Annotated in this window: 56 protein-coding genes, 7 tRNA genes, 1 other RNA gene and 1 pseudogene (2 of these 65 cut by a window edge); 14 read left to right on the top strand and 51 right to left on the bottom strand. The window is 48.9% G+C overall.

All coding sequences use genetic code 11. The annotated features are described in order from the left end of the window. The 3 genes from bamD to pheA all read left to right on the top strand — a co-directional run. On the top strand, positions 1-496 hold the 3' portion of the coding sequence (gene bamD, locus EQP46_RS19140; RefSeq protein ID WP_129495159.1) for an outer membrane protein assembly factor BamD. Its footprint begins 230 nt before the window's first position; the window shows 496 of its 726 coding nt (coding positions 231-726); its start codon lies beyond the left edge, outside the window; the stop codon is at positions 494-496. 351 nt (positions 497-847) lie between these two features. Next, positions 848-1183: a ribosome hibernation-promoting factor, HPF/YfiA family gene (gene hpf, locus EQP46_RS19135; protein ID WP_129495158.1), complete on the top strand. Its 336-nt coding sequence runs from the start codon at positions 848-850 to the stop codon at positions 1181-1183. 261 nt (positions 1184-1444) lie between these two features. Next, positions 1445-2614 (top strand): prephenate dehydratase, encoded by a 1170-nt coding sequence (gene pheA, locus EQP46_RS19130; RefSeq protein ID WP_129495157.1) that lies wholly within the window; start codon positions 1445-1447, stop codon positions 2612-2614. 85 nt (positions 2615-2699) lie between these two features. Here the strand turns inward: pheA and tyrA are convergent, their stop codons facing one another. The 10 genes from tyrA to ffh all read right to left on the bottom strand — a co-directional run bounded on the left by tyrA (position 2700) and on the right by ffh (position 10948). Further along, positions 2700-3824 carry a bifunctional chorismate mutase/prephenate dehydrogenase gene (tyrA, locus tag EQP46_RS19125; protein ID WP_129495156.1) on the bottom strand — a complete coding sequence of 375 codons (1125 nt, stop codon included), beginning with the start codon at positions 3822-3824 and terminating at the stop codon, positions 2700-2702. Between the two features lie 15 nt (positions 3825-3839). Then, positions 3840-4907: a 3-deoxy-7-phosphoheptulonate synthase gene (locus tag EQP46_RS19120; protein WP_017008568.1), complete on the bottom strand. Its 1068-nt coding sequence runs from the start codon at positions 4905-4907 to the stop codon at positions 3840-3842. A gap of 338 nt (positions 4908-5245) precedes the next feature. Next, complete coding sequence (locus tag EQP46_RS19115; RefSeq protein WP_129495155.1) at positions 5246-5626, bottom strand: DUF2799 domain-containing protein; 381 nt, start codon at positions 5624-5626, stop codon at positions 5246-5248. Between the two features lie 81 nt (positions 5627-5707). Then, a complete protein-coding gene (locus EQP46_RS19110) occupies positions 5708-6274 on the bottom strand; it encodes an HdeD family acid-resistance protein (protein ID WP_129495154.1) in 567 nt (188 codons plus the stop codon). A 304-nt stretch (positions 6275-6578) separates the two neighbouring features. Continuing rightward, entirely contained in the window at positions 6579-7250 is a 672-nt protein-coding gene (yjjG, locus tag EQP46_RS19105) for a pyrimidine 5'-nucleotidase (protein ID WP_017008571.1), read from the bottom strand. A 140-nt stretch (positions 7251-7390) separates the two neighbouring features. Next, positions 7391-7744 carry a 50S ribosomal protein L19 gene (rplS, locus tag EQP46_RS19100; RefSeq protein WP_017008572.1) on the bottom strand — a complete coding sequence of 118 codons (354 nt, stop codon included), beginning with the start codon at positions 7742-7744 and terminating at the stop codon, positions 7391-7393. A 36-nt stretch (positions 7745-7780) separates the two neighbouring features. Then, positions 7781-8527 (bottom strand): tRNA (guanosine(37)-N1)-methyltransferase TrmD, encoded by a 747-nt coding sequence (gene trmD, locus EQP46_RS19095; RefSeq protein ID WP_129495153.1) that lies wholly within the window; start codon positions 8525-8527, stop codon positions 7781-7783. Positions 8528-8564: 37 nt separating this feature from the next. Continuing rightward, positions 8565-9092, bottom strand: a complete 528-nt coding sequence (gene rimM, locus EQP46_RS19090; RefSeq protein WP_129495152.1) for a ribosome maturation factor RimM — start codon at positions 9090-9092, stop codon at positions 8565-8567. 28 nt (positions 9093-9120) lie between these two features. Further along, positions 9121-9369, bottom strand: a complete 249-nt coding sequence (gene rpsP, locus EQP46_RS19085; protein ID WP_017008575.1) for a 30S ribosomal protein S16 — start codon at positions 9367-9369, stop codon at positions 9121-9123. 202 nt (positions 9370-9571) lie between these two features. Further along, the gene (gene ffh / locus EQP46_RS19080; RefSeq protein WP_129495151.1) at positions 9572-10948 is read right to left on the bottom strand and encodes a signal recognition particle protein; all 1377 of its coding nucleotides are present in this window, start codon (positions 10946-10948) and stop codon (positions 9572-9574) included. A 360-nt stretch (positions 10949-11308) separates the two neighbouring features. Here ffh and EQP46_RS19075 point away from each other — a divergent pair, with 360 nt between their 5' ends. The 4 genes and pseudogenes from EQP46_RS19075 (at position 11309) to EQP46_RS24660 (ending at position 15099) form a co-directional block, all read left to right on the top strand. After that, complete coding sequence (locus tag EQP46_RS19075) at positions 11309-12103, top strand: cytochrome C assembly family protein (RefSeq protein WP_167482783.1); 795 nt, start codon at positions 11309-11311, stop codon at positions 12101-12103. Between the two features lie 176 nt (positions 12104-12279). After that, a complete protein-coding gene (locus tag EQP46_RS19070; RefSeq protein WP_129495149.1) occupies positions 12280-13554 on the top strand; it encodes an HlyC/CorC family transporter in 1275 nt (424 codons plus the stop codon). A 246-nt stretch (positions 13555-13800) separates the two neighbouring features. Beyond that, positions 13801-14568 (top strand): annotated as a pseudogene (locus tag EQP46_RS24665) (PAS domain-containing protein); the annotation flags it as partial. 84 nt (positions 14569-14652) lie between these two features. Next, entirely contained in the window at positions 14653-15099 is a 447-nt protein-coding gene (locus tag EQP46_RS24660) for a methyl-accepting chemotaxis protein (RefSeq protein ID WP_476729641.1), read from the top strand. Positions 15100-15155: 56 nt separating this feature from the next. Here the strand turns inward: EQP46_RS24660 and EQP46_RS19060 are convergent, their stop codons facing one another. From EQP46_RS19060 to EQP46_RS19040, 5 genes are all read right to left on the bottom strand, one after another. Continuing rightward, the gene (locus EQP46_RS19060) at positions 15156-16259 is read right to left on the bottom strand and encodes an ABC transporter ATP-binding protein (protein ID WP_129495147.1); all 1104 of its coding nucleotides are present in this window, start codon (positions 16257-16259) and stop codon (positions 15156-15158) included. A gap of 4 nt (positions 16260-16263) precedes the next feature. Then, positions 16264-17145 (bottom strand): carbohydrate ABC transporter permease, encoded by an 882-nt coding sequence (locus EQP46_RS19055; RefSeq protein ID WP_129495146.1) that lies wholly within the window; start codon positions 17143-17145, stop codon positions 16264-16266. Continuing rightward, positions 17138-18037: a carbohydrate ABC transporter permease gene (locus EQP46_RS19050; RefSeq protein WP_129495145.1), complete on the bottom strand. Its 900-nt coding sequence runs from the start codon at positions 18035-18037 to the stop codon at positions 17138-17140. Before EQP46_RS19050 ends, EQP46_RS19055 begins: the two co-directional genes overlap by 8 nt. Before the next feature lie 83 nt (positions 18038-18120). Beyond that, the gene (locus EQP46_RS19045; RefSeq protein ID WP_129495144.1) at positions 18121-19368 is read right to left on the bottom strand and encodes an ABC transporter substrate-binding protein; all 1248 of its coding nucleotides are present in this window, start codon (positions 19366-19368) and stop codon (positions 18121-18123) included. Between the two features lie 83 nt (positions 19369-19451). Then, the gene (locus tag EQP46_RS19040; RefSeq protein WP_240671770.1) at positions 19452-20495 is read right to left on the bottom strand and encodes a LacI family DNA-binding transcriptional regulator; all 1044 of its coding nucleotides are present in this window, start codon (positions 20493-20495) and stop codon (positions 19452-19454) included. Between the two features lie 290 nt (positions 20496-20785). On the opposite strand from EQP46_RS19040, the gene EQP46_RS19035 reads away from it, so the two are divergent. Then, positions 20786-22027 carry a YbiU family protein gene (locus EQP46_RS19035; RefSeq protein ID WP_129495143.1) on the top strand — a complete coding sequence of 414 codons (1242 nt, stop codon included), beginning with the start codon at positions 20786-20788 and terminating at the stop codon, positions 22025-22027. 76 nt (positions 22028-22103) lie between these two features. Here the strand turns inward: EQP46_RS19035 and EQP46_RS19030 are convergent, their stop codons facing one another. The 21 genes from EQP46_RS19030 to pncC form a co-directional block, all read right to left on the bottom strand. Further along, entirely contained in the window at positions 22104-22757 is a 654-nt protein-coding gene (locus tag EQP46_RS19030) for a transglycosylase SLT domain-containing protein (RefSeq protein ID WP_129495142.1), read from the bottom strand. A gap of 154 nt (positions 22758-22911) precedes the next feature. Next, positions 22912-24465 carry a glutamate--cysteine ligase gene (gene gshA, locus EQP46_RS19025; protein WP_240671772.1) on the bottom strand — a complete coding sequence of 518 codons (1554 nt, stop codon included), beginning with the start codon at positions 24463-24465 and terminating at the stop codon, positions 22912-22914. 133 nt (positions 24466-24598) lie between these two features. After that, the gene (locus tag EQP46_RS19020; RefSeq protein ID WP_129495140.1) at positions 24599-27439 is read right to left on the bottom strand and encodes a M16 family metallopeptidase; all 2841 of its coding nucleotides are present in this window, start codon (positions 27437-27439) and stop codon (positions 24599-24601) included. A 23-nt stretch (positions 27440-27462) separates the two neighbouring features. After that, entirely contained in the window at positions 27463-27900 is a 438-nt protein-coding gene (locus EQP46_RS19015) for a YqaA family protein (RefSeq protein ID WP_129495139.1), read from the bottom strand. Then, positions 27884-28471, bottom strand: coding sequence for a beta-phosphoglucomutase family hydrolase (locus tag EQP46_RS19010; RefSeq protein WP_129495138.1), 588 nt, complete (start codon positions 28469-28471; stop codon positions 27884-27886). Before EQP46_RS19010 ends, EQP46_RS19015 begins: the two co-directional genes overlap by 17 nt. Then, positions 28468-29403, bottom strand: coding sequence for an NADP-dependent oxidoreductase (locus EQP46_RS19005; RefSeq protein WP_129495137.1), 936 nt, complete (start codon positions 29401-29403; stop codon positions 28468-28470). Before EQP46_RS19005 ends, EQP46_RS19010 begins: the two co-directional genes overlap by 4 nt. A 123-nt stretch (positions 29404-29526) precedes the next feature. After that, on the bottom strand, positions 29527-30825 hold the full coding sequence (locus tag EQP46_RS19000) for a sodium ion-translocating decarboxylase subunit beta (protein ID WP_129495136.1): 1299 nt from the start codon (positions 30823-30825) through the stop codon (positions 29527-29529). Positions 30826-30842: 17 nt separating this feature from the next. Continuing rightward, positions 30843-32636: a sodium-extruding oxaloacetate decarboxylase subunit alpha gene (oadA, locus tag EQP46_RS18995; protein ID WP_129495135.1), complete on the bottom strand. Its 1794-nt coding sequence runs from the start codon at positions 32634-32636 to the stop codon at positions 30843-30845. Positions 32637-32673: 37 nt separating this feature from the next. Then, positions 32674-32916: an oxaloacetate decarboxylase subunit gamma gene (locus tag EQP46_RS18990; protein WP_129495134.1), complete on the bottom strand. Its 243-nt coding sequence runs from the start codon at positions 32914-32916 to the stop codon at positions 32674-32676. Positions 32917-33360: 444 nt separating this feature from the next. Beyond that, positions 33361-33437: transfer RNA gene (locus EQP46_RS18985), tRNA-Arg, on the bottom strand. 57 nt (positions 33438-33494) lie between these two features. Then, positions 33495-33571, bottom strand: a tRNA-Arg gene (locus tag EQP46_RS18980). 102 nt (positions 33572-33673) lie between these two features. Continuing rightward, positions 33674-33750: transfer RNA gene (locus EQP46_RS18975), tRNA-Arg, on the bottom strand. A 17-nt stretch (positions 33751-33767) separates the two neighbouring features. Beyond that, positions 33768-33859, bottom strand: a tRNA-Ser gene (locus tag EQP46_RS18970). 10 nt (positions 33860-33869) lie between these two features. Then, positions 33870-33946 (bottom strand) — tRNA-Arg (locus EQP46_RS18965). 50 nt (positions 33947-33996) lie between these two features. Then, positions 33997-34073: transfer RNA gene (locus tag EQP46_RS18960), tRNA-Arg, on the bottom strand. Positions 34074-34118: 45 nt separating this feature from the next. Then, positions 34119-34210 (bottom strand) — tRNA-Ser (locus tag EQP46_RS18955). A gap of 213 nt (positions 34211-34423) precedes the next feature. Then, the gene (csrA, locus tag EQP46_RS18950; protein ID WP_017011859.1) at positions 34424-34621 is read right to left on the bottom strand and encodes a carbon storage regulator CsrA; all 198 of its coding nucleotides are present in this window, start codon (positions 34619-34621) and stop codon (positions 34424-34426) included. A 480-nt stretch (positions 34622-35101) separates the two neighbouring features. Further along, positions 35102-37684: an alanine--tRNA ligase gene (gene alaS / locus EQP46_RS18945; RefSeq protein ID WP_129495133.1), complete on the bottom strand. Its 2583-nt coding sequence runs from the start codon at positions 37682-37684 to the stop codon at positions 35102-35104. A gap of 176 nt (positions 37685-37860) precedes the next feature. Then, positions 37861-38313, bottom strand: a complete 453-nt coding sequence (locus EQP46_RS18940) for a regulatory protein RecX (protein ID WP_194956863.1) — start codon at positions 38311-38313, stop codon at positions 37861-37863. Continuing rightward, positions 38310-39359, bottom strand: coding sequence for a recombinase RecA (gene recA, locus EQP46_RS18935; protein ID WP_129495131.1), 1050 nt, complete (start codon positions 39357-39359; stop codon positions 38310-38312). The genes EQP46_RS18940 and recA overlap by 4 nt, the downstream gene beginning before the upstream one ends. 124 nt (positions 39360-39483) lie before the next feature. Continuing rightward, entirely contained in the window at positions 39484-39972 is a 489-nt protein-coding gene (gene pncC / locus EQP46_RS18930; RefSeq protein WP_129495130.1) for a nicotinamide-nucleotide amidase, read from the bottom strand. Between the two features lie 150 nt (positions 39973-40122). On the opposite strand from pncC, the gene mutS reads away from it, so the two are divergent. Beyond that, on the top strand, positions 40123-42657 hold the full coding sequence (gene mutS / locus EQP46_RS18925) for a DNA mismatch repair protein MutS (protein ID WP_167482782.1): 2535 nt from the start codon (positions 40123-40125) through the stop codon (positions 42655-42657). Between the two features lie 127 nt (positions 42658-42784). On the opposite strand, the gene rpoS is transcribed toward mutS, so the two are convergent. From rpoS to EQP46_RS18870, 10 genes are all read right to left on the bottom strand, one after another. Beyond that, positions 42785-43762 (bottom strand): RNA polymerase sigma factor RpoS, encoded by a 978-nt coding sequence (rpoS, locus tag EQP46_RS18920; RefSeq protein WP_102318146.1) that lies wholly within the window; start codon positions 43760-43762, stop codon positions 42785-42787. 54 nt (positions 43763-43816) lie between these two features. Further along, positions 43817-44719 carry a murein hydrolase activator NlpD gene (gene nlpD, locus EQP46_RS18915; RefSeq protein WP_129495167.1) on the bottom strand — a complete coding sequence of 301 codons (903 nt, stop codon included), beginning with the start codon at positions 44717-44719 and terminating at the stop codon, positions 43817-43819. Between the two features lie 31 nt (positions 44720-44750). Then, complete coding sequence (locus EQP46_RS18910) at positions 44751-45371, bottom strand: protein-L-isoaspartate(D-aspartate) O-methyltransferase (RefSeq protein WP_129495128.1); 621 nt, start codon at positions 45369-45371, stop codon at positions 44751-44753. Between the two features lie 11 nt (positions 45372-45382). Then, on the bottom strand, positions 45383-46132 hold the full coding sequence (gene surE, locus EQP46_RS18905; protein WP_129495166.1) for a 5'/3'-nucleotidase SurE: 750 nt from the start codon (positions 46130-46132) through the stop codon (positions 45383-45385). Then, the gene (gene truD / locus EQP46_RS18900) at positions 46113-47171 is read right to left on the bottom strand and encodes a tRNA pseudouridine(13) synthase TruD (RefSeq protein WP_129495127.1); all 1059 of its coding nucleotides are present in this window, start codon (positions 47169-47171) and stop codon (positions 46113-46115) included. The genes surE and truD overlap by 20 nt, the downstream gene beginning before the upstream one ends. Then, positions 47164-47646 (bottom strand): 2-C-methyl-D-erythritol 2,4-cyclodiphosphate synthase, encoded by a 483-nt coding sequence (gene ispF / locus EQP46_RS18895; RefSeq protein ID WP_192545531.1) that lies wholly within the window; start codon positions 47644-47646, stop codon positions 47164-47166. The genes truD and ispF overlap by 8 nt, the downstream gene beginning before the upstream one ends. A 20-nt stretch (positions 47647-47666) precedes the next feature. Further along, the gene (gene ispD, locus EQP46_RS18890; protein WP_129495125.1) at positions 47667-48401 is read right to left on the bottom strand and encodes a 2-C-methyl-D-erythritol 4-phosphate cytidylyltransferase; all 735 of its coding nucleotides are present in this window, start codon (positions 48399-48401) and stop codon (positions 47667-47669) included. Between the two features lie 35 nt (positions 48402-48436). Then, complete coding sequence (gene ftsB / locus EQP46_RS18885; RefSeq protein WP_167482781.1) at positions 48437-48709, bottom strand: cell division protein FtsB; 273 nt, start codon at positions 48707-48709, stop codon at positions 48437-48439. Between the two features lie 269 nt (positions 48710-48978). Continuing rightward, positions 48979-49500, bottom strand: coding sequence for a YbaK/EbsC family protein (locus EQP46_RS18875; protein WP_129495124.1), 522 nt, complete (start codon positions 49498-49500; stop codon positions 48979-48981). Between the two features lie 6 nt (positions 49501-49506). Beyond that, positions 49507-50133: a LysE/ArgO family amino acid transporter gene (locus EQP46_RS18870; RefSeq protein ID WP_129495123.1), complete on the bottom strand. Its 627-nt coding sequence runs from the start codon at positions 50131-50133 to the stop codon at positions 49507-49509. Positions 50134-50308: 175 nt separating this feature from the next. Between EQP46_RS18870 and EQP46_RS18865 the strand changes: the two genes are divergently transcribed. After that, positions 50309-51202, top strand: a complete 894-nt coding sequence (locus EQP46_RS18865) for a LysR family transcriptional regulator ArgP (protein WP_129495122.1) — start codon at positions 50309-50311, stop codon at positions 51200-51202. 92 nt (positions 51203-51294) lie between these two features. Further along, entirely contained in the window at positions 51295-51993 is a 699-nt protein-coding gene (locus EQP46_RS18860) for an oxidative stress defense protein (RefSeq protein WP_129495121.1), read from the top strand. A gap of 93 nt (positions 51994-52086) precedes the next feature. On the opposite strand, the gene serA is transcribed toward EQP46_RS18860, so the two are convergent. The 5 genes from serA to zapA form a co-directional block, all read right to left on the bottom strand. Further along, positions 52087-53316: a phosphoglycerate dehydrogenase gene (gene serA / locus EQP46_RS18855; protein WP_129495120.1), complete on the bottom strand. Its 1230-nt coding sequence runs from the start codon at positions 53314-53316 to the stop codon at positions 52087-52089. A 241-nt stretch (positions 53317-53557) separates the two neighbouring features. After that, the gene (gene rpiA / locus EQP46_RS18850; protein WP_129495119.1) at positions 53558-54211 is read right to left on the bottom strand and encodes a ribose-5-phosphate isomerase RpiA; all 654 of its coding nucleotides are present in this window, start codon (positions 54209-54211) and stop codon (positions 53558-53560) included. Positions 54212-54351: 140 nt separating this feature from the next. After that, the gene (locus tag EQP46_RS18845; RefSeq protein WP_129495118.1) at positions 54352-54954 is read right to left on the bottom strand and encodes a 5-formyltetrahydrofolate cyclo-ligase; all 603 of its coding nucleotides are present in this window, start codon (positions 54952-54954) and stop codon (positions 54352-54354) included. A gap of 38 nt (positions 54955-54992) precedes the next feature. Next, a non-coding RNA gene (ssrS, locus tag EQP46_RS18840) (6S RNA) lies at positions 54993-55177 on the bottom strand. Positions 55178-55190: 13 nt separating this feature from the next. Next, positions 55191-55499: a cell division protein ZapA gene (gene zapA, locus EQP46_RS18835; protein WP_129495117.1), complete on the bottom strand. Its 309-nt coding sequence runs from the start codon at positions 55497-55499 to the stop codon at positions 55191-55193. Between the two features lie 283 nt (positions 55500-55782). On the opposite strand from zapA, the gene EQP46_RS18830 reads away from it, so the two are divergent. The 3 genes in view from EQP46_RS18830 to EQP46_RS18820 are tightly spaced (at most 33 nt apart) and all read left to right on the top strand, a layout consistent with a single transcriptional unit that may run on beyond the window. Beyond that, positions 55783-56358 (top strand): YecA/YgfB family protein, encoded by a 576-nt coding sequence (locus EQP46_RS18830; protein WP_129495116.1) that lies wholly within the window; start codon positions 55783-55785, stop codon positions 56356-56358. Between the two features lie 33 nt (positions 56359-56391). Beyond that, positions 56392-57627, top strand: coding sequence for a 2-octaprenyl-6-methoxyphenyl hydroxylase (ubiH, locus tag EQP46_RS18825; protein ID WP_129495115.1), 1236 nt, complete (start codon positions 56392-56394; stop codon positions 57625-57627). Then, positions 57627-57671 carry the 5' portion of an FAD-dependent 2-octaprenylphenol hydroxylase gene (locus EQP46_RS18820; RefSeq protein ID WP_129495114.1) on the top strand. The gene runs 1167 nt beyond the window's last position, so only the first 45 of its 1212 coding nucleotides appear in the window; it begins with the start codon at positions 57627-57629; its stop codon lies off the right edge, out of view. The genes ubiH and EQP46_RS18820 overlap by 1 nt, the downstream gene beginning before the upstream one ends.

Here is a 57671-nt window from a genome sequence, read left to right as displayed (position 1 = left end):
TTACAAAAATGACGATTTGGCGTTGGGTGAAGCGACCATTGACCGCTTTATGCGTATGAACCCCGGGCATCCAGAAATGGACTGGGTACTGTACATGCGTGGTTTAACCAACATGGCGCAAGACAGAAGTTTCCTGCATGACCTTCTGAACGTTGATCGCAGCGATCGCGATCCAGAACCGTCTCGTCGTGCATTTGTCGACTTCCGACGCTTACTCGATCGCTATCCAAACAGTGAATATGCCGCAGATGCGCAAAAACGCATGGTGGCACTCAAGAATCGTCTGGCTGACTATGAATTGGCGACCGCGGATTTTTATGTGCGTCGCGAAGCATGGATCGCAGTGATTAACCGTTGCCAAGAACTGCAACGTGATTTTCCTGATACCTTGGCAGCGAAAAAATCACTGCCATTGATGTTGAAAGCTTATGAAGAGCTAAAACTCGATGTTCCCGCAGAGCGCACTCGTGAGTTAATTAAACTTAACGAAAGCTAATCACGCCGAACAAAACGGAAAAAGCAGCCCTTGGCTGCTTTTTTTAATTCTAAACGAGAGTACTCGGTTCAAATGTGTGTGGTTAAAATCACACCACAACGTTCTTTAGCACGAACGATGTCCCTAACGTTCAGTGTTCGTTAGCGACCTTATTTTTCCATCTTGCCTTAGTTATCTTAGTGCTTTCAAGCACTTTCTCGTGCCTTTCATCGAGAGATTCTGACAGGATCACAACATAGCTCAACAACGCCAGCCCTCAGGCCAAAAAGTGATACAAGTCACATTATTTCTTCTACAGAAACGTAATCTGAAAGTGAGCCCAGCAAAGGGCAAGCAAAAGAGGAAAGACCTATGAGAGTAGAAATTACTGGTAAAAACATCGACATCACTGCTGCTATTCGTGAACGCATTACTGCCCGCTTTGAAAAGCTGGAGAAGTGGCAAGTCGCTCTCATTAACCCTCATGCCGTTATCAGTGAAGAGCCCAACAAGAAGTTTAAAATTGAAGCAGGGGTATCTGTACCAGGCACTACTCTGATCGCTTCGGCGGAGCACGAAGATATGTATGCCGCCATTAACGAAGCTGGCCAGAAACTAGAAAAACAACTCAACAAGCAAGCACACAAAGGAGAAGCGCGTCGCGCCAGCCATATCGAACTGCCTGTTGATGAAGAAGAAGCTGTCTAAGTCTCTACATACACTAACAATCAGCCCCGCACATGCGGGGCTGATTCGTCTTGACATAAAAGGGCCAGCCCAATAAGGTTGAGCAATATTACGCCAAACAAAGCACTATCGATGAAACCGATCTCTTCATTTTTCTTTCGCTTCTTCTTCCGCATTTAATTAGGCGGGGCTAAGGGCGAGCATCGATAGCGAAGAAATCCCAAAGCCTCCCTCACAAAGGGGGGCTTTTTATTAGGGTCAGCATTCAAACAGGATAAGGGAATGAGCAAACCAACACTGTCACTTGATGATATCCGCATCAATGTGAGTCGTATTGATCAGGAGCTGCTGTCATTGCTTGCTGATCGAAGAAAACTCAGCTTAGAAGTCGCAAAAAGTAAAATCCAAACGCAAAAACCGGTTCGCGACATCGAACGCGAACAAGTGTTGCTGGAAAAACTGGTGGCTGACGGGAAAACCCATGAGCTAGACCCTCAGTACGTCACAAAGATCTTTCATTCCATCATTGAAGATTCCGTGCTTTACCAACAAGCCTTTTTGCAGCGACTGACCAACCCTGATAACGAGCAACCCTTAGCGCGTGTTTCCTTCCTTGGAGGAAAAGGTTCCTATTCCAACCTTGCTGCGCGCAACTTCTTTGCACGGAAAAACACCAAGCTTGCCGAAATACAATGCCAAAGCTTTAAAGAAGTGATTGAAGTCGTTGAGAACGGCAATGCTGACTACGGTGTACTTCCGATCGAAAACACCAGCTCTGGTTCTATCAACGATGTGTATGACCAACTTCAACACACGCGCCTTTCAATTGTTGGTGAAATCACACAACCCATTGAGCATTGTTTGCTGACAGCGGTAGACACTGACGTAGACGCGATTGAAGTGCTTTACTCTCACCCGCAACCACACCAACAATGCAGTGAGTTCCTTCGCTCATTGGGTGATGTGAAGCAAGAGTATTGCCAAAGCACCGCCGAAGCGATGAAAGAAGTGGCCAAGTTAAAAGACCCGAAAGTGGCGGCGATTGGAAATGCGAACAGTGGCGAGCTTTATGGTTTAACGCCCCTAAAATCAGGCATTGCCAACCAGCAAGAAAACCACACGCGCTTTATCGTGGTTGCACGTAAACCGATTGAAGTGACTGCGCTTATTCCCGCAAAAACCACCTTCATTATGTCGACTGGGCAAACCGCAGGTTCACTGGTTGAATGCTTATTGGTATTGCGAAACCACGGCATCAACATGACCAAACTCGAGTCGCGTCCAGTGCTTGGCAATCCGTGGGAAGAAATGTTCTACGTGGATGTAGAGGGCAACCTGCGCACTGACGTGATGAAAGATGCGCTCGAAGAACTCACGCGCCTGACACGATACATCAAAGTGCTAGGCAGCTACCCGATTGAAAATGTAGCCCCTTGCGAAATCGATGTGTAGTACGCCGTCCAATAACCGCGAGACACACCCACAGCACGATCAAAAAAGGAGCCATTCGGCTCCTTTTTTATTATTCAAATCGCATTTAGCGATGTGCTGTGTCATTCGCTTGTCGTAAGAGCGTTTGGCTTTCTTTCAAAAAGCGCGGTGCAAACTCACCAAACCAACTTTCAACCTGTCCAAAGGTGGAAATAAAGCCTTCTTTGTCTTGGCTGTCTAGCAATGCAATTGCATCACCAAAGCGCGTGTGGAAGCGTTTTATCATGTCGATATTCTGGGAAGAAGACATGATGATGTCCGCATAAAGCTGCGCATCTTGAGCAAACAAGCGACCCACCATCGCAAGTTCCAGGCGATAAATAGGGGAACTTAATGCCGTCAATTGCGACAGATTTGGGTTCTCTTCTGCAAGGTGCAGACCGTAGACAAACGACGTGAAGTGGCGAAGCGCCTGAATCAGCGTCATGCCCTGATCATGCTCAATCGCACTGATGCGGTGTAAGCTCGCCCCCCAAATACGGAACTGCTCAAGCAGCCATTGGTATGTTTCAGGATTTCGCCCATCACAGTAAACAATCACCTGTTTAGCCAAACTCGCGATGTCGGGGCCAAACATAGGGTGAAGACCAACAACCGGGCCGGAATGTGATTCCAACATGGCCTGCAGCGGCTCGCTTTTAATCGATGTTAAGTCAGCAAGAATGCAATCATCAGGCAAATTGCTTAGCTGGCGAATAATGGTATCAGTGCGATTAATTGGCACAGTGACGACCACCATGCCCGCGTCCGCCAATATCTCATCGGCACGATCCCAATCTTGGCTACCCAAGATTTTCACATCATAGCCCGACAGTTTGAACAGTTTGCAGAACAGCGAACCGAGTTGGCCGTTACCACCGACCACCACGATTGAACGCAGTTCAGGGTTCAAGCATTTAAACCCTGAATCATTTTCGCTCGCATAGGATTCACGCATCGTACGGCGCAGAATATCTTCAATCAGATCGGGTGGAATGCCTTTGGACGAAGCCTCTTCACGCCGAGATGCCAGCATCGCCGCTTCTCGGTCTGGGGCATAAATCGGCAATCCGTGCTTGCTCTTTACTTCACCCACCTCTGCGACCAGTGAAAGGCGTCGAGCAAGCAACTCAACCATTTGTTTATCGACTTCGTCTATCTGATCCCGCAAGCGGGACAACTCTGCAACCATGGGGCTTTATATCCTTTATATACGCTGTTCCAAGAAGGGAATTAATTCATCGTGAGCATGGCGCAGCAGCTTTTCCGTCTCCTGCCAATTGATGCATGCATCTGTAATGGACACACCGTATGCCATTTCTTCACGCGGCAAATCAGCCGATTGATTTCCTTCGTTGATATTACTTTCTATCATTAGACCAATGATAGATTTGTTGCCTTCACGAATTTGATGGAACACATCTTCTGCCACCAAAGGCTGGCGGCGATAGTCTTTACGTGAATTTGCATGGCTGCAGTCTACCATTAGTGACGCTTCAAGCCCTGCTTCCTTCATCTCATTTTCGCATTCCGTCACAGAGACAGAATCGTAGTTAGTTTGTTTACCGCCACGAAGAATGACATGGCCATCAGGGTTGCCACCGGTTGTTAACAGTGCAACCTGACCTTCTTTATTGATCCCCATGAAACGGTGACCCGACGCAGCAGCCTTCATCGCATTAATGGCGGTGGCCAAGCTGCCATCCGTGCCATTTTTAAAGCCAATTGGCATCGATAAGCCACTTGCCATTTCACGGTGTGTTTGTGATTCAGTGGTACGCGCACCAATCGCGGCCCAGCTAAATAGGTCACCAATGTATTGAGGGCTGATCGGGTCAAGGGCTTCTGTTGCCAATGGAATCCCCATGTCCGCCAATGTGATCAGCAGTTCACGCGCTTTGTGTAAGCCCGCTTCTACTTCAAACGAACCATCGAGGTGCGGGTCATTGATCAACCCTTTCCAGCCCACCGTGGTTCTTGGTTTTTCAAAGTAAACACGCATAACGATGTAAAGCTGATCCTTCAGCTCTTCCGACAATGTTTTTAGCTGCTTTGCGTACTCAATCGCGGCATCAGTGTCGTGAATAGAACAAGGCCCACAGACCACCAATAGACGATGATCTTTTTTATGAATGATATTGGCAATGTCTTCCCGCGCAGCAGAAATTGACGCCAGTGTTTCTGCTTTTACTGGCAGCTTTTGACGTAGCTGCTCTGGTGTAATCAGTACTGTTTCATCTTGAATATGCACATTCGTAAGTAGATCTCTTTCCATGAAAACGTTCCTTCGCGTGTCGTTTGATTTTTTGGTCGCGTAATATTCGCTTTGCGTTTTCACGCATTGAGACACACCTTAACAAGCTCCCCCATGAATGCAACCCTTTCGTAAAGATAAATAAACAACGTAAACTTAAATTTACAATTGATACATTTAAAGAAGAAAAATTCAGTATTTATTTCATCAAAAAAGGGCAAGCAGAAAAGGGGCAATGGAAAGTTTTATATACACAGAAGTGGAACTAGCGAGGAAGGCTTAATACCCAAACAACCTAAGGGAGCAACATGCACCTTCAAATTGCTTGGGTATAAAAGAGCGTTCTGGATGGTGAGCAGTTAGAAGGTTTGATCGGCAGATTGAAAGTCTTCAAAACCGCGTTGGTATTCCATTTGGAAACGCAGGCCGTCAGGCGTATTTGCACACACACCTAAATATTTAAACCCCGAAAGACCAATGTCGTAGGCATTGTTCACGTCGCAATATTTATCGACACCTGAAGCATAGCCAGACTCATAATTATTCACGTTTGCAGCCACCCCGGCTTTTCGTGCCAATTCAGCTAAGTCGCTCAAAGAGCGAGATGGTAGACCACGCACGCCATCACTCTCGCCAATGGCTTGCCACTTGCCTTCCGCAGCAAGTGATTCGGCACTATCAATGCTCACGCAGCCCACCATTGTCATTACCAACAATGACAGTGCAATTTTCTTAACCATACCGCCCTCAAATCCTATAAAGCGACAAAAAATAGAAACGTACTATAGACGATTCCAAAACGCTTGGCTGCCGAAATGTCGTTAAACAAATGCCCCTACTTTCTTCAGTTTGAACGCGAGTACGATAAATAGCAGCCCAAAGACAAACGCATACATGGCAATAATCCAAAGCAATGCAATCGCGCCTTCAGCGGGGTTCGCCATAAGGAAACCACCAAAAACAATAGAAATAATACCACCAAGGATCAGTAGCCATTCTCCCGTGATTTCCTTTCGTAGCCGAATAGCGGCCATGATTTCCAATACTCCTTTAGCAATCGCCCAAACGGCAATGTAAAACAACAGTGCGACGGCCGTTAACTCGGGGACTGAAAATGTCATGACGCCTGCACCAATGCCGACTAACCCCCACAGCATGAGTAACATCCAATTATCTCGCTCTCTTCGTTCAGCGAGTGCCGTCCACACCTGTAACGAGCCATCAACGAATGCATACGCACCGAAAACCAAGACGAGGGTTTCAATCGATTGACTGGGTGGCATGGTCCAAGCCATCACGCCAAACACCACCGCTGCGACGCCTCTTAACAGCAGCACCCACCAATTTCTCGCTAACGCCCCGACCAACTGCTTTTCAACCGATTCCATTGCCGTTCTCCTCTGATTTTTATGGCATGATTGCCAGAAAAACGCGCAGTGAACTGGCTTGATCCGTCATATTGGACGAGGAAAGAAACCTCGTCATGTGTCGGTCAATCGCTGACGTTTTAGACAGTGAAGCGTGTTTGCATCACAAACGATGTTCTATCTTTGACACCACCTGTGAATCCCTAAATTTATGGAATCAGGGTCATGCTTGCTCGAGAGAATTCACGGCAGAGAAATACGCTAGCCAAAAAAAAGACGAAACATTAAACGTTCCGTCTTCACGTGTGCAAAACCATGTTGCTGATTACAACAGCTCAGCACCCAACGCTTTCCAAGAGGAAACGACATAGGTGGGGGTGATCCCCTCAGGTACAGGTTTGCTATCAACATTCAGCCAGCAAGTATCAATGCCTGCATTCATGCCACCCAAAATATCAGAATCAGGGTTATCCCCGACCATCAACACGCGAGAGAGCGCAGGCTGCCCCATTTGCTCAAAGGCCAAATGAAAAATCGCAGGATCAGGTTTGGCAACGCCTACCTCTTCTGAAATCACCACAAGATCGAAAAAGGCGCTAAGTCCTGTTTTTTCCAGTCTGACTTGCTGAAGTTGTGTGAAGCCATTGGTAATAATGCCAAGCTTTGCTTGTTGAGAAAGCAGAGGAACGATATCGCTGACAGATTCAAGTGGCTTACAGATGTCTGCCATGGCTTCGAGGAACAGACGATTGAGTTCAAACGGAGGGATATTGAGGCGATCAGACCAAACGAGAAAACGGTCTTCTTGCAGTTGTTTCGCGTTAATTTCACCGTCTTGGTATTTCACCCACAGCGGCTTATTCACTTTTTGGTACTCATCGAAATCAGTGCGAGTGAATTCGACACCCAGTCTTGAAAACAGGGTTTGCAAACCTAAATATGCATCAAATGAAAACAGGGTTTCATCGGCATCAAACAAAATCCAATCGTACTGCACGCGTATTTCTCCTTATGCGAAAGCGCATTATAGGGAAGTATCAACAAGCACACCATGAACGTATACGTACCAAAAAGAAAAGCCCGCCAAATGGCGGGCTTTTCGCTATCCCTTTGAAGGGATCATAAACGCCGGAGCGATTATTTCTTAGCCAGACGCTCTTTGATACGAGCTGCCTTACCAGAACGCTCACGCAGGTAGTACAGTTTGGCACGACGTACTGCACCGCGGCGCTTAACAGTAATGCTGTCAACCACTGGCGAGTGGATTTGGAATACACGCTCAACGCCTTCGCCGTTAGAGATCTTACGAACGGTGATTGCAGAGTGTAGACCACGGTTACGCTTCGCGATTACAACACCTTCATAGGCCTGTAGACGCTCACGGTTACCTTCTTTAACTTTAACCTGAATAACAACAGTGTCACCCACTTTGATTTCAGGAAGGTCTTGCTTAAGTTGCTCTTCTTCGAGCGCTTTGATGATGTTACTCATTTTCTATACCCTAGAATAAACTGATACTAAGTATGTTTAGGTACTTGCATTATGTTCGTTAATGAACGCTGCAAGCAGTAATTCCTGTTCGTCAGTCAGAGCTAGGTTTTCCAGGAGCTCTGGTCTTCTGAGCCAGGTTCGGCCCAGCGACTGTTGTAGTCGCCAGCGGCGAATGTCCTGATGATTACCAGATTTCAGTACCGCAGGTACTTCTAATCCGTCTAATACTTCAGGTCGCGTGTAGTGCGGGCAATCTAGCAAGCCATTTGCAAAAGAATCTTCTTCTGCTGACGCAAAGTCTCCCAGTACACCCGGAACAAACCGAGCCACTGCATCCACTAACGTCATGGCAGGCAGTTCGCCTCCACTGAGCACAAAATCACCGATAGACCATTCTTCATCGACTTCGGTTTGTATAATGCGCTCGTCTACCCCTTCATAGCGTCCACAGATAAGAATTAACTTCTCGTTCTGCGCCAGCTCCTCAACACCAGCTTGATCAAGCTTACGGCCTTGAGGTGATAGGTAAACCACTTTCGCCTTGCCTCCGGCGGCATTCTTGGCAGTTTCAATGGCATCGCGCAAAGGCTGTACCATCATCAACATGCCTGGGCCTCCACCATATGGACGGTCATCGACAGTCCGGTGTTTGTCGTGGGTAAAATCGCGGGGATTCCACGTTTCTACCTCGAGCAGGCCTTTTTTTACCGCCTGGCCAGTTACCCCAAATTCGGTAACAGCACGGAACATCTCAGGAAAAAGGCTGATAACACCAACCCACATATTTCCTCTCCCATGACTTTAAACGTTACCGGGGGATTTAAAATCCAGGATCCCAGTCAACTTCGATCCGTTGAGCAGAGCGATCAATCAGCTTGATGACTTGCCCATCGAGGAACGGTACTAGTCGTTCCTTCTTACCAAAAGCATCTTTCACGTTGGCAGCCACTACCAACACATCGTTAGAGCCTGTTTCCAAAATGTCAGTGACTTTACCTAGGTTGTAACCTTGGGTAGTGAACACTTCCATTCCGAACAATTCGCGCCAGTAGAATTCTTCATCTGACAGCGCAGGTAAAACGTCTGCATTAATAGCGATTTCAGCATTTGTCATAGCCTGAGCGTCTTCACGCTGATCCAGACCATTCAATTTGCCGACCCACCCTTGACCGTGGCGTTTCCAGTCTTCGACTTGAAACTCTTGCCACTCGCCACGCACCTTGATGAACCAAGGTTTGTAGTCAAAAATACTTTCAGCATTTTCAGTGTAAGAAAAAACTTTGAGCCAGCCACGGATGCCATAAGAAGAACCTAGCTTACCTACTACAACCTTTTCTTGCTCACTCATCTTTTCTTTCAACCCTGACACTGATTAATTACGCCGCTTTCGCTGCGTCTTTGATCAGTCGTGCTACGCGGTCAGAAACAGCTGCACCTTCGCCAACCCAATGGTTAACGCGATCCAGGTCTAGACGCAGCTTCTCTTCTTGACCCTGTGCGATAGGGTTGAAGAAACCTACTTTCTCGATGAAACGACCGTCGCGCGCTTGGCGGCTGTCGGCAACAACGATTTGATAGAATGGACGCTTTTTAGCGCCGTGACGTGCCAAACGAATGGTTACCATATCGTCCTCTTTGCATTACTGAATTAAATTGGCCCCGTGGTAGTACGGGGCCTCGTGCCAAAATAAAGCCTCGGAATTTTACGCTTTCTGTGATCGAATGCAACTGCTTTAGCTAAAAAAGCACCAGCTGTAAGAAGCATTCAATCACTTAGCGAAACTCCGCCGCTTTAAGTCTTCTTTATATAAGGAAGGAAGAAAGTGATTAGCGTGGGAACATACCGCCGCCACCGCCCATACCACCCATCATGCCTTTCATATTACGCATCATGTTCTTCATTCCGCCCTTCTGCATTTTTTTCATCATCTTCTGCATCTGGGTGAATTGCTTGAGCAAGCGGTTAACGTCTTGAACCTGAGTACCAGAACCCGCAGCAATACGTTTCTTACGTGAGCCTTTAATCAAGTCTGGGCGTGCGCGTTCTTTGGCTGTCATGGAATTGATGATGGCTTCCATTTGAACAAACATTTTGTCGTCCACTTGGTTTTTCACATCGTCAGGAAGGTTAGACATGCCCGGAAGCTTGTCCATCATCCCCATCATGCCGCCCATGTTTTTCATCTGTTGCAGCTGATCACGGAAGTCTTGTAAATCGAAGCCTTTCTTCTCTTTAAATTTCTTCGCCAGTTGTTCAGCTTTGTTTTTATCGACGTTACGTTCTAGGTCTTCAATCAGTGACAGCACGTCACCCATACCTAGAATACGGCTTGCAACGCGATCTGGGTGGAACGGTTCCAGTGCGTCGGTCTTCTCACCCACACCCAAGAACTTGATCGGTTTACCCGTGATATGACGAACAGACAGTGCCGCACCACCACGTGCATCACCATCGACTTTCGTCAGGATAACACCGGTAAGTGGCAATGCATCGTTGAAGGCTTTCGCCGTGTTCGCCGCATCTTGACCTGTCATGGCATCAACCACGAACAGCGTTTCAATCGGAGTAATGGCAGCGTGGACGTCTTTAATTTCGTCCATCATTTCTTCGTCGACGTGCAGGCGACCTGCGGTATCGACGATGACTACGTCATAGAATTTTAGTTTGCCGTGCGCCAGTGCAGCTTTCGCAATGTCGATTGGGCTTTGGTCGGTTGACGATGGGAAGAAATCGATACCCACATCGGTAGCCAAGGTTTCCAACTGTTTGATCGCCGCAGGGCGATAAACGTCGGCAGACACAACCAGTACCTTTTTCTTGTGACGCTCTTTAAGCATCTTACCCAGTTTACCGACGCTGGTTGTTTTACCCGCACCTTGTAGACCGGCCATCAAGACAACAGCTGGTGGCTGAGCAGCAAGATCTAACTCTGCGTTAGATTCGCCCATCACGGCTTCAAGTTCAGATTGAACAATCTTGATGAATTCCTGACCTGGCGTCAGGCTCTTTGATACTTCAAGACCAACCGCGGCTTCTTTTACGCGCTTGACGAATTCACGAACAACAGGAAGGGCAACGTCCGCTTCCAGCAACGCCATGCGCACTTCGCGCAAGGTGTCTTTAATATTGTCTTCAGTAAGACGGCCACGACCGCTGATGTTCTTCAGCGTTCGGGATAGACGATCGGTTAAGTTTTCAAACATGTCCTACTCGCTCTCTACGCGGCGGCACCACGACTTCAATGAATGAGGCTTAAGTGGCGATAAACACAAAATTGCCGCGATTATAACGCATTATCCTTCTCGCTAACATGATGCCTTCAACGATAGTTTTAAAGTACTGGCGCGGGTTTATTTCTTGTCTTCGATTAACTAAGAAGGCGAAATTGGCCGACAGAGTACCTAGATTAAGAAATGTAAGAATGTCTGCAGCACGCAAAAGCAGTGCGCTGTAGCGCGTTACGCAAGGTAAACGCCCAAAGATCCATGCCCTTGAATAGCGACGAAGGGTTGAGCAAGGTATACTCGATGTTTTCATTTTCATGCGACGATGCTGAAAAATACATGGATATCTTAATCGCCATTACTGCCGCTCTGCTTTACTTTGCAGCGCTCATACAAATCATTCCAGGCTTGTCTGGCCCAAACCAGATCCCAGCACGCGCGGTGTTTCTTAGCGCAAGCGGTGCGTTAGCCCTTCATGCCTACCTGCTTTTTGACCTTATTGATGTGTCTAGTGGGCAGAACCTTAGCATTCTCAATGTGGCATCACTGATCAGCTTTATCATTGCTGCAATGACGACAGGCTTGATGTTCAAAATGCGCGTCTGGGTATTGCTCCCCGTCGTCTATAGCTTCTCTGCAATTAATCTCGCGGCAGCCACCTTACTGCCCGGCGCGTTTATCACACACTTGGAAGCCAATCCTCAGGTGTTGATACATATCTCACTGGCTTTGTTCTCCTATTCAACCTTGATGATTGCCACTTTATACGCCATCCAATTGGCTTGGCTCGACCACCAGCTGAAGAACAAGAAAAAGCTGGTCATGAACCCGAACTTGCCACCATTGATGGCGGTAGAGCGCCAACTCTTCAATATTATTTTGATTGGTGAAGTGTTACTTACCCTGACACTGGTCACGGGAGCCGTGTTTGTACAAGACATGATTGCTCAAGGCAAAGCACACAAAGCCGTACTTTCTGCGATGGCATGGGTTGTCTACGGTGTGTTGTTGTGGGGTCACTATCGCTCAGGATGGCGTGGTCGCCGCGTCATTTGGATCAGCATCGTAGGCGCGTTTTTACTGACTTTAGCTTACTTTGGCAGTCGCTTTGTGCGCGAAGTCATTATCGCCTAGTGGTATACCCAAACAATCTGAGGTTCCAGCGTTTTACATCGCTTGGATATCGTGTCATCACTCGTTGTCAAAACACATATTGAACGTAACCGGTGGAATTATCACCATTGAGTTTGACAGCGAGTACGATCTTTGCCCTTAATTAGGGTTGAATACAATTAAAAGGAATTAACAGTTTGGACGACATATCGACGGGAACACTCGCGTCCCTTTTGGTATTGCTCATCGTCATATCAGCGTACTTTTCCGGTTCCGAAACTGGAATGATGGCGTTAAATCGTTATCGACTTAGACATCTTTCAAATCAAGGACATAAAGGTGCTAAGCGCGTAGAAAAGTTGCTAGATCGTCCGGATAGATTGATTGGTCTTATCCTGATAGGTAACAACCTCGTCAACATTATGGCCTCAGCCATTGCAACCATCTTAGGCATGCGCCTTTACGGCGATGCGGGTGTCGCAATCGCAACAGGTGGCCTGACCCTCGTGGTGCTCGTTTTTGCTGAAGTCACGCCTAAAACGCTGGCAGCCCTTTATCCCGAGCGCGTTTCCTACACCAGCAGTATCTTACTCAATATATTGATGAAGGTGATGTACCCATTGGTTTGGCTCGTCAATGGCATTACTAATGGTTTCCTTCGCTTAGTCGGCTTGACCACCAGCCATGATGCCAAAGACCATCTGAGCTCAGAAGAGTTGAGAACCGTGGTCAATGAAGCGGGGGGACTTATCCCGCGTCGCCACCAAGACATGCTGATATCAATCCTTGAGCTTGAAGAAATTGCCGTGAATGACATCATGGTGCCGCGCAATGAAATCACAGGCATCAATGTCAACGATGATTGGAAAGCCATCATGCGTCAACTGACCCATGCACCGCATGGAAGAATGGTGCTCTATCGCGACAACATAGACGAAGTTGTCGGCATGCTTCGCGTCCGTGAAGCTTACCGAATGATGGTAGAAAACGAGTTCAATAAAGAGAACTTGTTACGCGCTGCCGACGAGGTTTACTACATTCCTGAAGGCACGCCCCTCAACGTCCAAATGCTCAAATTCCAGCGCAACAAAGAACGTATTGGTCTGATTGTCGATGAATATGGCGACATCATTGGCTTAGTCACGTTGGAAGATATATTGGAAGAAATTGTCGGCGAATTTACGACGTCGCTTTCGCCGAGTCTTGCCGAAGAGATCACTGCATTACCAGACGGAAGCTACATGATTGAAGGCAGTGCGAATATCCGTGATTTGAACAAGAGTTTGAACTGGGCGCTACCTACCGATGGACCACGAACATTAAATGGCCTGATCTTGGAGCACCTCGAAGACATACCGGACTGCCAAGTAAGCATTGAAGTGGAAGGCCATCAAATGGAAATCATTGATGTGGCTGAAAACATGATTAAACAGGTAAAAATACTCCCTGTCCCTAAAGCGCCCCTGAGCTAACCGTGTGTATCACCCCGAATAGGCGCTATTTGGGGTGATACATATTTCATACAACAGTTGTATAGCGCTTCCTCTTTTTTAAATCCGTCATTAAATTTTACACATAAGAAATCACAACAAAGACACCTCTACTCTTTTTCAGCTAACTTTATAGAGCAGCTGTAAACCATGATGGATTAAACAGCATGCTTCACTTCCCGTAAAAACTCTGCGGCTTACCGCCGTTTAACGCGACAGGGTGTCACTATGTTCAACGGTAAACTAAAAAAAGAACTACAAGCTAGCCGAGAAGGCGCTGCTAAAAACCAAACAATTTTAGATGCAATCAATAGCAGTATTGCCACCATCTATTTTACCCCTGAAGGTATCGTTCAACATGCCAATTCCATATTCCTCGGGGTCGTTGGATTTTCTCTTGACCAATTAACAGGAAAACACCATCGAGAACTCTGTGATCCAGAACTTTCAAATAGCCCTGAGTATCATCGATTTTGGGAACGATTGCGTTCTGGAGAAGTGATTAATGGCACCTTTCCTCGTTTGAACAGTAAAGGCAAACGAATTTGGTTAGAGGCATCTTACTTCCCGATTAAAACGGACGGTTCCGTTACGGGTGTGATGAAGATAGCCTCAGATATCACCAAAGAAAAAGTACTGCTAGATCAACAAAGCGCTATATTCGAAGCCTTAGATAAATCAATGGCAACCATCGAATTCGAGCCTGACGGTACCATCATTAAAGCCAATGCTAACTTCCTTGGTGCTGTTGGTTACTCATTAGAACAAATACAAGGTAAGCATCACCGCATGTTTTGCCCTGACTCGTTTTACGAAGCTCAGCCTAACTTTTGGGCTGAACTCGCGTCAGGAGATTTTAAAGCGGGTCAGTTTGAACGCAAAGACAGTGCAGGCCGTGTACTTTGGCTGCGTGCCACCTACAATCCCATATTTGATAGCAAAGGGAAGGTTGTCAGCGTTGTGAAATTTGCCTCCAACATTACCGAGAAAGTCGAACAAGAACAGGCGATTCGATCTGCCGCAGAAGTAGCGTATACGAACTCCGTCAAAACAGCAGAAGTCGCACAGCAAGGTTCTGATGTGCTGGAGTCAACAGTGTCGACATCCCGCTCTATCTCTGAACAGGTCATAGAGACAGCATCATCTATATCGCAATTGAATGAGCAATCAAAAAGCATCGAAGCGATTGTCTCAACAATCAGTGATATCGCCGACCAAACTAACTTACTGGCATTAAATGCGGCGATAGAAGCAGCTCGAGCTGGCGATCAAGGGCGAGGGTTCGCAGTGGTCGCAGATGAAGTCAGACAACTGGCAGCACGTACTAGCCAATCCACTGCAGAAATTGCAGACGTGGTAAAAAAGAACCGCGAATTGACGTCTGAAGCCACAGGAAAGATGTCGAGTGTTTCCGAATCCGCTCAAAAAGGTCAGTCTCAAATATCGGAGGCATCTGGCGTGATGGAGGAAATTAAAGCGAGTGCGCAGACGGTTGCTCAGACGGTTTCAGGGTTGAATGTCGGCTAATCGCCATCTTTTCAAATGAACAAAAATTCAAAAGCGCTCCCTCAGGAGCGCTTTTATTATCGGATACGATTCCCCGAATCACTATCAAACAGCACCAGCTTTTCAGGATTAAATCGAAAGTGCGCCATGTCGCCGGCCTTCAAACGGATGTTTGCAGGCATCCGCGCAACCACTTCCTTTCCGCCTAATGACGTAATCACGTAAGTATCCGCCCCTGTTGGCTCAGTCACATCAACCTTACAATGCAAGGTTGAGGGCGTGCTGCCTTCGCTTTCGGTAATGTCTTCTGGGCGAACCCCCATTTGCACGGTTTTACCCACGTAGTTGCTCAGTGTTTCAAAGCCACACTTCACTGTCACAGATTGTAGCTCTCCATCAAACCCGGCTAATTGCAGTTGTGTTTCCGATGCATCAGCACGTTCCACCAGCGCATCCACCAAGTTCATGGATGGGCTTCCCATAAACGTCGCGACAAAGGTATTGGCCGGGTCATCATACACTTCCGCTGGCGAGCCGAGTTGCTGCAATTCGCCGTCTTTCATCACCGCAATTTTTGTTGCCAATGTCATGGCTTCGATTTGGTCATGGGTGACATACACGATGGTTGCATTTAAACGCTGATGAAGGCGTTTGATCTCTGTGCGCATATCCACCCGAAGTTTGGCGTCCAAATTCGACAACGGTTCATCAAACAAGAAGATTTTCGGGTCACGCACGAGCGCTCGTCCCATCGCTACCCGCTGGCGTTGACCGCCCGAGAGTTGCCCAGGCTTACGCTTTAGCAAGTGCTCGATTTGCAGCATTGCCGACACTTCACCGATTTTCTTTTCCCTTTCAGGCTTTGGCACATGGCGCATTTCAAGGCCAAACGAAATGTTCTGCCCCACCGTCATGTTTGGATAAAGTGCATAAGACTGGAACACCATGGCGATATCACGCTCTGCTGGGTGCAGCTCATTGATCACACTATCCCCAATACTGACCTCACCATCACTGATGCTATCGAGCCCCGCAATCATGTTCAGCAGTGTTGATTTACCACAGCCAGACGGGCCGACCAGCACCAGAAAATCACCGTCATCAATGCCAATGTTGATGCCTTTTAATACCTCAACGTGGCCGAAGCGTTTTTTTACGTTATTAAGCGTTAGAGATGCCATTACCTTATCCTTTTACTGATCCCGCCATCAGGCCACGAACGAAATAACGTCCCGCTAAGATGTACACCAACAAGGTGGGGAGCGCGGCAATCATGGCGCCAGCCATGTGCACGTTGTATTCCTTTACACCGGTAGATGAGTTCACCAAGTTGTTCAGCGCCACGGTGATCGGCGCGGTATCGCCCGACGCAAACGACGCACCAAACAGGAAATCATTCCAAATATTGGTGAACTGCCAAATGATGGTCACCACAATGATCGGCCCTGAACTCGGCAATAAAATGCGGAAGAACATACGGAAGAACCCAGCACCATCAATCATGGCGGCGCGGATCAATTCACTTGGGAAGGCTTCGTAATAGTTACGGAAGAACAACGTCGTAAACCCTAACCCATAAATCGCATGCACCAGCACCAGACCTGCCGTGGTATTCGCCAAACCGAGCGTACCCAGCACCTGACTCATCGGCACCAATACCACTTGGAACGGAATGAAACACCCAAACAGCATCAAGCCAAACACCCAACGGTGTCCGCGGAAACGCCATTTCGTCAGTACATAACCATTGAGTGCCCCAAGGGTGGTTGATAACAACACACCCGGCACAGTGATCATGATGGAGTTAGTAAAATACCCGCTGATGCCTTCACACGTCAGGCCAATACACGCCGTTCCCCACGCAGAAACCCAAGGTTCGACCGTCCAAACTTCTGGCAAGGCCAACATGTTCCCTTGGCGAATTTCATCGAGTTCTTTAAATGACGTCACCAGCATGACGAACAACGGCAGCAAGTACATGCAGGCAAATACGATCAAGGTGGTGTAAATCAAAATTCGCCAAAAGCGAGCCCCTTGAAAGGGAGAAGAGGTGTCACTGCTACTCATGCTTCTTCTCCTTCAGTTCGCTATACAGATACGGAATGATGATGGCTGCGATGGTCATCAACATGATGATCGCACTCGCCGAGCCCACCGCCATTTGGTTGCGTGAAAAGGTGTACGAATACATAAAGGTCGCTGGCATTGCCGTTGCGTTCCCCGGCCCACCGCCCGTTAACGCAATGACCAAGTCATAACTCTTAATGGCCATGTGCGCGAGTACGATAAAGGCACTGAGAAAGACAGGGCGAAGCTGCGGAATAATGATACGGCGATACACCTGAAATGATGACGCACCATCAAGCTGCGCCGCTTTTAACATTTCACTGTCGATGCCTCGCAAGCCAGCAAGAAACATCGCCATGACGAAGCCCGACGTTTGCCAAACACCCGCAATCACAATGGTATAAATGGCCATGTCTGGGTTTATCAACCAATCGAAGCTGAAGCTCTCCCACCCAAATTCATGCATGGTTTTCTCGAGCCCTAAACCCGGGTTTAGAAACCATTTCCATGCCGTCCCCGTCACGATGAAGCTCAGTGCCATCGGATACAGGAAGATGGGGCGCAAGCCACCTTCAATACGAATTTTCTGATCAAGCAAAATCGCCAGAAGCAAACCGAGGGCACAGCAAATGACGATATAAAGAATGCCAAAAATGGCGAGGTTTTCGAGTGCAACTTGCCAATTCAGGCTATTCCATAATTTCTCGTAAGGACGCACACCATCAAGGTTGTAGTTCGGTAACATGCGAGAGCGACTGAACGAGATGTAGGTTGTCCAAGCAATGAAGCCATAAACAAAAAACAGGATGAGCGCGAAGGACGGCGCGATAACAATTTTGGGTAACAGCTGCTGCCAGAAATGGCGCGAACTGTATTTTCCTTGAGAAGACATACATCGATCCTTGAGGTAGCGCGACACGGGTATGAAAAGCGCGGCTCTAGGATCTAGAGCCGCTGGTGTCACTCACACTGTCTTTAAATAGCGTCTTGAACTGCAGAGACCAGTGCTTTCGTTGCTTGCTGTGAGTCCATACCGCCGTTGAAGTGGTTGGTCACCACATCATAAACCGCATTTTTCACAGCAGCCGGCGCAGCGTGACCATGAGCCATGCTGCCTACCAAGGTGTCATTTTTGTTGGCTTCCGCAAGGTCTGCCATGCCTTTCTTTCCGCATGCATCAAAGTCTGCATTTGACACATCAGTGCGCGCAGGCACTGAACCTTTCACCACGTTAAATGCGGACTGGAACGCAGGCGCCATGATGGCTTTCGCCATTTCGTCCTGCGCTTTCGATTCGCCCACATCAAACATCACGAACTGATCCGAGTTAAAGGTCACCATACCTTGGGTGCCCGGCATACGGAAACACAAGAAATCTTCATTGGGTTTCAGGCCTGCCTTGAGGAATTCCCCTTTCGCCCAGTCACCCATGATTTGCATGCCCGCTTTGTTTTCAATCACCATCGCTGATGCCAAGTTCCAGTCTCGGCCTGGGAAGTTCTTATCCACGTAACCACGAAGCTGCGTCATACGATCAAAGACTTTCAGCATGGTGTCGGAGCTCAGCGCGTCAGGGTCTAAATCCACCATGGCTTTACGGTAGAAATCAATCCCCCCCGTGGTTAACACAACGCCATCAAAGATAGTCGCGTCTTGCCATGCCTGACCACCGTGCGCCAGCGGGATATAGCCAGCGGCTTTGAGCTTATCAAGTGCAGAAATCAGCTCATCCCAGTTCTCTGGCTGCTTTGCGCCGACTTCATCAAGCAGTTTTTTGTTCGCCCAAATCCAGTTGGTGGAATGCACGTTAACGGGCGCTGAGACCCATTTGTCGTCGTATTTTGCGAAACGTTGAAGTGCCGTCGGTACAACCTCATTCCAGCCTTCCGCTTCCGCAACGCTGTTCAGGTTTGCCACCACATCTTCAGCCGCCCAGTCTTGAATATCAAAGCCAAGCATTTGAACTGCAGTAGGCGGATTGCCAGAGGTCACACGCGCACGGAGGACAGTCATGGCATTGCCACCACCACCACCCGCCACTGGCATGTCTTGCCAGCCGACGCCCTTGGTACCCAGATCGTCTTTCAACACATTCAAGGCAGCCGCTTCACCGCCCGATGTCCACCAGTGCAAGACTTCTACATCTTCTGCCTGTACCGCTGCCGTTGAGAGCAGCAAAGCACCCGCGAGGGGCAGGGTTTGAATCATGGTGTTCTTTTTCATGATATGTCGTCCCGTTTATCGTTGACCTGCAATGACTGCAGTCTTCCTTTTTGTCATTGGGAGACAAGGTTGAGTGAGCAACCTTATCCCCCGATCGCGCAGCACGACGAGCGAATCACCAATTCCACACCAACAACATCGTTGTCAGAGGAAAGGGAATGCTCTCTGCATTGCTGCATGCGTTCACTTGCCACTCGGCCAATGTCTTCCGCATTCACACGTATTGTTGTTAACGCTGGAGACATCAGTCGACTGTCCTCTAAATCATCAAACCCCACCACGGAGATATCCTTTCCAGGCTTCAACCCCCGGTCGCGCAATGCCGTGTATACGCCGTACGCCACCACATCGGTAAAACACACCATGGCCGAAATGCTTGGGTCGCGGTCTAACACGCGCGTTACCGCTATTTGCCCGCCTTCCCGTTTGGTTGAGCTAGGTTCAATGTCACTGTCTTTAACGGCTAATTCGGCCTCTTGCATAGCAGTGAGAAACCCTTCTTTTCGTTCCTGATAATCGGAAATACTTTCCACACCACCAATAAACGCAATTCGCGTATGCCCTAGGTCAATCAAGTACTTCGTCGCTAAGTACATGCCGCGTCGGTTGTCAGGCACCACAACGGGCACATTCGCGCCAACAATTTCCCGCATCAAACACACCACGGGATACCCTGCACTAGCGAGTCCTTGCAGCCAATCCGCCGATGTTTCCGGTGCTGGCGTAATGAAAAAACCTGCGACATTGTGCTCTTTCAGCGACGCAACCAGTGCCTTTTGACGCGTTTCATCTTCATTGATATTGACCACGACAGGCACAAGCCCTTGCTCGGTCAATGCACTCTCTAGTGCAATGATGACCTGCGCCAAATAGGGGTTCGCGAGATCATTGGCAACAATCGCCACCATGTTTGATTCTCGGTTCCTAAGCCCTGCCGCTTCCCGGTTATAGACATAGCCCAACGCATCAATCGCTGCGTTCACTTTCTCGACAGTTCGTGCTTTTACGCCCACCCCGCCGCGAAGTACCAAAGACACCGTTGATTTGGACACACCAGCCGCTTTCGCAACGTCAATCACCGTCGCTTTTTTACTGGCCACATAGCTTGGTGACTTATGATCAGCCACGGAAAAACATCGTCATTGCGTCCACCCCACCCACTCAATAAAAAGTTATTGATGAATTACAGTCATCTGCGAGGAAAAGCAGTTGTTGTTCAAAAATTAAACTGGAACGTTCCAATAAAGGTAGTATATTTGTGAAATTAATGTTGCTAGTGAGTTATCTATCATTAAGGAAATAAGCGCTAGATCACGACAAGCACAATGGTAGGTGCATGACTGTCGATGTTCTGGAACAGAACATGCTGTTTTGCACCGCATTGTTACGGATGGAAAGCACGAGAAAGGAAGGTACGATGGCACTCTCTACAGAAAATTTGTCTCAGCAAATCCGCGAATTCAAGGCCGCCCTAAAGCAACAAAGCCCCAACTACAAAGCAAGGTTTGAATCCGTAACCCATGCGATGGAAGCCGAAATTGCCCGCATCAAACAGGAAGAATCTGAAGGCTCAGCCATTCCTCAATTTGAGTATGCAGACATTGCGAAATCAGGGTTTACTGACGAACAAAAAGAACGTGTGCACCGTGCTGGATGTTGCATTGTGCGTAACACCTTGCCCAGTGATGAAGTGTCAGCGCACAATGAAGACTTGTCTAAGTACATCATTGATAATGGTTATTACGACCACAAACCCACAGTAGAAGATAACTACTTCAGCCAGCTCAAATCTGACAAGCCCCAGATATTCGGGATTTATTGGTCTCAAGCACAGGTATGGGCAAGGCAGCATCAGAATATGGCGACACTGCGTCGTCACCTCAACCACTTGTGGCAATGGCAAGATCCGAACAGCGGCGACGCGTATTTCAATCCTGATCTCGAATCGAGCTACGCAGATCGTGTTCGTCGCCGCGAGCCAGGTGATGCAACATTAGGTTTGTCTCCTCATGTTGATTCAGGCTCCATTGAACGCTGGATAGAGCCTCACTACCGCGATGTCTACCATGAGGTATTTCATGGTGATTGGACAAAATATCAAGCATTTGACGGGCAGAATCGCGTTGATGTAGAGGAGTTCCCTTCCCCTGCCGTGTGCAGTGTGTTCCGCACCTTCCAAGGCTGGGTAGCGCTCACGCCACAAGGAAAAGGCGATGGCACACTGCAAACCGTCCCTTCCATGTTGGCCATGCCGTTCATGCTACTTCGCGCGATCCAAGATGATGTGGAAGAGGAAGACCTGTGTGGTGCCGCGCCGGGACGCGCACTGACGGTCTACAAAGAATGGCACCCATTACTGCTTGAAGGGCTGGTGTCCATTCCGAAAATGCAGCCGGGTGATACCGTGTGGTGGCATCCCGATACGATTCACGCGGTGGAAGACAAACACAATGGTGATGGCTATAGCAATGTGCTGTTTATCGGCGCAGCTCCTGATTGCGAAAAGAACCGTGCGTTTCTCGCCAAGCAACGCCCCGCCTTTTTAAATGGAAATAGTTGCCCTGATTTCGCCGCTGAAAACCATGAACAAAATTATAAAGGTCGCGCAACCGAAGCTGACTTGTCGCCACTCGGGCGTCAACAGATGGGGTTTGAATAACACGCGAGAAAGCGTGCAATTGCACGAGGAAAAAGAAAAGCGCCATTTGGCGCTTTTCATGTTTTTGTAGAGAGCGTTAGAACGACCACCAGCTTCGGTTGCTTTCTAACTCTTCGCGGCAACTACTGAGTTGCCCGCCGTATTTTTTCGCTTGTCGTTCAACTTTGCGCGCAACCTGCATCACCTTCGGTTTCGCTTTGTAAGAACCGCGTTTATACCCACCGCGACCTTCATGGTATGCCAAGTATTGGTTATACGGATCCCACTTAGAAATACCCAATTGACGTTGTGTTTCCGTGGTGTACCAACCAATGAACTGCATCGCATCCCCAAAGTCTGTTCGCGATCCTCCATTTCGGGTCGCTTTTTGATAATCAGACCAGGCTGGATCTTGTGCTTGCGCGTAGCCATACGCACTGCTGATCCTTCCCCATGGGATCACCCAAAGGACATAATCTCGCGGTGGTACAGCATCGTGCACGTAAGAGCTTTCTTGTTTGACGAACGCCATCGCCACATGAATAGGCGTTCCCCATTCTTCCTGCATGTCGACGGCATCTTCATACCAGCCATCGTATTCACGAAAAATACTGCAAATGTTATCTGGGTTCTTGGGTGGCGGCGTCGCACACCCCGTCAGCAACAACGCGCCGATTAACGCAAGCCAACGTCGAGGGAAACGGCAAGATGAAAGGCGCTGCGATGAAAGACAGAATAATGAAAATTGCATGGGTGTCCTTATCTCCACTTCTGATTCAATGCGGAAAAATGCACATAAAAAAACAGGCAGGGTGAGACCTGCCTGTTTCTCTACCTCGTTTTTTTTCGCTCCGCCGGATCACGCGAGGGCGGGCGTTACAACAAGGTGTAAAACGTGTATCTCACTATATCGATACACTATCACCAAAGTACTCAGCCAGATACTGATCAAGGCTCACACTGTCGCCCTGCTCAATCTCTTGTTGGCGCTTCTCACTCGCAATGGCTTCTTCGCGGAACTGTGCATTTGAAAATTCGGTGTAATCACCACCGGCAAAGCGCTCCGCATTTTCAGCTGCAATCGCAAGCCCCACTTTACCAATGCTTTCTTTCGCAAGGATGTCATTAAGCAAACGTGCTGAGAGTGTTTTCTCTGGCTGATCAAACCATGTCACCAACTCTTTGCACACCGCTTGATACTTGTCACCGCCGTATGCTTGGTCCATCACAACCGCGAGCTTTCCAAGATCATCAAAGACACGACGTCCCCACTCTGCTTGAGTGAGCTGCTCACCATGGCAACCGATTTGCAGTGTTAGACCAGGCTTACGCCCTTCCATGACCACTTTTTTCCAGTTATCACGCCAGCATTCAAGCTCGCAATCCGTCATCGGCGATGAATCAGACAGAGCACACCAAGTAACAAACAAGTCGAGGAAGTGAACTTGGGTTTCATCAATGCCTGTCGGGCTGAATGGATTGACATCCAATGAACGAACTTCAATGTATTCCACCCCGCCACGCTCCAGCGCATCAGACGGTTTCTCACCACTTTTCGCAACGCGTTTAGGGCGAATAGGCGCATAGAGTTCGTTTTCAATCTGAAGCACATTCGCATTCAATTGGCGGTAGCCTGATGCGTCTTTCACGCCGATTTTCGCAAACTCAGCCGACGGTGTACGAATAGCATCACGAACACCTTCAAGATACTTCTCTAGGCTATCAAAACCAATTTTCAGCACACTTTGCGCGCTGTTGGTGTAACCCAAATCGCTCAAGCGCAATGAGGTTGCGTAAGGCAAATAAAACGTTCCTTCGCCCACGGTATTGAAATCCAATGCCGTGTCAGTGTTCTTGATGAATGAACCACACAATGCTGGGGATGCACCAAACAGATAAGGGATCATCCAACCGAAGCGGTAGTAATTTCGGATAACACCGAAGTACGCATCAGACACAGATTCTTGGCGTGCATATGGCGTTTGATCGCCAAACAACTGCTGCCAAAAGCTTTGGGGGAAGGAGAAGTTGAAATGCACACCAGAGATCACTTGCATCACACTGCCGTAGCGGTGCTTCAAGCCTTGGCGATACAGGGTTTTCATACGTCCCACATTTGACGAGCCGTATTGCGCTAACGTGATGTCGTCTTCATTCGCGACGTAACAAGGCATGGAGAGAGGCCAAAGCGACTCACCATCTAGCTCACGGTAGGTAAAACGATGAATATCATCTAGCTGCGTCAACGTTTCGGAAACGGAGTAACTCACGGGCGTAATGAATTCAAGCAGAGATTCTGCAAAGTCCGTGGTGATCCATTTGTGGGTTAGCGCAGAGCCTAGCGCCTTTGGGTGGGCCGCAGAAGAAAGCGTGCCTTCAGGTGTAATACGCAGCGCTTCGCGCTCTACACCGCGGCCAATTCCTTTTAGCGCTTCGGGATGTTCCGCCAGCGCCGCCAACCGTTGTGAAAAACTAGTCAAGGCTGTACTCATTTATATTAGTAAACTGTTAAGATGGCTAAGCATAATCACTCTGAAACGCAAAAGCCATCTCACTGTTTTTAGGGTTTGCTTAACTAACGATAAAAGTCGCTCAATTCTCAATCACTAAACGTTTTATCGGTAATCCCAATGTCGATAAGGTTGGTGTCAGCGCTTTCGCATCGCCCACGATAATGATTTGATAATCCTCAGGCTGGAACCAGCTATTTGCCAAGGCATTCAATTCATTTTTGGAGACAGAACCAATAATCGCTTTTTGCTGTGCTTTGTAATCAGACGGCAGATCATGGCGCATGATCGTCGCAATAAGACCGGCCTTATCCCTTGGCGTTTCATAGCTCAGTGCATCTTTTTGACCCACGGCCAAACGCAGGAAAGCCAGTTCGTCATCCGTGATGCCGTTTTCCGCCATTTGGCGCAATTCTTTCTGCATTTCTTTCACGGTGTCGAGTGTGCTGTTCGCGCGCACTTGAGCTTGATAGACAATGCGGCCAGTATCTTTTCCGCCAACCACGTACCCACTTGCCCCATAAGTGTAGCCTTTGTCCTCACGAAGGTTGAGGTTTAAGCGAGAGTTAAAGTTACCGGCCAAATTGAAGTTCGCGAGCTGTGTTCGGAACATGTCACCCGTGGCATCAAAAGGCATCGCATGACGTACCATCTGCACAACACTTTGTGGTGCACCCGGCTTATCCACCAGCCAAATTTGCGATTGGTCGTAAGTATTTAGCTCCGCTTTCGCCGGTGCTTTTGCTTCAGCGCCCTGCCAGCGATTCAACCCTTGGGTTGCGGATAACAGACCCGCTTTGTCGATATCACCCACCACAATTAAACGCGCTTTGTTAGGCGTGTAGTTTTCCGCGTAAAACGCCTTCACATCTTCGAGCGTTAAGCTGTTCAATGTTTCAAAGGTGCCTTCAGATGGAAGTGCATGCCATTCGTCTTTGAACAACACCTCGCGCCTCGCCTGACTGGCCTGCCATTGCGGCGTTTGATGACTAAATCGAATGCCTTCCAACGTTTGTTTTTTCAAACGATCGAAATCGTCTTGCTCTAATGCGGGGTTGAAAAGAACATCACCCGCGATCAATAAGGTTTCGCGCAGGTGTTTGGTCAGTGATGACACACTCACCGTCGTGCCATTCAGTGATGCATCAATGCTGACGCTTGAACCTAATCGATCCAATTTGGCGGCAATATCTTCACTAGTTTGGGTTTTACTGCCTTCCGCAATCAAATCTGCAGTAAGCGATGCCAGGCCGTTTTTGCCTTTTGGCTCCATTAAGCTGCCAGCAGGTAAAATAAGGTGCAGTGCAACCGTCGGGGTTTCTGAGGATTCAGCGCCACTTATCTCAATGCCATTGCTCAATTTACTGTGATACAGGGTTGGCACATTCACGCTAACGGCACCGTTGGGTGAAGGTGCGACACTGCGATCAAAGGTTTCAGGGGTTTGTCGTTGAACAATGTTCACGCTTTCCTTGCCCTCGTTGCTGCTGGACATCGCGCGTTTGGCCGTGAAATTTTGTGGTTCAGCTTCCAACGCAACTTGCCCATCTGGCACTACAGACACGTTTACCGATGGCTTTTTCCATACAAAGGTATCGAAAACATTTTCGACATCTTTGGTTGTCACCGCATCCAAGGATGCAAGCCAAGAGGCCAAACGATCAGGCTCACCATAGAAGGTTTCATTGGACGCTAGCTGTGCCACTTTGCCGTGCACACTTTGCAAACCGAACACCGCACCGGCTTCAGCGCTGCCTTTCACTTGGTCGAGGTCATCCTCTTTGATGCCTCGCGCTTTCAAAGAGTCCAACACCGTCAGTACGTCTTGGCGGACTTGCGTGAGGTCTTGTCCACGGTTTGCCAACACATAAAGTTGGAAGTTACATGCAAGCTCCGCACAATCTTGGTACGCGCTCGCACTTAGCACTTTGCCCGGCTTCACGAGGTCTTGGTAAAGCAGACTGTTTCTCCCCTGCCCCAACACAGACGCAAGCATATCGAGCGCTTGTCGTGATTCAGCCGTGGGATCCAATGTCGGCCAGCTCATCACCAACATCGGTTGTTGTATGCGATCTTCCAGCGTCACAAAACGATCGCTGTCGATCGTCACTGGCCATTTGTCTGCCTTCGCCACTTCTGGCCCGCGAGGAATATCGCCGAAGTACTTTTCAACCCATTCAAGGGTTTGCTTCGCATCGATATCGCCGCCAATCGTTAACGTGGCATTGTTTGGGCCATACCAGCGCAAGAAGAACGCTTTTAAGTCATTCACGTCAACGCGATTAAGGTCTTCGATGTAACCAATGGTTGGCCAACTGTAAGGATGTTCAGGTGGATAAAGCGCTGCTGCTAGCGTTTCTTGTACACGACCATAAGGACGGTTATCGACATTTTGTGCGCGCTCATTCTTCACGGTATCACGCTGAATTTCGAACTTACGTTGCGAGACAGCTTCAAGCAAAAAACCCATGCGATCAGATTCGAGCCACAGCATTTTCTCTAACTCATTGGCGGGCACGGTTTCGTAGTAATTCGTTCTGTCTCGGTTGGTGGTGCCATTCACACTGCCACCCGATTCGGTCACGTACTTGAAGTGCTGCTGATCGCCCACATGCTTCGAACCTTGAAACATCATGTGTTCAAAGAAATGCGCAAAGCCTGATTTACCCGGTACTTCTCGTGCCGAACCAACGTGATAGGTCACATCAACATGCACCAGAGGATCAGAGGCATCCGGGTGCAAAACAACAGTTAACCCATTTTGTAGTTGGTATTTCTGGTAAGGAATAGAAGGCGCATCACTCTGCGCGTTCTTTTGTTCAATGAAGGTGACGCCTTCCGGCAATGAAACATTCGGCACGGCTTGGCTCAAGCCACACCCAGACAAGCCCAATAGGGCTGCCGTCAGGATAAAATAACGCACACGCTATCCTTTCAAAATATCATTTAGAGAAACAGTAAACCGCGGGTCACGAGGGCAAGTACGATGTATCTGAGGGTTTTGCCAAGTGCGATTAATATCCAGCACCAGCGTTGCTTTAACCTCAGCCATCCAGCAGCCAAGCATAAGGGATCACCGATAACAGGCAGCCAGCTTAGCAATAAGGTCCAATACCCGTAACGCTGAAGCCAGCTAATGGCTCTTTGACCGTGTTTTTGCTCTTGGGTTCGCGCAGGAAGAAAACGACCAATCCAATAGTTGGTCATGCCGCCAAGCGTATTGCCCAACGTGGCGACCAAAACGAGCACGGCAATGCTATAGCTGCTCTCTTTGAGCAAAAGGATCAGGTTCGCCTCTGATCCTCCAGGAAGTAAGGTGGCACTGAGAAAACCGGTAGAAAACAATACCCATAGCGCCGAGTCACTGCTAAGCCAATCCAACATCTGTCACCCGAACATCAATGACATCCATGCCCGCCGCTTTTGCTGCATCAAAACCAAATACCGCATCTTCAAACACTAAACATTTTTCTGGCGCGACACCCAATAGCGCGGCACAGCGCAAAAAGGTATCAGGGGCGGGTTTGTGTGCGCCAACTTGATCAGCACCCACAACGTGATCGAACAAATCAAGTATGCCAGCCTTTTCCATCATACGAGAAGCAAGCTCTGTCAGCGTACCTGTCCCCACCGCCATGGGTTTCTTTCCTGCAAAGTGACGGGCAACCTCTGTAAACGGCAAAATCGTAAGATGATTCTCTAACAGGGAAGAAAAACACTGGGTCTTGTGATCAGCCAATACCTGCGCATCAATGTCGAGGTTAAGTTGCTCAATCAAAGAACGCGCCGTCAGAATCGTCGGGCTACCACCTCGCGTGTGATACCACGTCTCTGACACCGTAAAACCAAAATCAGCAGCGGTTTGTTGCCAAGCTGCATAGTGACCCGGCATGGAATCCAGCAAGGTACCATCCAGGTCGAAAATCAATCCATCATAGTCGTCATACCGACTCATTCAGGCATCTCCAATAATAATTTACCGCGCGTTCGGCCAGTTTGAATATCAACATGGGCCTGCACACCTTCTTCTAGCGGATACGTTTTCGCGATTTCGACGCGCACTTTCCCTTCATGCACCAAGGCCAGTAACGCATCCATTTGTTCGGGGTTGGGCACAACCAACATGCCTTTCACATCAATGCCCAATGGTTGTGCCGCTGCAATAATGCGATCGGCGGTGATAGTAGGCACAGTCACGACTCGCCCATTTTTCGCTACGCATGCCAGCGCAGCTTCACCAACATCACTACCGACAAGGTCAATCAACACATCAACGTCACTCACTTGCGTTTCAAGCGAAGAGGCTGCGTAATCTAAGGCCGTGGCGCCCAAGCCATTCACAAAGGTAAGGTTGGCTGCAGAAGAGCTCGCATACACGTTCGCACCCTTTGCTTTGGCAAGCTGAATGGCGATATGCCCGACACCACCCGCGCCAGCCAATATCAGTACTTTTTCACCCGCCTTTAGACCAGCCAGTTCCAAGGCCTGCCATGCCGTCAATCCTGCCACAGGCAACGAGGCGGCGGCTTCAAACGACACATCATCAGGAATGCGCGACAACGCATCAGCATTTGCACACAAATACTGACCGTAGCCACCGCCTTCCACTATTCGTCCCGCAACGCGATCGCCCGCTTTAAACACACCAGCACCTTTAACGACAACACCTGCTGCATCAAACCCCGGTACCCAAGGCAAGATGTCTTTGATTTTCTCCGCGCCCCAACCTAAGCCTGCACGAGTTTTCGCATCCACGGGATTAACGCCAGCAAAGGCCACTTTGATGAGCACTTGCCCCTCTTGGGGCTCTGGCATTGCTGTGTATTGGCGTTTCAACGTTTCAGGTCCGCCGAACGCGGTGATGGCGAGTTGGAGATTCTGAGGCATATGTCGTCCTTAATGCGTGTGATGTCCTTTGTTCAGTTTCAATAAAAAAGGCGGAAGACACAATGCCTTCCGCCTTTATTTCATCAGTTTGTCGTATTGCTTGCTCTAGCAGCGAATCCTGCTTTACCCCACAAGGGCTAACAGCACACCTGCCGCAACCGCTGAACCCAATACGCCTGCAACGTTTGGACCCATCGCGTGCATGAGTAGGAAGTTTTGAGGGTTAGAATCTAAGCCCACCTTGTTCACCACGCGAGCAGCCATTGGCACCGCAGACACACCCGCCGCACCAATCAATGGGTTGATGTTGTCTTTGCTGTATTTGTTCAGCAGCTTCGCCATTAATACGCCTGCAGCAGTACCAATACTGAACGCAACCGCACCAAGCACAAGAATACCCAAGGTTTCAACGTGCAAGAACTGCTCAGCTTGAAGCTTAGAACCCACCGACAGACCCAAGAAAATGGTCACGATGTTGATGAGTTCGTTCTGTGCCGTGTTCGACAGGCGATCGACCACGCCGCTTTCACGCATCAAGTTACCCAGACAGAACATACCGACTAACGGCGTTGCCGATGGTAAGAAAATAATCGCCATGACCAGAACAGCCAGAGGGAAAATGATCTTTTCGGTTTTCGAGACGTGGCGTAGCTGCTTCATCTCGATCTTACGTTCATCTTCAGAGGTAAACAGCTTCATGATTGGCGGCTGAATGATTGGCACCAATGCCATGTAGCTGTATGCAGCAACAGCAATCGCACCCAGCAAATCAGGCGATAGCTTACTCGCGAGGAAGATAGCCGTCGGGCCATCAGCACCGCCGATGATGGCAATCGATGCCGCATCCGCGAGCGAGAACTCCATGCCCGGAATCAGGTTCAGCAAGATAGCACCAAACAAGGTGGCGAAAATACCAAACTGCGCTGCAGCCCCTAACCACAAAGTTCGAGGGTTAGCGATAAGCGCGCCAAAGTCCGTCATTGCCCCAACACCCATAAAGATGAGGAGCGGTGCAATACCTGATGCAATCGCCACGTTGTAGAAGGAGTAAAGCGTACCGTCAGAGAATTTGGCAGCATGAGCCGCTTCATCAAGCTCTTTCAGTTGATGAAGGCTCGCACCGTCCATCGCCACTTTAATCGCTTCAGGGTTCGCACTACCCAGACCAAGGATACGGGCAAACTCCCCCATCACATCCGGACTTGCTGCGTACAACGCATTTTGAATCGCATTGTTTGCCAGACCCACTTCAGGGATATTGGCAAGAATGGCACCAAAACCAATCGGCAATAGCAACAGCGGCTCAAAACCTTTGCGGATCGCTAAATACAACAGCACGCAGCCAACAAAGATCATGACCAACTGGCCAATCTGGAAATTGGCAAGACCTGTGCCTTGCCAGAGGATTAACAAACCTTCCATGTCTTTCCTCTATCCTCTTACGCCAAGTTCATCAATGGAGAGCCGACAGTCACTGCATCGCCTTCTTTCACCATGACGTCTTGAACCACGCCAGCACGTGCAGCACGTACTTCGGTTTCCATCTTCATCGCTTCAAGAATCAGCAACACATCGCCTTCCTGAACTTGATTGCCGGTTTTGGCAACCACTTTGAAGATGTTACCCGCTAATGGTGCAGCAACCGCTTCTGATGCACCCGCAGAAGGTGCAGCAGATGGCGCTGGCGCAGCTTGTGGCGCGGCGCTTGGCGCGACAGAGGTCAACTCACCCTGAGGGCCAACTTCCACGTCATAAACCTGACCGTTCACTTTCACGCTATACGCTTCAGTGCCGCCAGCGGTGGTTGCCACAGGTGCAGGTGCACTTGGTGCTGCCGCAGGCTCAAGGCCTGGTGCTGGTTCAAACGCGTCTGGGTTACCGCGGTTTTTCAGGAATTTCAAACCAACTTGTGGGAACAAGGCATAAGTCAGTACGTCATCAACTTGCGCTTCAGCAAGCAAAATGCCCTCTTCTTTTGATTTCGCAATCAGCTCATCAGTCAGCGTATGAAGCTCAGCTTCAAGCAAATCTGCAGGGCGGCAAGTGATCGGCTCTTTACCATCAAGAACGCGAGCCTGTAGCTCCGCATTTACTGTGGTCGGCGCTTTACCGTATTCACCTTTAAGAACACCCGCCGTTTCCTTCGTGATGCTCTTGTAACGCTCACCCGTCAGCACGTTAATCACCGCTTGCGTACCCACAATTTGCGATGTTGGCGTGACCAAAGGAATGTAGCCAAGGTCTTCACGTACACGAGGAATTTCTTGCAGAACTTCGTCAAGGCGATCTTGTGCACCTTGCTCTTTAAGTTGACCTTCCATGTTCGTCAGCATGCCACCTGGCACCTGTGCGATCAGGATACGTGAATCAACACCTTTGAGCTGACCTTCGAACTTGGCGTATTTCTTACGCACTTCACGAAAGTAAGCCGCAATCGGTTCGATTTTTTCTAACTCAAGACCCGTATCGAATTCGGTGTTTTGCAACATAGCAACCACGGTTTCTGTTGGGGTATGACCGTAGGTTTGGCTCATCGACGAAATCGCGGTGTCGAGAATATCTAAGCCCGCTTCAACCGCTTTAACGGCCGTTGCCGTTGAAAGACCCGTTGTCGCATGACAGTGAAGCGCAAGAGGAATATCACAAGAGGCTTTAATGCGCGTAATCAGCTCTTCAGCTTCGTAAGGACGAAGCAGGCCTGACATGTCTTTGATACACAGAGAGTGACAACCAAGGTCTTCAAGGCGCTTCGCCAGGTCTGTCCACGTATCAATCGTATGGAATGGGCTGGTGGTGTAAGAAAGCGTACCTTGCGCATGTGCGCCAACAGAAACCGCCGTTTTAACTGCTTTTTCAAAGTTGCGAACATCGTTCATCGCATCAAAGATACGGAATACATCCATACCGTTTGCATGTGCGCGCTCAACGAATTTTTCAACAACGTCATCCGCGTAGTGACGGTAACCTAGAAGATTCTGACCACGAAGCAGCATTTGCATCGGGGTTTTAGGCATGGCTTTTTTCAGCTCACGCAAACGAACCCATGGGTCTTCACCGAGGAAACGGATGCACGAGTCAAACGTCGCGCCGCCCCACGTTTCCAAAGACCAATAACCCACATCATCCAACGCAGCCGCGATGGGTAACATATCGTCAAGACGCATACGTGTCGCAAACAGCGACTGATGCGCATCGCGCAAGACAACATCTGTTATAGCGAGTGGCTTAGACATACTACATAACTCCTTGTAATTGTATGTTTCGCATCAGCTAGCGCTGGCGACTACGGTATTTATTCACTGCCGCTGAAATGGCTGCAATGGTTTCTCCTGGAATTTGCCCATTATTTTGAGTAGGCGCCGAGGTGGACGCGATTTGTGGGGGCAATTCTTCAGGAACAATGCGGGACATCAATTTGACCAGAACGATCAAAATGGTGAGAAAAACGAAGACTACCGCCATGCCAGTAAGCATGAGCGTAGCAGCTTGCTGGAGTGTACTTCCCAGATCCATATACGAGCTTCCTTTGCTTCTATAACTGGCAAACCTGCAGTGTTTGCTCAGCACACCAATGCTCACAAAATGCGTTTTACATTTTGTTGAGAATTTACTTATTCAGTTAAGTATGCGGTCAAAATACTAACAATCTACAATAATGACAATCCTGTAATACTGATCATTTCTGCCATTTTCGGCCTCAGACGCAATAAATACGTGCAAATGTTACAACCTTGTTAACGCAAAAAGCGGTAAATCATCGTAGATCTGTTAAGAAATAATCAACAGATAAAGTAATGGTATGTCAGGGTATTAAGTCGTTTTTTTGGGGTGTAAAACAGGCAAGAATCAGGAAGTCTTTAAAAGACAAGGAACAGTGTAATAGAAGCGGAAAGTTTGCTTTTTGAGATAACACGCAAATAAGCAATTAAAATGCATGGACATGCAAAAAAGAAGAAATGGCGCGCTCGGGAGGATTCGAACCTCCGACCGCCTGGTTCGTAGCCAGGTACTCTATCCAGCTGAGCTACGAGCGCGCAGGCAATTGTGATACAGACGTAAAACAATTTGGTGAAGCAAATTGAAAGTGAAGATGGCGCGCTCGGGAGGATTCGAACCTCCGACCGCCTGGTTCGTAGCCAGGTACTCTATCCAGCTGAGCTACGAGCGCGCAGTAATCACTTCATGCATCAATCCGGATGCCAGTGCTTCGTCGGAAACGGAGCTTCGTCCTTGGATAAGGTCATTAACCTTAGGGGAATATAAATTAGGATGGCGCGCTCGGGAGGATTCGAACCTCCGACCGCCTGGTTCGTAGCCAGGTACTCTATCCAGCTGAGCTACGAGCGCGCAACTAATTTATATAATGGCGGTGAAGGAGGGATTCGAACCCTCGATACGGGATAAACCGTATACTCCCTTAGCAGGGGAGCGCCTTCAGCCTCTCGGCCACCTCACCGCACAAATCATGGCGCGCTCGGGAGGATTCGAACCTCCGACCGCCTGGTTCGTAGCCAGGTACTCTATCCAGCTGAGCTACGAGCGCGCAACAATTCGGGCATGTTAACAGGCGTTGCCTGAAAAACAAAAATATAATGGCGCGTCCGGGAGGATTCGAACCTCCGACCGCCTGGTTCGTAGCCAGGTACTCTATCCAGCTGAGCTACGGACGCGCAGGCATGCATCTTAAAAGCTAATAAATTAAGTGCAAAAGCAAATGGCGGTGAAGGAGGGATTCGAACCCTCGATACGGGATAAACCGTATACTCCCTTAGCAGGGGAGCGCCTTCAGCCTCTCGGCCACCTCACCGTCTTGCGGAGGCACATATTACTTTGAGCCAGAAATATGTCAAACACTTTATCCGCAAAAATCTGCATTCACGATGCGTTTGCACACTTCTGCATCATTCGCACAGTTTATTTGCCGAAAATCCCCTCAATTGCTTTTTAAATGAACAATCTAAAGATAACAAAAAGGCCGATTAAAATGATCGGCCTTCAGGGAATTTCAATTGCGTGTCGCTTAAAAGTTACCTGTTGTTGGTGCAGGGTTGCCTTTTTCAGCTTGAATACGCATGTAGATCTCTTCACGGTGTACAGACACCTCTTTCGGCGCGTTCACACCGATGCGAACTTGGTTGCCCTTTACGCCCAGTACAGTCACGGTGACTTCATCACCAATCATCAGCGTTTCACCTACGCGACGAGTCAAAATCAGCATTCTTCTACTCCTTGAGTAATTACAACTTTCTTCTAGTTGAGTCTGTTTGGTCTTCTTACTGCACGAAGTAAACTCATACGGCAGCTCAAGCTCCGAGATGGACTAACAACTACTTTCCTTCCTTGCGAGCATCCTTTAACAGGCGCTACGCCAATACAATCAACGCCTGTCTGGGTTCTCAATATGGCTCATTTCTTTGGCCAACTCCAGTTTGCCAATGAGAATTCGCACAATCAATCCAGACAATGTGACCCTTGTGCCCAGAAGATCACGGTGTCACACATCAAATGGTAAGGAAATGTTATCCAATAGAGCTAAAAACGGGTGAATAAGGTTTCAATTAAAACCTTATAAACGTCAAGGCGATGCACTATACAGATAATGAAACAAAGTGCAAATAATAAACGCATCATAAAAAAGGGCCTCCAATGGAAGCCCTTAATGACATCGTTTACAGTCGCCTAAAGCAGTCGTTTGCGCTTACAAGCGCTCCGCCAGCCAAGGGGTCACTGATTCAAGTGCATTTGGCAATGCCGCTGCATCGCTGCCGCCAGCTTGCGCCATGTCAGGACGACCACCGCCCTTACCGCCCACTTGCTGAGCAACCATGTTAACCAGCTCGCCGGCTTTCACCTTGCCAATCAAGTCTTTGGTTACACCTGCAATTAACGCAACTTTGTCGTCTGCAACGTTACCAAGGAAAACAACACCGCTACCCATTTGGTTTTTCAAGTCATCAACCATGGTGCGAAGTGCTTTGCTGTCTGCGCCATCAAGCTTGCTGATAAGCACTTTAACACCGTTAATTTCCGTCACGTTGTTGATAAGGCTTGCGCTCTCTTGCGCTGCAAGTTTCTCTTTCAGTTGCTGAATTTCTTTCTCTAGTGCTTTCGCACGGGTTTGAGATTCGTTTACCTTCTGTGAGAACTCTTGCTGCTGACGGTAGAATGCATCTTCTGCACCTTGACCCGTCACGGCTTCGATACGACGCACACCTGCAGCAATACCGCCTTCAGAGGTAATTTTCAACATACCGATATCACCGGTACGGTTTGCGTGAGTACCACCACACAGCTCGATAGAGAAATCGCCCATGGTCAACACGCGAACTTCATCGTCATACTTCTCACCGAACAATGCCATTGCACCTTTTGCTTTCGCAGCGTCAATGTCCATCAGTTCAGTAGATACGTCATGGTTACGACGAATTTGCTCGTTCACCATTTTCTCAACAGCACGCAACTCTTCCGCTTTCACCGCTTCAAGGTGTGAGAAGTCAAAACGCAGGCCTTCAGCACGAACCAAAGAACCTTTCTGTTGAACGTGCTCACCCAGAACGATGCGAAGTGCTTCGTGCAGTAGGTGCGTTGCTGAGTGGTTTAGTGCAATCGCTTGGCGACGTTCAGCATCAACTTTCGCGTCAACGCTATCACCCACAGACAGAGTACCGTCTACCAGCTTACCGCGGTGGCCGATCGCCGAACCGTATTTTTGCGTGTCGACAACTTCGAACTTACCCGCTTCTGTCATCAAGAAACCTGCATCACCACACTGACCGCCCGACTCTGCATAGAATGGGGTTTGGTCAAGGATGATCACGGCTTCGTCAGACGTTGCCAGAGCTTCCGTTGACATGCCGTCAACGAAGATATCAGTGATCAAGCCGTTGCCTTGTGTTTCACCGTAACCGGTAAATGCAGAGCTGTTTTCTACTTTGATGACTGCGTTGTAGTCAGTACCAAATTGGCCTGCATCACGTGCACGTTGACGTTGCTCTTCCATCGCCGCTTCAAAGCGTGCTTCGTCAATCGTCAAACCACGCTCACGCGCAACGTCGTTAGTCAGGTCAGCTGGGAAGCCGAAGGTATCGTAAAGTTTGAAGACGGTTTCGCCATCAAGCACATCACCTTCAAGGTTTTCCAATGCTTCATCAAGGATTGCCATACCGCGATCCAAGGTGCGACCGAAGTTTTCTTCTTCAATCTTCAGCACTTTCTCAACCATTGCTTGCTGCTTCTTCAACTCTTCGCCAGCGGTACCCATGATCTCAGCCAATGGACCAACCAGCTTGTAGAAGTAAGAACCTTTCGCGCCTAGCTTGTTACCATGACGCACTGCACGACGAATGATACGACGCAGTACGTAGCCACGGCCTTCGTTTGACGGCATCACACCATCAACGATCAGGAACGCACAAGAACGAATGTGGTCAGCAACAACGCGCAGAGACTGGTTAGACAAATCGTCATAGCCAATCACTTCTGCCGCTGATTTGATCAGGGTTTGGAAGATGTCGATTTCGTAGTTTGAGTGAACGCCTTGCATGATTGCAGCAATACGCTCAATACCCATACCCGTGTCAACAGACGGCTTTGGCAGTGGTTCCATCGTGCCATCGGCTTGACGGTTGAACTGCATGAACACGTTGTTCCAGATCTCGATGTAACGATCGCCATCTTCTTCTGGAGAACCCGGAGGACCACCCCAGATGTGATCGCCGTGATCATAGAAAATTTCAGTACAAGGACCACATGGGCCAGTGTCACCCATTTGCCAGAAGTTATCTGACTCAAACGGTTTGCCACCTTCTTTATCGCCAATGCGCACGATACGGTCTGCTGGAATGCCAATCTTCTCATTCCAAAGCGCAAAGGCTTCATCATCCGTTTCGTAAACCGTTACCATCAGCTTGTCTTTTGGTAGTTTCAGAACGTCAGTCAGAAACTCCCATGCGTAGTTGATAGCATCTTCTTTGAAATAGTCACCAAAGCTGAAGTTGCCCAGCATTTCAAAGAATGTGTGGTGACGGGCAGTGAAACCCACGTTTTCCAGGTCGTTATGCTTACCACCAGCACGAACACAGCGTTGTGCTGACGTTGCTCGCGTATAGGCGCGTTTTTCGGCGCCAAGGAAGCAATCTTTAAACTGGTTCATACCTGCGTTTGTAAACAACAGCGTCGGGTCGTTTGCAGGCACAAGCGATGAGCTAGGCACGATTTGGTGCCCTTTGCTTTCAAAGAACTCGAGAAACGCCGTGCGGATCTCGTCGGTGCTCATGTACATTGGCTAATCCTGAAATTGGGGTTGTAGTAGCAACTAAATCGCTTTCGGTGCGATTGACTAGAGTCAGTTGAGAGCCATTGTAAACAACCTGACCAGTTGCGAAAAGAGGCGGAGAGAAGTTTGCGTGCCGTGTAAGACGCTATCAGAGTAGTTTTTTGCGTTTATTGATAGAGAAGTCAGTCAGAAGAGGATAACGCGTAGTTAATTTGGTCAAAGTTAAATCCGCGACTTTGTAAGTAACGCATCCATTTTGAGCGTTGTTTGAAGTCGGCTTCCGGTAAGACGCCGTCATAATCGCCAAATCGGCGCACAGCCAGTTCTTTCGCAAGCTCATACCAATCATGCTGCTGGTTTTCTTGTGCGGTTTCTAGTAGCGGCGTTGGAATGCCTTTTCGTTTTGCATCAAAACAAATGCGCTGCCAACCGTGCCCTTTTAGGACGCCTTGGCGAAGCATGCTTTCTGCGAAACGTTTGTCATCAATCCAACCATGATAAAAGCAGTGCTCTATGGCGGTATCGATTTCTTCAGGCGGGTACTGTTTCTGCGCCAGTTTCTGACGTAGTTCCAGTTCTGAATGGTCACGGCGGGCCAAAAGGCCCACCGCTTTTTCTCGTGCTGTTAGACTCAGAACGCTTCGCCTTCTGGCAGCTCTTCATCGTCTTTCGCGTCTTCTTCGCTCAAGGTTGCGTTTTGTAGCAACATGTCGCGTAGTGTCTTATCAAGCTCTTTGGCGAGATGTGGGTTTTCTTTAAGGAACTTACAAGAGTTCGCTTTACCCTGACCAATCTTGTCGCCGTTGTAGCTGTACCATGCACCCGCTTTCTCAACCAACTTGTGCTTCACGCCCAAGTCAATCAGCTCGCCGTAAAGGTTGATACCTTCGCCATACATGATTTGGAATTCTGCTTGCTTAAATGGTGCAGCAATCTTGTTCTTCACCACTTTAACACGCGTGTCGTTACCTACGATTTCATCGCCTTCTTTGATTGAGCCGATACGACGAATATCAAGACGGACTGACGCGTAGAATTTCAGCGCGTTACCACCGGTGGTGGTTTCAGGGTTACCGAACATCACACCAATCTTCATACGAATTTGGTTAATGAAGATCATTAGTGTGTTGCTGTTTTTGATGTTTGCAGTCAGCTTACGCATTGCTTGAGAAAGCATACGTGCTTGCAGACCCATGTGAGAGTCACCCATTTCACCTTCGATTTCCGCTTTTGGCGTTAACGCCGCTACGGAGTCAATGATGATAACGTCAACAGCACCTGAACGCGTCAGTGCGTCTGCGATTTCAAGGGCTTGCTCACCGGTGTCAGGCTGAGAAACGAGAAGGTTATCGATATCAACACCTAGCTTGCGAGCATAGACAGGGTCTAGCGCGTGCTCCGCATCGATAAACGCACAGGTTTTACCTGCTTTTTGTGCTTCCGCCACCACTTGAAGTGTCAGGGTTGTTTTACCTGAAGACTCAGGGCCATAGATTTCAACAATACGACCGAATGGCAAGCCACCCGCTCCCAACGCGATATCCAATGACAGAGAACCTGTAGAGACGGTTTCAATGTCCATGGTGCGATCATCGCCTAGACGCATGATCGATCCTTTACCGAATTGTTTTTCAATTTGGCCTAGGGCCGCGGCAAGCGCCTTCTGTTTGTTGTCGTCCATTTGATTCTCCAACGGAAGCAATATTCGTTCAGATAACTGTTCATCAATTGCTGCTAAGTATACTGTCCATTTATACAGTGTCTAGCCCTGTACAAACTTTTTCTTTCCTTTCGTGTCGCCGCTCTTATTTTTGGCTTTCTAAATAAGACTGTAAACGACATAAGCTATGGGCGATGGTATTGAAACGAATAACATGTCTGTCTCCGTCAAAAAGACATGTTTCAGTAACAACCCCTAATTTTGTCGCCCAGCCAAAACAGACTAAGCCAACTGGCTTATCGTCACTTCCACCTGTGGGGCCCGCGATACCACTGACTGCTAAGGCATAATCAGCATTTGCCGCTTTCAATGCCCCTGCCGCCATTTCCGCGACGACTTCTTCACTCACCGCGCCGTGTGCCTCTAAGGTTTCTTGCTTTACGCCAACCAGTTCATGTTTAGCTTCATTGCTGTAAGTGACAAATGCACGCTCGAACCACGCTGAACTTCCCGCCACTTCAGTCAGGAAATAAGAGATACCGCCGCCCGTGCAAGATTCCGCCGTGGTCACCGTCTCGCCGGATGCTTTCAGCCGCTCACCTACTTGCGTCGCCAGTTTAATTAGTTGCTCCATCGTTCCCTCTATTGGCTCATTTGCTCGCCATCGCAATAAGTATACTTTACCGCTTCGCAGCGATTCACGTATCCTTATTGCCTAATCTCTATCCTTTGTAATTTTGCAGGCCAAACCGTGACAGAACAAGCAACAGCAAATCACACACCGATGATGCAGCAATACCTAAAACTAAAAGCGCAACATCCCGAAGAGCTCCTCTTCTATCGGATGGGTGATTTCTATGAGCTTTTCTATGACGACGCGAAACGCGCATCGCAACTCCTCGATATCTCACTCACAAAGCGTGGCGCATCTGCAGGCGAACCTATTCCGATGGCTGGCGTACCTTACCATTCTGTCGAAGGGTACCTTGCGCGTCTGGTTCAGCTTGGAGAATCCGCAGCGATTTGTGAACAAATCGGTGATCCAGCTACCAGTAAAGGGCCTGTTGAACGTGCCGTGGTTCGTATCATCACACCTGGCACTGTGTCTGATGAAGCCTTGTTGAATGAACGCGTCGATAATTTGCTGGCTGCGATTTTTGCTCGTGGGGATCGTTTTGGTTATGCCACACTCGATATCACCTCCGGCCGCTTTCTGTTAAGCGAGCCTGCCACCGAAGAAGAAATGGCAGCGGAACTGCAACGTACTCGCCCCGCAGAGCTTCTCTACCCAGAAGATTTTACGTACCACACACTGACTGAGATGAGCAAAGGTAGCCGTCGTCGCCCAATTTGGGAGTTCGATCTCGACACAGCAAAGCAACAGCTCAATCAGCAATTTGGAACCCGAGACTTAGTAGGTTTTGGTGTTGAAGATTGTGGTTTAGGTTTAGCGGCAGCGGGCTGTTTGATGCAATACATCAAAGACACCCAGCGCACTGCCCTGCCGCACATTCGCTCTTTGGTGAAAGAAAACAAAGATCAATCGGTGATCTTAGATGCCGCGACGCGACGCAATCTAGAACTGACCCAAAACCTTTCGGGTGGCTTGGAAAACACCTTGGCATCGGTCCTTGATAAGACCACCACAGCCATGGGTAGCCGCCTGCTTAAACGCTGGTTACATCAACCCATCCGAAACTTCGAGATGGTGAATGACCGACTCGATGCCATCACAGCTCTTAAAGAATCGGGGCTCTATGTTGAACTCGCAGGCGCCCTTCGCCCTGTGGGAGACATGGAACGTATTTTGGCGCGTCTAGCGCTTCGCTCTGCACGCCCTCGCGATATGGCAAGACTACGCGGTGCATTGCAGCAATTGCCAGACATTGAAACGCTGCTAGAAGAGCTGACTGACAACGCGATCATGCCGCTAAAGAAAGCCGCCACGCCGATGCCTGAACTCACTGCTTTGCTTGAGCGCGCGGTTGTAGAAGCGCCGCCGGTTGTGATTCGAGACGGTGGCGTTATCGCCCCTGGATATAACGCTGAGTTGGATGAATGGCGAGAGCTTGCAGATGGTGCGACGCGCTATCTGGACGAACTTGAGAAGCGTGAGCGTGAGCGTCACGACATCGACACCCTAAAAGTTGGCTTCAATCAGGTGCATGGCTTCTTCATTCAAGTCAGCCGTGGACAAAGCCACCTTGTGCCGCCGTACTATGTGCGCCGCCAGACGTTGAAAAATGCTGAACGCTATATCATCCCGGAACTGAAAGAGCATGAAGACAAAGTCCTCAACTCTAAATCGAAAGCGCTCGCGCTTGAGAAAAAATTGTGGGAAGAACTGTTCGACCAATTGCTTCCACATTTAGAAACGTTGCAGTGTGCCGCTGATGCGCTCTCGTCGCTGGACGTGCTTGCTAACCTCGCAGAACGTGCGGAGACACTGAACTACTGCCGTCCAACCCTGACAGAAACGCGTGGAATCGACATAGCTGGCGGTCGCCACCCTGTGGTTGAGCAAGTGCTGGATGCCCCCTTCATTGCCAACCCAACGGTGTTACATCCGCGTCGTCGTATGCTGATCATTACTGGCCCTAACATGGGCGGTAAATCGACATACATGCGCCAAACAGCACTGATAACACTGTTGGCGCATATTGGTTCTTATGTGCCTGCAGAGTCCGTCACTATGGGGCCAGTGGATCGTATCTTCACGCGTATTGGCGCCTCGGACGATCTGGCTTCTGGTCGCTCAACCTTCATGGTCGAAATGACAGAGACAGCCAACATTCTTCACAACGCCACAGAGAACAGCTTGGTATTGATGGATGAAATTGGACGAGGCACCAGTACCTATGACGGCCTTTCTCTGGCTTGGGCAAGCGCAGAATGGTTGGCTGAGAAACTCAAAGCCATGACCTTATTTGCCACCCATTACTTTGAACTCACAGAGCTGTCTGGTCAGGTAGATGGCTTGGTCAACGTTCACCTAGATGCCGTTGAGCACGGCGATGAGATTGCCTTTATGCATGCGGTTCAAGAAGGTGCAGCGAGCAAGTCTTATGGTCTTGCCGTCGCGAGTTTGGCTGGTGTGCCGAAAACCGTCATTCAGCGAGCGAAAACCAAGCTGCGTCAACTTGAAGCAAGTGGACATGAAGTCGTCACCGGTGAGCAGAGCAATGTACCTGCGGCACAGCTTTCATTGCTGCCAGAGTTGAGCGAGATGGAAAAGGCATTTGCTGACATTGAGCCAGATAACCTAACCCCGCGTCAGGCGCTCGATGCGCTTTACATGCTCAAAGCCATTAGCGGATAAAAAACCACAAACACGCAGACAAAAAAAGCCCCAGACAATGGGGCTTTTTTTGCGAACACGTAAAGAGTGCTTCAAACTGTGTTTTGGCGCAGTGTTCGCAACCTCTTTAGCATAAAGTCCGTACAGCTTAGTGCTCAGTGTTGAACAACGATTCGATGTTCAAACCTTGGTGCGTAAGCATGTCACGAAGACGCCTGAGACCCTCAACCTGGATTTGACGAACGCGTTCACGTGTCAAACCAATCTCACGACCTACGTCTTCTAACGTTGATGCCTCATGACCCAATAGGCCAAAGCGGCGCGCTAGTACTTCACGTTGTTTCGGGTTTAGTTCTTGTAACCAATGCACGATAGACTTTTTCATGTCATCGTCTTGTGTTGTGCTCTCTGGGCCACCTTCTTTCTCATCAGGGATGATATCAAGAAGTGCTTTTTCAGAGTCACCGCCGATAGGGTTATCGACCGAACTAATACGTTCGTTAAGACGAAGCATACGGTTCACATCTTCTACTGGCTTATCCAGTTGAAATGCGATGTCTTCTGCAGTGGGTTCGTGATCAAGCTTCTGAGCGAGCTCACGTGCGGTACGCAAGTAAACGTTCAGCTCTTTCACGACATGAATAGGCAGACGAATGGTGCGCGTCTGATTCATGATGGCACGTTCGATTGTTTGACGGATCCACCACGTTGCATACGTTGAAAAACGGAACCCACGTTCTGGGTCAAACTTTTCAACCGCACGGATAAGACCCAAGTTACCTTCTTCAACCAGATCAAGCAGAGCAAGACCACGGTTTGAATAACGGCGAGAGATCTTAACCACCAAACGCAAGTTACTTTCGATCATGCGTTTGCGCGCAGCTTCATCACCACGCAATGCGCGTCGTGCATATAGGACTTCTTCTTCCGCAGTAAGCAGAGGAGAATAACCAATTTCGCTAAGGTAGAGTTGCGTTGCATCCAAAGCTTTGGATGATGCCGCGAAGGATACGGATTCTTCAGCTTCTTCGGTTGTTTCAACCTCAGCGTCAGTCTCAATTTGTTCCATTTCAGCTTCGTCGACTACCAAGTCCTCGACTTTCTTTGCAGTATTATTCTGACTCATAGCGCCTCCCAATTTGGCGTAGCAAGCAAGACAGTACAGCAAAACTGTCACGGTCTACCGTTTGGGCAAGTACCTCAACGGATTAACCGATTTTCCCTTATAACGTATCTCAAAGTGCAACCGGACACTGTTCGTACCAGAGCTACCCATCGAAGCTATTTTTTGCCCCTTCTTGACGCTCTGTCGTTCCGAAACAAAAATGCGGTCATTGTGTGCATAAGCGCTTAGGTAATCATCATTGTGCTTAATGATGATTAAATTGCCGTATCCACGTAACGCGTTGCCCGCATACACAACTTTTCCATCACCTGATGCATGAATGCTCTGACCTCGCTTACCGGCGATATCGATACCTTTATTCCCTAATTCAGAACTAGAAAATCCAGAGATGACTCGTCCGCGAGCAGGCCATTGCCATGACACCGCTTGTTGCGCTTTAGGCTTGTTAGCAGTTTTTTCAACAGATGGTTTATTTTTTGTTACAGGTTGACTGTACTCCTTCGCTTTTTGCTGTTCAACCGATTTATTGTTTTGAGAACCAGTTCCAGACTTAATTTGCGGAGCAGTTTTTTGATTCTTTTCTGCTGATTTAGACGATGATGCTGTTACGGGTGTGGGAGGCGGTGCAACAGGTACTATCGGTACAACAGGGACTTGGGATTTCTTGCCATACGTAGGCGGGACGTACTTTTGCTTCCACAAGTTTAGCTTCTGGCCGGGGAAGATGGTGTACGGTTGTTTGAGGTTGTTTGCATTGATAATTTCTTTAACGTCCCTGTCCGTAACGTATGCAATATAGTACAGGGTGTCGCCTTTCTGGACCTCGTAATAGCTGCCTCTGTAGCTTCCGCGCTCAATTTCACCATAGTCCGGTCCGACACTTGAAACAGGTGCCGGACTTGAGACTGTGCAAGCGGTGAGAAATACCAACAATGAAAGAAAAACTAGAACTTTCAACTGAATTGAAACCCCAACCACTTGACGATACCTAAGCCAAATCACCAGCGACAAGTGGGACGAAACGCACAGCTTCGATTGCTGTTGTTTCAAACTCATCGCCATTACGCATTACTTTGTACAAAACTTGTTCTGTTTCACCAACAGGTACGATCAATGTCCCACCGTCGGCAAGTTGCTCACACAGCGCTTTAGGCATGCTTGCTGCAGCCGCTGTCACAATGATTGCATCAAAAGGACCTTTGCTTGCCCATCCCTGCCAGCCATCACCGTGCTTGGTGGAAATATTATAGAGCTCAAACTGTTTAAAACGGCGTTTAGCAACCATTTGTAGCTGCTTAATTCGCTCCACAGAATAAACATGCTCAACCAGTTGCGCTAGCACACATGTCTGAAAGCCCGATCCTGTTCCGACTTCGAGAACACGACTACTGTGTGTCAGGTTCAATAACGCTGTCATCTTCGCCACGATGTAGGGCTGAGAGATAGTCTGGCCGAAACCTATTGGTAAGGCATTGTTGTCGTAGGCTTGATGCGCCATTGCTTCAGAGACAAACACATGACGAGGTAGACGGCTGATAGCATCGAGCACGTTTGCGTCAGTGATCCCTTGTTGTTGCAATAGTTGAATAAGTGAATGCGAATAATTCACTAATAATATCCTTAATTATTCGTCGTGGAGCTAACCCATTGCGACAACGCATCCAAGGTATCATGCGCTGTTAAATCGACTTGTAGGGGTGTTAAAGAGACACATTTATTTTCAATGGCATAGAAATCAGTACCAGGGCCTGCATCTTGCGTCGCGCCCGGAGGGCCAATCCATAAGATATCCTGACCTCTTGGGTCTTTTTCTCGGATCATACCTTCAGCACGGTGTCTTGCGCCTAGGCGAGTGACTTGCCAACCTTGTAGTTCATTCAGCGCACAATCAGGCACGTTAATGTTCAAAATTCGGTTGCGCGGTAAGGGCTGTGTTTTGTCACCCAATACCACTTGCTTCACCACTTCAGCCGCTGTAGCAAAGTGCGTAGAACCACACAATGAAACAGCAATCGCTGGTGCACCAAGGAAGAAGCCTTCCGTCGCCGCCGCAACAGTGCCGGAATAAAGCACGTCATCACCGAGGTTTGCGCCATGGTTTATGCCTGCGATCACGAAGTCGACGTCTTCTTTCACCAACTCATTTAGCGCAATGTGCACGCTGTCGGTTGGTGTTCCTTGTACCGCGTAGCGACGCTCACCCACTTCGCGCATGCGAAGCGGGTTTTCAAGCGTCAGTGAATTAGACGCACCAGAACGGTTGCGATCGGGCGCTACCACAGTCACCGTTGCGATGTCTGACAGAACCTCTGCCAGTACATTGATCCCTTCGGCAAATACGCCATCGTCATTACTGATCAGAATGTGCATCGAATTCTTCATCCATTGATTCCTCAATCACTTCTCGCATGACTGCTGTAGCAAAGCTACCTGCAGGCAATGAGAATGAGACTGTTAACGTGTCTTTTTCACACGTCCATTCCATATCTTGTGGAAATAACATCAGTGCACGGCGGTCGTGACGCATGCGATTGCTGCGAATAACCGCTAGCAAATCAGGTTCCTGATCAATGATGTTTTGCTCAAATTTTCGCGCATCGGCTTCTGTCGGCAACGCGTTGTCACCGGTCATTGGGCCTGAAATTAACCAGTGGCCTTTTTCAAGCAGCTCAGTCGCTTTATCGGTGTCTAGCACCAATTTAAGATGTTCAGTGTTATCAATCAGCATATCGCCGCGCATTGGCGTGTGCGTCATGCCTTGCTCTATACGAGCCGACAACACTTGGTTAAACATGTATGAGCGTGCAGCAGACAAATAGAAGCTGCGCTTGCTTTTGTCACGGACACGGAACTTATCTTGTCCCCACTCACGGGCTGAAACGACATTGTTGCCATTACGGCCAAATCGCTGGCTGCCAAAATAGTTTGGTACACCTTTGTCGCGAATGTTGCTTAGACGCGCGTCTATCGCGGCATCACCAGTAAAATCTGTGATCACTAGCGAGAAGCGGTTACCGATCAAATCACCTGGGCGCAATTTTTTGTCGTGACGCGTCGTTTCAAGAATGGCATCGACGCCTTCATGGGTATCAACAAATTCAGTCAAGTCAGGGTCATCTTGCCCTGGCAAGTGAACGCTAAACCATTGCTCGGTAACAGCGTGGCGATCTTTAAGACCCGCCCAGCTCACATCGCGAGATTTCACGCCACACGCTTTTGCCAATTCATTGGCCACGTACTTGGTGTTTTCACCGATTTTACGAATGCGAACCAAGAAATGCTCACCGTGACCTGCTGGGGTGAAGTCGAGGGTTTCACTGACAAAAAAGTGTTCAGGTTTGGCTTTTAAACGGCCTGTCGCTGTCGGTTTACCGTGTTGGTAAGCCAGCGAATGCATTACATCAGTCATAGGATTCCTTGCGGATAATAACTACCGCTTCACAAGCAATGCCTTCTTTTCGGCCAGTAAAGCCAAGGCGCTCCGTGGTAGTCGCTTTCACATTAATATTGCTGATGTCCGTTTCGAGGTCTTGCGCGATCACCGCACACATTGCATCAATGTGCGGTGCCATTTTTGGCGCTTGCGCCATGATGGTCACGTCAAGGTTGCCGAGAATGTATCCTTTCACTTTCACTTTTGCGTAAACGTCGCGAAGCAGAAAACGGCTATCTGCCCCTTCCCACTCTGCGTCTGTATCAGGGAAATGGCGACCAATATCGCCCGCGGCAATGGCACCTAACAATGCATCACACACTGCATGTAGCGCGACATCACCATCAGAATGCGCAATCAAACCTTGTTCATAAGGCACTGCGACACCGCCAATAATGATTGGGCCTTCACCGCCAAACTTGTGAACGTCAAAACCGTGTCCAATACGCATCATAAACTGTCCTCTTTATCTCAACCCTGAGCGGCACGTTGTGTTAGGAAAAACGCGGCTAATGCTAAATCTTCAGGTTGAGTGACTTTAATGTTATCCGCATGCCCCACCACTAATTTCGGTGAGCCACCCGCAAATTCAATGGCAGACGCTTCATCTGTTACTGCAAGTGCGCGCGCAAGCGCCGACTCTAATGCCGTAAACAGCGACTCACGTTTAAACATCTGTGGCGTTAAGGCGTGCCAAAGCTGTTCACGGCAAACCGTGCTATCTACACCGTTTTCGCTATTGCCACGCTTCATGGTATCGCGCACAGGGCACGCCAACAGCGCACCGTCTTGGTGTTCGGCAGCAGCAAGGATCAGCGCATCAATATCGTCATGGCGAACACACGGCCTTGCCGCGTCGTGCACCATCACCCATGTTGCGTTTGTGGCTTTGAGCCCTGCGAGCACTGAGTCTGCGCGTTCAGCGCCACCAGTTGTCACTATCACACGCTCATCATTCACTAATGACGTGTCTTGGAAATATTCGTCTTCCGCACCAATTGCAACAACCACTTGAGAAATGGATGGGTGCGCCAACAAATAGTGCACCGTGTGCTCAAGTAAGGTTTTGTCATTAATGGTGAGGTATTGTTTCGGGCAAGCGGCACGCATGCGCTTTCCTACCCCTGCGGCGGGCACAATCGCTACCACGTCAGATACGGGAGTGTGTGACGCACGCGCTTTTTCATCACTGGCCGGGGTATTCATGATTCTCTTCGTTTTTTTGTAAAGGCGGGCGTGGGTTAATCGTTGACGATACGGAAGAAGGTTTCTCCCGGTTTGATCATTCCCAGCTCATTGCGAGCACGCTCTTCAATCGCTTCTTGCCCGCGTTTGAGATCGGCGATTTCTGCATACATCTGTTGATTGCGCTGATGAAGTTTGTCATTCGCTTGAATGGCCAATTCAGACACCGCACTTACTTCGAGGTAATCCGTTATGCCGTTCTTGCCCCACCACAGGTGATACTGAAGCCAACCAAATAACACAAATAAGCTGAGTGTTAACATTCGCACTGGATTGACCTCCCTACGTCACCTGCACATGGTTTATCGAATGATGCGCTAATACAGAAATATTCTTCAATAATAGTCGGCAATAATCCCACATTCGCCTCTTTCACACCAGCAATGGCAAAGACAATCATGCAGATATCAACAAATTGGACAGCCTACCCCGCGCAGAGGTCATTTATCTTGTTCAGGGAATAGGAAGAGATGAAGGAATCGGTAGCAGCACCGCGCCTAAAGGACGCGGCATGAGAAATAGCTATCAAGATAGAAGCCTAACTGTTTGAGGGCGATAGGCTTTCCAGCAGAGGCAAACGCAAAATCGGATTAGGCAGCGCATCCAATAACGCCGTTAAATGGGCCGCAGGGAATGCAAAGGTGAACTCAGGCAACCCCGGTGTATACATGAGTGACTCGAAAGACAGCAGGCTTTCATCCAAAATCACATGAATGTCTTCAGGTAAACCAAATGGGCATACTGCACCCGGTACACAACCAATGGCCGCAATCATTTCATCATCAGACGCGATAGAGGGACGTTGCCCCATCAGCGCCTTCACACGCTTGGTGTCTAACCGGGCGTTCTTGTGCGTTAGAAGCAACGCAAAATCGCCAGACTTAAAACGCAGAAACAAGCTCTTGGTCGGCGTTGCCGTCCAGCCCAATTGCTCCCCGACCCTAAGATCGGTATCAAAATCTAAAATAGGTTCGTGCTGCCACTGCTCATAAGTCACACCACACGCTTCCATGAGTGAGACGTTGCGCTGAAAAATGTCATTAAGCGCTTCTTGGTTCATTCCTTATCACCCCGCTAACCATTTTTGCATCAATAAGAATGCAACATACAACATCATCGCTGCCACCAAAATATCAATCGCCTGACGCATACGTGGGCGTGACAATACCGGGGACATTTTCGCCGCGCCTAAAGAAATGCCATAAAACCAAACAAAAGACGCGAGCACAGTCCCCATCGCAAACGCGATACGCTGTGAAGGCTCAAACTGACCGCCAATCGACCCTAAAACCACCACGGTATCAAGATACACATGCGGGTTGAGAACAGTAACCGCAAGTGCACCGAGCACAACAGCGATCATACTTCTTCGACTGACATGATCTCCTTCTGGCATATCGTCTTTCTCACCTTTCCAAGCGCGATATAACGATTGCAGGGCGTACGTCACGAGGAAAGCCACGCCGCCAATTGTCACGATATTGAGCAGCAACGCGTTGCTCGCCAACATGGCACCGCCACCAAAGATCCCTAACGCAATCAAAATGGCATCGCAAAGAAAACAAATCGTGGCCGTCACAACATGATGATGTCGACGAATGCCTTGGTTAAGCACATACGCATTTTGAGCGCCAATCGGGATGATCATGCTAAGCCCTAGGCCAAACCCTTGGAGAATAATGGTGCTGCTCATGAATCGACATCCTTCTGACTTCGGCCTTGATGAAGCCACACGATAAGAGTGACGCGGATGTAAGTAAAACTAATAAATTTAATGCTACATTAGAGTTGCTAATACAAATAAACATACCGCCATGCTTTTATAAGATCGCTAACCCGCATGGCTGACCTATTCCAAGGACGCTGAAATGAAAGGACTCGATTACCGTTGGGTTGCCGCGCTGGATGCCGTGATCGCCAGTGGCAGTTTTGAAAAAGCGGCAGACACACTTTTCATCACGCAATCCGCCGTGTCACAGCGTATCAAGCAACTTGAAAAGTTGGTCGCACAACCCGTATTGATCCGAGAGAACCCGCCCCAGCCCACAGCGATCGGAAGAAAACTGCTTGGTCTTCATCAACGCGTTCAGTTGCTAGAGCAAGAGTTGATTCCTGAGTTAATGCCTGAAGGCCAATCCCATGCGGTGACCGTGCCAATCGCAACCAATGCCGACAGCCTCGCCACGTGGCTATTGCCCGCGCTGACCCCCCTAATGAATGCCCAAGCACTTGAGTTGAGTTTAATTGTTGATGATGAAGTTCGAAGCTTGAACCGTATTCGATCGGGGGAGGCTGTGGTCGCCATTAGCACCGAGCCTAACCCTCTGCATGGATGTTCAGCACAATGCCTCGGCAACATGGAGTACTTATGTGTCTCCACGCCCGCATTCAAAGCACGCTTTTTCCCCAATGGCATGAATGCTGGAACCGTGAGCAAAGCCCCAGCAGTGGTGTTCGATCGCCTCGATGATATGCACACACTGTTTGTTTCAGAGCGCTTCAACCTGCCAACGGTTGGCTGGCGAAGCCATATGGTTCGGTCCTCTGAAGCATTTGTAAAAATGGCCAAACTTGGTGTCGCCTACTGTTTGATTCCGCGGCTTCAAATTGAGCAGGAATTACGTGCAGGCGAGCTTATTGATTTGTGTCCTGGAGATGGCGTCACTCGTCAACTTTACTGGCACCATTTTACAACCGAGAGTGGCGTACTGGCAGAAATGACGGATGCCTGTTTACGTTATGCGCGCAACGTGCTGGCATAATGTGCAAACGCCAATATCTTTTATCATCATCGGGATATTTTAACGAGAGACGTGGTCATACCGCTGACTCATCACTTAATGGAAGCATTTCAATGAAAAAGCATCTGATTGCTACACTGATTGGCGCCACTGTTGCGCTTTCTTCTTCTTTCGCTTCTGCTGCAACACCTGAGTTTCCGCATTTAGAAACCGTCGGGATTGGCGAAGTTGTTGTTACACCCGATACTGCAAACATTCAGGTTGCTGTAACGCTCACACGCACATCAGCAAAAGCAGCGAAAAAAGCATCGGACGACGCCGTCACAGCATTGCTTGAACGCCTCGAGAAAATGGGGATCAATAAGAAAGACGTTGAAAGCGCTAACTTGTCTCTGCAGCCACAATACAGTTACCCGAAAAACGGGGAGCCAAAGCTGACAGGCTACCGTGCCAGCCGTAACGTGGCCGTCACGATTTCAGAGTTGACGAAGCTAAACAGCATTCTTGATGGCGCACTGAGCGACGGCGTTAACCGCGTAAATGGCATTTCATTCTCATCAAGCAAAGAAGCAGAACTGAAAGAAAAAGCCCGTATGGCTGCCATCAAAGATGCGAAAGCCAAAGCAGAATCACTCGCGTCTGGGTTCGGTGAAACCCTGAACGGTGTGTGGGAGATTCGTTACATGGATCAGAGCCCTTCCCGTCCTGTTACCATGCGCATGGCTAAAGCAGAAAGCGCCAATGCCTCATACATGGATGCAGAAATCACCATTCGAGATCGCGTTGAAGTGGTGTTTGCGCTAGGCGAGTAACTCTACGCAACAAACAGTGAGCAAAAGCTCAACGCAGAAAAAAGGCCGCTTTCGCGGCCTTTGGACTGTTTGTTGGGGGAACAAACAAGTGAATCAGTGAAGAATACGTGAACGAAGGGTGCCTTCGATCGCTTTCAGCTTCTTAAGCGCCTTCTCTGAATGCTCAGTTTCGACGTCAATCACAACATAACCGTATTCAGCATTGGTTTGCAGGTACTGACCTGCGATGTTGATGCCTTCCTCTGCAAAGATGGTGTTGATCTTTGTCAGGATGCCCGGTCTGTTTTCGTGGATATGAAGCAAACGAGACGTACCTGAGTGCTCAGGTAGTGACACCTCAGGGAAGTTAACTGAAGACAGCGTTGAACCATTGTCTGAGTACTTCACCATCTTGCCGATCACTTCAATACCGATGTTTTCCTGCGCTTCATGCGTAGAACCACCAATGTGCGGCGTAAGGATCACGTTGTCATACGCTTGCAGCGGTGACTCAAACGGGTCGCTGTTGGTTTTTGGTTCGGTTGGGAATACATCCACTGCCGCACCACCAATGTGACCGCTTTCAAGCGCACCACACAGCGCATCAATATCAACCACAGTGCCACGCGCTGCGTTAATGAAAATCGCGCCAGGCTTCATGCGAGCAAACTCTTCGCTGCCCATCATGTCTTGTGTTGAATCCGTCTCAGGCACGTGCAGGGTGATGACATCACTCTTGTTCAGCAGCTCTGACATTGATGCCACTTGGGTTGCATTACCCAATGTCAGCTTGTTTTCAATGTCATAGAAGAAAACGCGCATACCGAGGTTTTCAGCCAAGATACCCAATTGCGTACCAATGTGACCGTAACCGATGATGCCAAGGTTTTTACCACGCGCTTCGAATGAACGATCAGCCGATTTAATCCACTCGCCACGGTGCGCCGCTGCGTTTTTCGCTGGAATGCCACGAAGTAGCAGAAGAATTTCACCCAACACTAACTCTGCAACGCTACGTGTATTAGAGAATGGGGCGTTGAAGACAGGAATACCACGCTTCGCTGCTGCAGTAAGGTCAACTTGGTTCGTACCGATGCAGAAACAACCAACAGCAATCAGCTTCTTCGCTTTTTGGAAAACGTCTTCAGTCAGCTGAGTGCGGGAGCGAATGCCCACAAAGTGTGCGTCTTCAATGGCTTTTTCGAGCTCTTCGCCAGAAAGGGAACCTTTGTGGTACTCAATGTTGCTGTAACCAGCACCTTGAAGCACTTCTAGAGCAGATGGGTGAACACCTTCAAGAAGAAGGATCTTTATTTTGTCTTTTTCAAGTGACACTTTAGCCATGGGAAATTTCATCCTTAAAAACAAAACCAGAACTAGAAAATCGGTTTTCGCCATCCAGATGGCATCAATTAGTGACTAAGGTAACAAAAAGTGTTCAGAAAGGGTAAGAATATTACGTCATATAGGCGAAAAAAAACGGTGCTGAAATAGCACCGCTAACTCATTGAGTTACTTAGACGCAAACGTTTGGCTAATCCATCAAAAAAAGTGGGGAGCTAAAGGCTTGCGAGCTAAAGCATTTTTAGCTTTTAACAACACCGTTCGGTGTGCCTTCAAGCACAACATCTGCACCACGGTTTGCAAATAGACCCACGGTAACAACACCGGCAATCGCATTAATCTTGTCTTCTAGGGCTTTCGCATCGGTGATTTCAAGGTTGTGAACATCAAGGATGACATTGCCGTTATCTGTGATGCAACCTTCGCGGTAACAAGGATCGCCACCCAGTTTCACCAATTCACGACCCACGTATGAACGCGCCATTGGGATCACTTCAACGGGCAGAGGGAAGTTACCAAGCACATCGACTTTCTTTGAATCATCAATGATGCAGATAAATTGCTTAGAGATTGCCGCGACAATTTTCTCGCGGGTTAACGCTGCGCCACCGCCTTTGATCATGTCGTTGCTCGGATTGATTTCATCCGCACCATCAACATAGATATCCAAGTACGCCACTTCGTTCGCATCAAACACAGGAATACCGATTTTCTCCAGACGTTCTGTCGACGCCACAGAGCTCGATACTGTACCTTTGATTTGATCTTTCATTGTCTCTAACGCATCGATGAAGTGATTAACGGTTGAGCCAGTACCAACACCTACGATGCTGTCTTTGGTTACATATTCCAATGCAGCCCAGCCAGCCGCTTTTTTCATTTCATCCTGATTCATGAGAGTCTCCTGCTAATTTGGATTCGTAGGGGAAATATGCCGATGATTATACAGATCGAGACGCAACGCGCGCAGCTTTTTCCGGTGCGAGATCCCGTTCTATTCAGCGGTTAAAAGGTGACAGAAATGATGAACAAACATCACCATGTCCAAACGCGAGATGGTGTCAGGATTTGAGGCAACGGTACATCCCATGCTTCGACGGGTAAAGCGTCTACTTGCTGGCAATCGTGCGCAAGGCCGATGGGTTTCGCCCCCTGCTTTGCTTCAAACCAAGGTGCTAACGTTCTGTCGTAGTAACCACCGCCCATACCCAATCGTTGACCGGTTTCATCGAACGCCACGAGCGGTGTGCAAATCACATCAAGTCGATGCGCAGGCAGCACATCTCGCACGTCTAATTGAGGCTCTAAAATACCAAAGCGGTTTGGCACTAGCACTGAGTGGGGGTGGTAGTGAAGAAACAGCAAGTTGCCTTTGCTGAACGGATGAATGACAGGCAAATACACGTCTTTATTCAACGACCAGCAATGCTCTATCAGCGGCGTCGTGTCTAATTCACCGTCAACAGACAAATAGAGCGAAATCTTGCGTGCACGCTGGATGTCATCAACCGATTTGAAATGCGCGAGAAGATCGGCGGCGGCGCGTTGTTGTTGGTCTTGCGATAATGCTTGTCGCTTAGCGCGGGTAGATTTTCTCAACGCGGCGCGTTGAATCATCGAAGGGGATGTCTCTTGCATCGGCTGTCCTTGCCGTAAAGCGAGATAAGGTAAGAAGGGATGGCCCCGGAGTGCCGTTGGGGATCGACAGCCCTTGAACCCTGCGGTTCAAGGCGGATATGAAGAACAGACCGTAGGCTTCTCGGTACGAGCCGAGCTTGCTCAATAGCCCAATAACGACACATCCTTAAATTTGCTTATCGGCTCAGGGACATAGATCCACTGACGTACACTCCAGGGTCAAACGGGTGCAGCCCTTAGGCTTTCGACGCGCTGTGTTTCAACAACGCCTCTTCAATCGTTTGTTGCAACAGCATGATACGCTGTTCCATTTCACTTGTATCGCTTACGCTTTTCTTTCGTTCTTCACGAAGTTCATAGCAAATGTTCAAAGCAGCGATGGTGAGCAGTTGCTCCGTATTCGTTACTTTAGTGCGCTCAGACAATTCATGCAACCGCTGATCAAAGTCATTTGCCGCCTCAGTAAGAGACTGCTCCTGACCTGCTGGGCAATTCACCCGCATGGTTTTTCCAAGAATTTGAATTTCAACAGCCTGCGTAGTCATAATCTTTTTTGAGCTCCCTTCAAAGCGCGATGTCGCGCCCTGACGTAACGGGCGCAAACTATAGGAAATGGCAGGTTAAACTTCAAGTCTATCCTATTGTTGATTGCCACTCGACGCACTGAACAGTCGAAAAGTCGTCAATGTGATGAAAATCAGAGCAATTCCTCCCCCTGTATTATAAATAACTCAGCATGTGAGCGACTTTTTATTGCGAGATGTTCTTCGACATTCGGGGAAGTGGTAGCATACAGCAGAGAATTAATGGCATTCAAGGTGACCCAACGTGACCCAAGTAACTTTACCCGAATACAGCACTATCACAGCAACGTTGTCATCCGACAGCTTAGCGGTAACCCCCGCAGAAATGCATGGCCTTCTATCAGGCATGCTGTGTGGTGGTTTAGATCCTGCGCTCGGGAATTGGGCACCCATGCTGTATGACTACACCAATGACGGCCAAGGCTGGCCAATTCAATCAAAAGAATTGGCAGCATCTTGTGTACAACTGGCGTCTGAGCAATTGACAGGCGAAGACTTGGATTTTGAATTGCTACTGCCTGCTGACAACGAAAATCTACTTGATCGTGGTGATGCCCTAACGGAGTGGGTCAGCGCATTTATCGCCGGTATCGGTGTGGTTGGCGTTAAGTCTGGTGCGTTGTCTGAAGATGGCAAAGAAGTGCTGGCAGATTTGGCAGAAATCGCTCAACTCGGCATCGATGAAGACGATGACATGGAAGAACAAGCTTTGCTGTTCGAACAAGTGATCGAGCACGTACGCGTTTGCGCCATGACATTGCACGCAGAATTAGGCCTAAAGCCAAGTAACGACGAAGACAGCAAACCAACGCTTCATTAATTTCACGCTTTTTAGGATGGAGAACACCTAGGAATGGATGCCAGTACGCCGTCAACATCTGCGTCAAATGATACATCCAATACAACATCAAATTTTGATGTTGTCATCGTGGGTGGCGCCATGGCTGGGGCAACACTTGCACTTGCCATTGAACACTACACGCAAGCTGGCTTGTCGGTGGCGGTGATCGAAGCCGCCATTCCAGACAAGGCACACCCCGGCTACGATGCCCGAAGTATTGCGCTGTCTTACGGCAGTTGCGACTTGCTCGAACGCATCGGCATTTGGCACCCCCTTTCTCCATTTGCTACGCCCATTAAGAACATTCACGTCTCCGACCAAGGTCACTTTGGCTTAACGGAAATGCATGCCGAAAAAGAAGGCCTTCCCTTCCTTGGTAATGTCATTGAATTGGCCGATGCAGGACGTGTATTTCATCGCGCCTTAGAAGACGCCAAAGGTGTCACCCTGTTCTGCCCTGCCATGGTCTCGACAATTGAGCGAGCACAAGAAGGCGTAACACTGACCTTAAACGATGGTCAAACACTGCATACAAAACTGCTGGTGGCCGCTGACGGGGCAACATCTTCTTGTTGCGACATGGTGGGCATTGAACGTCACGAGCATGACTTTCACCAAGTCGCACTGATTGCGAACGTCACCACAAACCTGCCGCATCAAGGCCGTGCCTTTGAGCGTTTCACTCAATCAGGCCCGCTTGCGTTGTTACCCATGTCTGAAGGGCGCAGTTCGCTCGTTTGGTGTGTCCCACCGGAAGACGCCCCGGGTTTATTGGCCCTTGGCGACAAAGCGTTCCTAGATGCCCTGCAGCGAGCGTTTGGTTGGCGACTGGGTCATCTGCTTCATGTCGGTCAACGCAACATGTACCCCTTGATTTTGCGTCAATCTACCAAGCTCATCAGTCATCGTGTTGCTGTTGTGGGTAATGCTGCTCAAACGCTGCACCCGATTGCCGGACAAGGTTTTAACCTTGGGCTGCGTGATGTGGTGTCATTGGCAGAAGAAATCACCACGGCGTTTCAAGACGGCGAAGATTGCGGTGACATCAGCACCCTGCTGCGCTACCAACGCCGCAGAACACCGGATCGCGACAGCACAGTCGCGATGACATCCGGCTTGGTACACGGTTTTTCAAACACATCAGCACCACTCGCGCTTGGTCGAAATCTCGGGTTAGCCAGTATGTCTGTATTCCACGGATTAAAAGCGCCTTTACTGCAACGCGCGATGGGATTAGTAGAACGATAATGAAAATGACGAACGTTGATATCGCAATCATTGGTGGCGGCATG

Origin of the sequence: Enterovibrio baiacu (assembly GCF_004120195.1) — a bacterium.
GTDB classification, from domain to species: Bacteria; Pseudomonadota; Gammaproteobacteria; order Enterobacterales; family Vibrionaceae; genus Enterovibrio; species Enterovibrio baiacui.
Note: the sequence above shows the minus strand (reverse complement) of the source record. Positions and strands in the feature narration are given on the sequence as shown.

Excerpts from the sequence above, each read along its gene's own strand:
- hpf (WP_129495158.1), top strand. The coding sequence starts at position 848 with ATGAGAGTAGAAATTACTGGTAAAAACATCGACATCACTGCTGCTATT.
- pheA (WP_129495157.1), top strand. The coding sequence starts at position 1,445 with ATGAGCAAACCAACACTGTCACTTGATGATATCCGCATCAATGTGAGT.
- tyrA (WP_129495156.1), bottom strand. The coding sequence starts at position 3,824 with ATGGTTGCAGAGTTGTCCCGCTTGCGGGATCAGATAGACGAAGTCGAT.
- EQP46_RS19120 (WP_017008568.1), bottom strand. The coding sequence starts at position 4,907 with ATGGAAAGAGATCTACTTACGAATGTGCATATTCAAGATGAAACAGTA.
- EQP46_RS19115 (WP_129495155.1), bottom strand. The coding sequence starts at position 5,626 with ATGGTTAAGAAAATTGCACTGTCATTGTTGGTAATGACAATGGTGGGC.
- EQP46_RS19110 (WP_129495154.1), bottom strand. The coding sequence starts at position 6,274 with ATGGAATCGGTTGAAAAGCAGTTGGTCGGGGCGTTAGCGAGAAATTGG.
- rplS (WP_017008572.1), bottom strand. The coding sequence starts at position 7,744 with ATGAGTAACATCATCAAAGCGCTCGAAGAAGAGCAACTTAAGCAAGAC.
- trmD (WP_129495153.1), bottom strand. The coding sequence starts at position 8,527 with ATGTGGGTTGGTGTTATCAGCCTTTTTCCTGAGATGTTCCGTGCTGTT.
- rimM (WP_129495152.1), bottom strand. The coding sequence starts at position 9,092 with ATGAGTGAGCAAGAAAAGGTTGTAGTAGGTAAGCTAGGTTCTTCTTAT.
- rpsP (WP_017008575.1), bottom strand. The coding sequence starts at position 9,369 with ATGGTAACCATTCGTTTGGCACGTCACGGCGCTAAAAAGCGTCCATTC.
- ffh (WP_129495151.1), bottom strand. The coding sequence starts at position 10,948 with ATGTTTGAAAACTTAACCGATCGTCTATCCCGAACGCTGAAGAACATC.
- EQP46_RS19075 (WP_167482783.1), top strand. The coding sequence starts at position 11,309 with ATGGATATCTTAATCGCCATTACTGCCGCTCTGCTTTACTTTGCAGCG.
- EQP46_RS19060 (WP_129495147.1), bottom strand. The coding sequence starts at position 16,259 with ATGGCATCTCTAACGCTTAATAACGTAAAAAAACGCTTCGGCCACGTT.
- EQP46_RS19055 (WP_129495146.1), bottom strand. The coding sequence starts at position 17,145 with ATGAGTAGCAGTGACACCTCTTCTCCCTTTCAAGGGGCTCGCTTTTGG.
- EQP46_RS19050 (WP_129495145.1), bottom strand. The coding sequence starts at position 18,037 with ATGTCTTCTCAAGGAAAATACAGTTCGCGCCATTTCTGGCAGCAGCTG.
- EQP46_RS19045 (WP_129495144.1), bottom strand. The coding sequence starts at position 19,368 with ATGAAAAAGAACACCATGATTCAAACCCTGCCCCTCGCGGGTGCTTTG.
- EQP46_RS19035 (WP_129495143.1), top strand. The coding sequence starts at position 20,786 with ATGGCACTCTCTACAGAAAATTTGTCTCAGCAAATCCGCGAATTCAAG.
- EQP46_RS19030 (WP_129495142.1), bottom strand. The coding sequence starts at position 22,757 with ATGCAATTTTCATTATTCTGTCTTTCATCGCAGCGCCTTTCATCTTGC.
- EQP46_RS19015 (WP_129495139.1), bottom strand. The coding sequence starts at position 27,900 with ATGTTGGATTGGCTTAGCAGTGACTCGGCGCTATGGGTATTGTTTTCT.
- EQP46_RS19010 (WP_129495138.1), bottom strand. The coding sequence starts at position 28,471 with ATGAGTCGGTATGACGACTATGATGGATTGATTTTCGACCTGGATGGT.
- EQP46_RS19005 (WP_129495137.1), bottom strand. The coding sequence starts at position 29,403 with ATGCCTCAGAATCTCCAACTCGCCATCACCGCGTTCGGCGGACCTGAA.
- EQP46_RS19000 (WP_129495136.1), bottom strand. The coding sequence starts at position 30,825 with ATGGAAGGTTTGTTAATCCTCTGGCAAGGCACAGGTCTTGCCAATTTC.
- oadA (WP_129495135.1), bottom strand. The coding sequence starts at position 32,636 with ATGTCTAAGCCACTCGCTATAACAGATGTTGTCTTGCGCGATGCGCAT.
- EQP46_RS18990 (WP_129495134.1), bottom strand. The coding sequence starts at position 32,916 with ATGGATCTGGGAAGTACACTCCAGCAAGCTGCTACGCTCATGCTTACT.
- csrA (WP_017011859.1), bottom strand. The coding sequence starts at position 34,621 with ATGCTGATTTTGACTCGTCGCGTAGGTGAAACGCTGATGATTGGTGAT.
- alaS (WP_129495133.1), bottom strand. The coding sequence starts at position 37,684 with ATGTACATGAGCACCGACGAGATCCGCACGGCGTTTCTCGAGTTCTTT.
- recA (WP_129495131.1), bottom strand. The coding sequence starts at position 39,359 with ATGGACGACAACAAACAGAAGGCGCTTGCCGCGGCCCTAGGCCAAATT.
- pncC (WP_129495130.1), bottom strand. The coding sequence starts at position 39,972 with ATGGAGCAACTAATTAAACTGGCGACGCAAGTAGGTGAGCGGCTGAAA.
- mutS (WP_167482782.1), top strand. The coding sequence starts at position 40,123 with ATGATGCAGCAATACCTAAAACTAAAAGCGCAACATCCCGAAGAGCTC.
- rpoS (WP_102318146.1), bottom strand. The coding sequence starts at position 43,762 with ATGAGTCAGAATAATACTGCAAAGAAAGTCGAGGACTTGGTAGTCGAC.
- surE (WP_129495166.1), bottom strand. The coding sequence starts at position 46,132 with ATGCACATTCTGATCAGTAATGACGATGGCGTATTTGCCGAAGGGATC.
- truD (WP_129495127.1), bottom strand. The coding sequence starts at position 47,171 with ATGACTGATGTAATGCATTCGCTGGCTTACCAACACGGTAAACCGACA.
- ispF (WP_192545531.1), bottom strand. The coding sequence starts at position 47,646 with ATGCGTATTGGACACGGTTTTGACGTTCACAAGTTTGGCGGTGAAGGC.
- ispD (WP_129495125.1), bottom strand. The coding sequence starts at position 48,401 with ATGAATACCCCGGCCAGTGATGAAAAAGCGCGTGCGTCACACACTCCC.
- EQP46_RS18875 (WP_129495124.1), bottom strand. The coding sequence starts at position 49,500 with ATGAACCAAGAAGCGCTTAATGACATTTTTCAGCGCAACGTCTCACTC.
- EQP46_RS18870 (WP_129495123.1), bottom strand. The coding sequence starts at position 50,133 with ATGAGCAGCACCATTATTCTCCAAGGGTTTGGCCTAGGGCTTAGCATG.
- EQP46_RS18865 (WP_129495122.1), top strand. The coding sequence starts at position 50,309 with ATGAAAGGACTCGATTACCGTTGGGTTGCCGCGCTGGATGCCGTGATC.
- EQP46_RS18860 (WP_129495121.1), top strand. The coding sequence starts at position 51,295 with ATGAAAAAGCATCTGATTGCTACACTGATTGGCGCCACTGTTGCGCTT.
- serA (WP_129495120.1), bottom strand. The coding sequence starts at position 53,316 with ATGGCTAAAGTGTCACTTGAAAAAGACAAAATAAAGATCCTTCTTCTT.
- rpiA (WP_129495119.1), bottom strand. The coding sequence starts at position 54,211 with ATGAATCAGGATGAAATGAAAAAAGCGGCTGGCTGGGCTGCATTGGAA.
- EQP46_RS18845 (WP_129495118.1), bottom strand. The coding sequence starts at position 54,954 with ATGCAAGAGACATCCCCTTCGATGATTCAACGCGCCGCGTTGAGAAAA.
- zapA (WP_129495117.1), bottom strand. The coding sequence starts at position 55,499 with ATGACTACGCAGGCTGTTGAAATTCAAATTCTTGGAAAAACCATGCGG.
- ubiH (WP_129495115.1), top strand. The coding sequence starts at position 56,392 with ATGGATGCCAGTACGCCGTCAACATCTGCGTCAAATGATACATCCAAT.